This window comes from uncultured Jannaschia sp. (assembly GCF_947503795.1).
Taxonomy (GTDB): domain Bacteria; phylum Pseudomonadota; class Alphaproteobacteria; order Rhodobacterales; family Rhodobacteraceae; genus Jannaschia.
Genome location: NZ_CANNEZ010000001.1, coordinates 501,092 through 555,397 on the forward strand (window position 1 = coordinate 501,092; position 54,306 = coordinate 555,397).

The 54,306-nt window shown below is 70.5% G+C and carries 56 protein-coding genes and 1 riboswitch (2 of these 57 only partly in view); of the genes, 18 read left to right on the plus strand and 38 right to left on the minus strand.

Annotated elements, in window-relative coordinates:
* A protein-coding gene (gene cobN / locus Q0833_RS02625; protein WP_298429959.1) for a cobaltochelatase subunit CobN crosses the window boundary here: on the minus strand, window positions 1-2,532 show its 5' portion. Its footprint begins 1,143 nt before the window's first position; only the first 2,532 of its 3,675 coding nucleotides appear in the window; its start codon is at window positions 2,530-2,532; the stop codon falls past the left edge of the window.
* Between the two features lie 110 nt (window positions 2,533-2,642).
* Between cobN and Q0833_RS02630 the strand changes: the two genes are divergently transcribed.
* Window positions 2,643-3,533 (plus strand): pseudouridine-5'-phosphate glycosidase, encoded by an 891-nt coding sequence (locus tag Q0833_RS02630; RefSeq protein WP_298429960.1) that lies wholly within the window; start codon window positions 2,643-2,645, stop codon window positions 3,531-3,533.
* Between the two features lie 62 nt (window positions 3,534-3,595).
* Here the strand turns inward: Q0833_RS02630 and cobW are convergent, their stop codons facing one another.
* Window positions 3,596-4,666, minus strand: a complete 1,071-nt coding sequence (gene cobW, locus Q0833_RS02635) for a cobalamin biosynthesis protein CobW (protein ID WP_298429962.1) — start codon at window positions 4,664-4,666, stop codon at window positions 3,596-3,598.
* 114 nt (window positions 4,667-4,780) lie between these two features.
* On the minus strand, window positions 4,781-5,428 hold the full coding sequence (locus Q0833_RS02640) for a HupE/UreJ family protein (RefSeq protein ID WP_298429963.1): 648 nt from the start codon (window positions 5,426-5,428) through the stop codon (window positions 4,781-4,783).
* A gap of 96 nt (window positions 5,429-5,524) precedes the next feature.
* Window positions 5,525-5,743, minus strand: a riboswitch (cobalamin riboswitch).
* Window positions 5,744-5,907: 164 nt separating this feature from the next.
* On the opposite strand from Q0833_RS02640, the gene smc reads away from it, so the two are divergent.
* Together smc and Q0833_RS02650 are read left to right on the plus strand one after the other, a co-directional pair.
* Window positions 5,908-9,369 carry a chromosome segregation protein SMC gene (gene smc, locus Q0833_RS02645; protein WP_298429965.1) on the plus strand — a complete coding sequence of 1,154 codons (3,462 nt, stop codon included), beginning with the start codon at window positions 5,908-5,910 and terminating at the stop codon, window positions 9,367-9,369.
* Window positions 9,370-9,403: 34 nt separating this feature from the next.
* On the plus strand, window positions 9,404-10,180 hold the full coding sequence (locus Q0833_RS02650; RefSeq protein ID WP_298429967.1) for a transglutaminase family protein: 777 nt from the start codon (window positions 9,404-9,406) through the stop codon (window positions 10,178-10,180).
* Window positions 10,181-10,185: 5 nt separating this feature from the next.
* On the opposite strand, the gene cbiB is transcribed toward Q0833_RS02650, so the two are convergent.
* From cbiB to argH, 9 genes are all read right to left on the minus strand, one after another.
* Entirely contained in the window at window positions 10,186-11,094 is a 909-nt protein-coding gene (gene cbiB, locus Q0833_RS02655) for an adenosylcobinamide-phosphate synthase CbiB (RefSeq protein WP_298429969.1), read from the minus strand.
* A complete protein-coding gene (cobD, locus tag Q0833_RS02660; protein WP_298429971.1) occupies window positions 11,094-12,026 on the minus strand; it encodes a threonine-phosphate decarboxylase CobD in 933 nt (310 codons plus the stop codon). The genes cbiB and cobD overlap by 1 nt, the downstream gene beginning before the upstream one ends.
* Window positions 12,023-12,388: a DUF1636 domain-containing protein gene (locus tag Q0833_RS02665; RefSeq protein ID WP_298429973.1), complete on the minus strand. Its 366-nt coding sequence runs from the start codon at window positions 12,386-12,388 to the stop codon at window positions 12,023-12,025. Before Q0833_RS02665 ends, cobD begins: the two co-directional genes overlap by 4 nt.
* Window positions 12,389-12,444: 56 nt before the next feature.
* On the minus strand, window positions 12,445-13,449 hold the full coding sequence (locus Q0833_RS02670) for a glutathione S-transferase family protein (RefSeq protein WP_298429975.1): 1,005 nt from the start codon (window positions 13,447-13,449) through the stop codon (window positions 12,445-12,447).
* Window positions 13,450-13,554: 105 nt separating this feature from the next.
* Window positions 13,555-14,586, minus strand: a complete 1,032-nt coding sequence (locus Q0833_RS02675) for a hypothetical protein (protein ID WP_298429977.1) — start codon at window positions 14,584-14,586, stop codon at window positions 13,555-13,557.
* 10 nt (window positions 14,587-14,596) lie between these two features.
* Entirely contained in the window at window positions 14,597-15,067 is a 471-nt protein-coding gene (gene greA, locus Q0833_RS02680) for a transcription elongation factor GreA (protein ID WP_298429978.1), read from the minus strand.
* A gap of 103 nt (window positions 15,068-15,170) precedes the next feature.
* The gene (locus Q0833_RS02685) at window positions 15,171-15,824 is read right to left on the minus strand and encodes an HAD family phosphatase (RefSeq protein WP_298429980.1); all 654 of its coding nucleotides are present in this window, start codon (window positions 15,822-15,824) and stop codon (window positions 15,171-15,173) included.
* 89 nt (window positions 15,825-15,913) lie between these two features.
* Window positions 15,914-16,057: an argininosuccinate lyase gene (locus tag Q0833_RS02690; protein WP_298429982.1), complete on the minus strand. Its 144-nt coding sequence runs from the start codon at window positions 16,055-16,057 to the stop codon at window positions 15,914-15,916.
* Window positions 16,054-17,442, minus strand: coding sequence for an argininosuccinate lyase (argH, locus tag Q0833_RS02695; protein ID WP_298429984.1), 1,389 nt, complete (start codon window positions 17,440-17,442; stop codon window positions 16,054-16,056). The genes Q0833_RS02690 and argH overlap by 4 nt, the downstream gene beginning before the upstream one ends.
* Here argH and Q0833_RS02700 point away from each other — a divergent pair.
* From Q0833_RS02700 to Q0833_RS02710, 3 genes are all read left to right on the plus strand, one after another.
* Window positions 17,441-17,989 carry a TlpA disulfide reductase family protein gene (locus Q0833_RS02700; protein ID WP_298429986.1) on the plus strand — a complete coding sequence of 183 codons (549 nt, stop codon included), beginning with the start codon at window positions 17,441-17,443 and terminating at the stop codon, window positions 17,987-17,989. The genes argH and Q0833_RS02700 overlap by 2 nt on opposite strands.
* A gap of 133 nt (window positions 17,990-18,122) precedes the next feature.
* Window positions 18,123-19,085, plus strand: a complete 963-nt coding sequence (locus Q0833_RS02705) for an L-malyl-CoA/beta-methylmalyl-CoA lyase (RefSeq protein ID WP_298429988.1) — start codon at window positions 18,123-18,125, stop codon at window positions 19,083-19,085.
* Window positions 19,086-19,190: 105 nt separating this feature from the next.
* The gene (locus tag Q0833_RS02710) at window positions 19,191-20,153 is read left to right on the plus strand and encodes an acetyl-CoA carboxylase carboxyltransferase subunit alpha (RefSeq protein WP_298429990.1); all 963 of its coding nucleotides are present in this window, start codon (window positions 19,191-19,193) and stop codon (window positions 20,151-20,153) included.
* Between the two features lie 9 nt (window positions 20,154-20,162).
* Here Q0833_RS02710 and Q0833_RS02715 read toward each other — a convergent pair whose 3' ends face one another.
* Both Q0833_RS02715 and Q0833_RS02720 read right to left on the minus strand, forming a co-directional pair.
* Complete coding sequence (locus tag Q0833_RS02715) at window positions 20,163-20,396, minus strand: hypothetical protein (RefSeq protein WP_298429992.1); 234 nt, start codon at window positions 20,394-20,396, stop codon at window positions 20,163-20,165.
* Window positions 20,396-20,785, minus strand: coding sequence for a thiol-disulfide oxidoreductase DCC family protein (locus tag Q0833_RS02720; RefSeq protein WP_298429994.1), 390 nt, complete (start codon window positions 20,783-20,785; stop codon window positions 20,396-20,398). The genes Q0833_RS02715 and Q0833_RS02720 overlap by 1 nt, the downstream gene beginning before the upstream one ends.
* A gap of 58 nt (window positions 20,786-20,843) precedes the next feature.
* On the opposite strand from Q0833_RS02720, the gene Q0833_RS02725 reads away from it, so the two are divergent.
* From Q0833_RS02725 to Q0833_RS02735, 3 genes are all read left to right on the plus strand, one after another.
* Window positions 20,844-21,551: a M48 family metallopeptidase gene (locus Q0833_RS02725; protein ID WP_298429996.1), complete on the plus strand. Its 708-nt coding sequence runs from the start codon at window positions 20,844-20,846 to the stop codon at window positions 21,549-21,551.
* A gap of 62 nt (window positions 21,552-21,613) precedes the next feature.
* The gene (msrB, locus tag Q0833_RS02730; RefSeq protein WP_298429998.1) at window positions 21,614-22,138 is read left to right on the plus strand and encodes a peptide-methionine (R)-S-oxide reductase MsrB; all 525 of its coding nucleotides are present in this window, start codon (window positions 21,614-21,616) and stop codon (window positions 22,136-22,138) included.
* Between the two features lie 36 nt (window positions 22,139-22,174).
* Window positions 22,175-22,954 carry a polyhydroxybutyrate depolymerase gene (locus Q0833_RS02735; protein ID WP_298430000.1) on the plus strand — a complete coding sequence of 260 codons (780 nt, stop codon included), beginning with the start codon at window positions 22,175-22,177 and terminating at the stop codon, window positions 22,952-22,954.
* An 18-nt stretch (window positions 22,955-22,972) separates the two neighbouring features.
* Here the strand turns inward: Q0833_RS02735 and rimO are convergent, their stop codons facing one another.
* Entirely contained in the window at window positions 22,973-24,340 is a 1,368-nt protein-coding gene (gene rimO, locus Q0833_RS02740; protein ID WP_298434933.1) for a 30S ribosomal protein S12 methylthiotransferase RimO, read from the minus strand.
* Window positions 24,341-24,431: 91 nt separating this feature from the next.
* Between rimO and Q0833_RS02745 the strand changes: the two genes are divergently transcribed.
* The 3 genes from Q0833_RS02745 (at window position 24,432) to pssA (ending at window position 27,930) form a co-directional block, all read left to right on the plus strand.
* Window positions 24,432-26,426 (plus strand): AsmA family protein, encoded by a 1,995-nt coding sequence (locus Q0833_RS02745; RefSeq protein WP_298430002.1) that lies wholly within the window; start codon window positions 24,432-24,434, stop codon window positions 26,424-26,426.
* Between the two features lie 77 nt (window positions 26,427-26,503).
* Window positions 26,504-27,199, plus strand: coding sequence for a phosphatidylserine decarboxylase (locus Q0833_RS02750; RefSeq protein WP_298430004.1), 696 nt, complete (start codon window positions 26,504-26,506; stop codon window positions 27,197-27,199).
* Window positions 27,199-27,930 (plus strand): CDP-diacylglycerol--serine O-phosphatidyltransferase, encoded by a 732-nt coding sequence (gene pssA, locus Q0833_RS02755; RefSeq protein ID WP_298430006.1) that lies wholly within the window; start codon window positions 27,199-27,201, stop codon window positions 27,928-27,930. Before Q0833_RS02750 ends, pssA begins: the two co-directional genes overlap by 1 nt.
* Before the next feature lie 22 nt (window positions 27,931-27,952).
* On the opposite strand, the gene Q0833_RS02760 is transcribed toward pssA, so the two are convergent.
* Window positions 27,953-28,561 (minus strand): GcrA family cell cycle regulator, encoded by a 609-nt coding sequence (locus tag Q0833_RS02760; protein WP_298430008.1) that lies wholly within the window; start codon window positions 28,559-28,561, stop codon window positions 27,953-27,955.
* A gap of 139 nt (window positions 28,562-28,700) precedes the next feature.
* Here Q0833_RS02760 and Q0833_RS02765 point away from each other — a divergent pair, with 139 nt between their 5' ends.
* Window positions 28,701-29,531, plus strand: coding sequence for an ABC transporter permease (locus Q0833_RS02765; protein WP_298430010.1), 831 nt, complete (start codon window positions 28,701-28,703; stop codon window positions 29,529-29,531).
* 111 nt (window positions 29,532-29,642) lie between these two features.
* Window positions 29,643-30,563: a calcium/sodium antiporter gene (locus Q0833_RS02770; RefSeq protein WP_298430011.1), complete on the plus strand. Its 921-nt coding sequence runs from the start codon at window positions 29,643-29,645 to the stop codon at window positions 30,561-30,563.
* Between the two features lie 4 nt (window positions 30,564-30,567).
* Here the strand turns inward: Q0833_RS02770 and argF are convergent, their stop codons facing one another.
* Window positions 30,568-31,494, minus strand: coding sequence for an ornithine carbamoyltransferase (argF, locus tag Q0833_RS02775; protein ID WP_298430013.1), 927 nt, complete (start codon window positions 31,492-31,494; stop codon window positions 30,568-30,570).
* Between the two features lie 75 nt (window positions 31,495-31,569).
* The gene (locus Q0833_RS02780; protein WP_298430015.1) at window positions 31,570-32,745 is read right to left on the minus strand and encodes an aspartate aminotransferase family protein; all 1,176 of its coding nucleotides are present in this window, start codon (window positions 32,743-32,745) and stop codon (window positions 31,570-31,572) included.
* A 148-nt stretch (window positions 32,746-32,893) separates the two neighbouring features.
* On the opposite strand from Q0833_RS02780, the gene Q0833_RS02785 reads away from it, so the two are divergent.
* Both Q0833_RS02785 and Q0833_RS02790 read left to right on the plus strand, forming a co-directional pair.
* Complete coding sequence (locus tag Q0833_RS02785) at window positions 32,894-33,466, plus strand: cytochrome P460 family protein (protein WP_298430016.1); 573 nt, start codon at window positions 32,894-32,896, stop codon at window positions 33,464-33,466.
* Between the two features lie 349 nt (window positions 33,467-33,815).
* Window positions 33,816-34,511 carry a phosphatidylcholine/phosphatidylserine synthase gene (locus Q0833_RS02790; RefSeq protein ID WP_298430018.1) on the plus strand — a complete coding sequence of 232 codons (696 nt, stop codon included), beginning with the start codon at window positions 33,816-33,818 and terminating at the stop codon, window positions 34,509-34,511.
* 12 nt (window positions 34,512-34,523) lie between these two features.
* Here the strand turns inward: Q0833_RS02790 and Q0833_RS02795 are convergent, their stop codons facing one another.
* From Q0833_RS02795 to cobS, 4 genes are read right to left on the minus strand one after another with little or no spacing between them, the layout of a single operon-like run.
* Window positions 34,524-34,868 (minus strand): hypothetical protein, encoded by a 345-nt coding sequence (locus Q0833_RS02795; protein ID WP_298430020.1) that lies wholly within the window; start codon window positions 34,866-34,868, stop codon window positions 34,524-34,526.
* A gap of 32 nt (window positions 34,869-34,900) precedes the next feature.
* Window positions 34,901-35,902: an endonuclease/exonuclease/phosphatase family protein gene (locus Q0833_RS02800; RefSeq protein ID WP_298430022.1), complete on the minus strand. Its 1,002-nt coding sequence runs from the start codon at window positions 35,900-35,902 to the stop codon at window positions 34,901-34,903.
* The gene (locus Q0833_RS02805; RefSeq protein ID WP_298430024.1) at window positions 35,899-36,579 is read right to left on the minus strand and encodes a molecular chaperone DjiA; all 681 of its coding nucleotides are present in this window, start codon (window positions 36,577-36,579) and stop codon (window positions 35,899-35,901) included. Before Q0833_RS02805 ends, Q0833_RS02800 begins: the two co-directional genes overlap by 4 nt.
* 9 nt (window positions 36,580-36,588) lie before the next feature.
* A complete protein-coding gene (gene cobS, locus Q0833_RS02810) occupies window positions 36,589-37,323 on the minus strand; it encodes an adenosylcobinamide-GDP ribazoletransferase (protein ID WP_298430026.1) in 735 nt (244 codons plus the stop codon).
* 90 nt (window positions 37,324-37,413) lie between these two features.
* Here cobS and cobT point away from each other — a divergent pair, with 90 nt between their 5' ends.
* Window positions 37,414-38,415, plus strand: a complete 1,002-nt coding sequence (cobT, locus tag Q0833_RS02815) for a nicotinate-nucleotide--dimethylbenzimidazole phosphoribosyltransferase (RefSeq protein WP_298430028.1) — start codon at window positions 37,414-37,416, stop codon at window positions 38,413-38,415.
* On the opposite strand, the gene Q0833_RS02820 is transcribed toward cobT, so the two are convergent.
* Together Q0833_RS02820 and Q0833_RS02825 are read right to left on the minus strand one after the other, a co-directional pair.
* Window positions 38,412-38,894 carry a hypothetical protein gene (locus tag Q0833_RS02820; RefSeq protein WP_298430030.1) on the minus strand — a complete coding sequence of 161 codons (483 nt, stop codon included), beginning with the start codon at window positions 38,892-38,894 and terminating at the stop codon, window positions 38,412-38,414. The two genes, cobT and Q0833_RS02820, sit on opposite strands and share 4 nt — an antisense overlap.
* Before the next feature lie 38 nt (window positions 38,895-38,932).
* Window positions 38,933-39,298, minus strand: a complete 366-nt coding sequence (locus Q0833_RS02825; RefSeq protein WP_298430032.1) for a hypothetical protein — start codon at window positions 39,296-39,298, stop codon at window positions 38,933-38,935.
* Between the two features lie 66 nt (window positions 39,299-39,364).
* On the opposite strand from Q0833_RS02825, the gene Q0833_RS02830 reads away from it, so the two are divergent.
* On the plus strand, window positions 39,365-40,114 hold the full coding sequence (locus tag Q0833_RS02830) for an alpha/beta fold hydrolase (RefSeq protein WP_298430034.1): 750 nt from the start codon (window positions 39,365-39,367) through the stop codon (window positions 40,112-40,114).
* Here Q0833_RS02830 and folD read toward each other — a convergent pair.
* The 14 genes from folD to Q0833_RS02900 form a co-directional block, all read right to left on the minus strand.
* Window positions 40,111-41,010: a bifunctional methylenetetrahydrofolate dehydrogenase/methenyltetrahydrofolate cyclohydrolase FolD gene (folD, locus tag Q0833_RS02835; protein WP_298430036.1), complete on the minus strand. Its 900-nt coding sequence runs from the start codon at window positions 41,008-41,010 to the stop codon at window positions 40,111-40,113. The two genes, Q0833_RS02830 and folD, sit on opposite strands and share 4 nt — an antisense overlap.
* 145 nt (window positions 41,011-41,155) lie before the next feature.
* On the minus strand, window positions 41,156-42,829 hold the full coding sequence (locus Q0833_RS02840) for a formate--tetrahydrofolate ligase (protein ID WP_298430038.1): 1,674 nt from the start codon (window positions 42,827-42,829) through the stop codon (window positions 41,156-41,158).
* Window positions 42,830-43,320: 491 nt separating this feature from the next.
* Window positions 43,321-43,902 carry a sulfurase gene (locus tag Q0833_RS02845; protein WP_298430040.1) on the minus strand — a complete coding sequence of 194 codons (582 nt, stop codon included), beginning with the start codon at window positions 43,900-43,902 and terminating at the stop codon, window positions 43,321-43,323.
* Between the two features lie 119 nt (window positions 43,903-44,021).
* On the minus strand, window positions 44,022-45,935 hold the full coding sequence (gene ftsH, locus Q0833_RS02850; RefSeq protein ID WP_298430042.1) for an ATP-dependent zinc metalloprotease FtsH: 1,914 nt from the start codon (window positions 45,933-45,935) through the stop codon (window positions 44,022-44,024).
* Between the two features lie 74 nt (window positions 45,936-46,009).
* Window positions 46,010-47,233, minus strand: a complete 1,224-nt coding sequence (gene tilS / locus Q0833_RS02855; protein ID WP_298430044.1) for a tRNA lysidine(34) synthetase TilS — start codon at window positions 47,231-47,233, stop codon at window positions 46,010-46,012.
* Window positions 47,230-48,051, minus strand: a complete 822-nt coding sequence (gene ybgF / locus Q0833_RS02860) for a tol-pal system protein YbgF (protein WP_298430046.1) — start codon at window positions 48,049-48,051, stop codon at window positions 47,230-47,232. Before ybgF ends, tilS begins: the two co-directional genes overlap by 4 nt.
* Complete coding sequence (gene pal / locus Q0833_RS02865; RefSeq protein WP_298430047.1) at window positions 48,051-48,557, minus strand: peptidoglycan-associated lipoprotein Pal; 507 nt, start codon at window positions 48,555-48,557, stop codon at window positions 48,051-48,053. The genes ybgF and pal overlap by 1 nt, the downstream gene beginning before the upstream one ends.
* Before the next feature lie 12 nt (window positions 48,558-48,569).
* Window positions 48,570-49,892 (minus strand): Tol-Pal system beta propeller repeat protein TolB, encoded by a 1,323-nt coding sequence (gene tolB, locus Q0833_RS02870; protein WP_298430049.1) that lies wholly within the window; start codon window positions 49,890-49,892, stop codon window positions 48,570-48,572.
* 142 nt (window positions 49,893-50,034) lie between these two features.
* Window positions 50,035-51,177: a hypothetical protein gene (locus Q0833_RS02875; RefSeq protein ID WP_298430051.1), complete on the minus strand. Its 1,143-nt coding sequence runs from the start codon at window positions 51,175-51,177 to the stop codon at window positions 50,035-50,037.
* A gap of 1 nt (window position 51,178) precedes the next feature.
* Entirely contained in the window at window positions 51,179-51,667 is a 489-nt protein-coding gene (locus Q0833_RS02880; protein ID WP_298430053.1) for an ExbD/TolR family protein, read from the minus strand.
* Window positions 51,668-52,366 (minus strand): protein TolQ, encoded by a 699-nt coding sequence (gene tolQ, locus Q0833_RS02885; RefSeq protein ID WP_298430055.1) that lies wholly within the window; start codon window positions 52,364-52,366, stop codon window positions 51,668-51,670.
* 73 nt (window positions 52,367-52,439) lie between these two features.
* On the minus strand, window positions 52,440-53,288 hold the full coding sequence (locus Q0833_RS02890) for a hypothetical protein (RefSeq protein WP_298430057.1): 849 nt from the start codon (window positions 53,286-53,288) through the stop codon (window positions 52,440-52,442).
* Window positions 53,289-53,331: 43 nt separating this feature from the next.
* Window positions 53,332-53,736, minus strand: a complete 405-nt coding sequence (gene ybgC, locus Q0833_RS02895) for a tol-pal system-associated acyl-CoA thioesterase (protein WP_298430059.1) — start codon at window positions 53,734-53,736, stop codon at window positions 53,332-53,334.
* Window positions 53,733-54,306, minus strand: partial view of a hypothetical protein gene (locus Q0833_RS02900; protein ID WP_298434937.1) — the 3' portion only. The gene runs 59 nt beyond the window's last position; 574 of the gene's 633 nt are visible here — the last part of the coding sequence; its start codon lies beyond the right edge, outside the window — the gene reads right to left on this strand; the stop codon is at window positions 53,733-53,735. Before Q0833_RS02900 ends, ybgC begins: the two co-directional genes overlap by 4 nt.

Consider the following 54,306-nt stretch of genomic DNA (forward strand, 5'->3'; position numbering starts at 1 on the left):
CGAGTAGAAATTGCGGCCCGTCGGCAGCACGTCGGGCCGCCCGCGGGTGGGGGCGCCGGATGGCGCCGGGGCGACGAATTGGCCTGAAAGGCCGGTGAGGAGACCCTCTCCCTCGGCTGGCCCGCACGCATCGAGCGTCGCGCGGAGCGTCTCCGCGGCGGCCAGGACGGCGGTGGTCGCGGGGCCGGGGGCGCGGGCCTCGCCCGCCAGAAGGGCCGCGGACAGCGCCTCGATCCGCTCGACCGTATCGCCCGCGCTCCGCCACGTCGCCTCGCCCGCCAGCGCCGCGGGGCGCGGCCCGTCCCACGGCGCCGCCATCTCGCAATCGAGCGGGTCGAACCCGAGCGCCAGATCGACGGCGATGGCGCGGGGCAGCGACGCCTCCGCGCCCGTTCCGTCCCCGCGCGGCAGCCGAAGGAGCGCCTGCAGCAGGTCGTCGCGCAGCCGGCCCTCGGGCGACTGGCCGAAGACATGCAGCCCGTCGCGGATCTGCGCCTCCTTCAGCTCGCAGAGATAGGCGTCCAGCTTCGCCAGATCGTCCGACCCGTCCATGCCCGCATCCACGTCCAGCCCGGTGACCCGCGCCAGCGACAGGATCTCGCCGCGCAGATGATCGATGCGGCGCGGGTCCACGTTGGCCGCCTCGTAATACTCGTCCACCAGCGCCTCGAGGTCGCGGAGCGGGCCATAGGTCTCGGCGCGGGTCAGGGGCGGCGTCAGATGGTCGATGATCACGGCCTGGGCCCGGCGCTTGGCCTGCGTGCCTTCGCCGGGGTCGTTGACGATGAACGGGTAGAGATGGGGCAGGGGGCCGAGCGCGATCTCGGGCCAGTCGTCCTCGGCCAACGCCAGCGCGCGGCCCGGAAGCCATTCCAGATTGCCGTGCTTGCCCATATGGACGATGGCATCCGTCCCCCAGCGCCGCAGCCACGCGTAGAAGGCAAGGTAGTTGTGCGGCGGCACGAGGTCGGGCGAATGATAGCTGTCGGTCGGGTCGACGTTGTAGCCGCGTGCGGGTTGCAGGCCGACGATGGCGTTCCCGAAGCGGTGGATCGAGAGGGCGAAGGCGCCATCCTCCACGAAAGGATCGTCCTCGGGCGGACCCCAGCGCGCCTCGACCTGCTGGCGGGCGGCAAGGGGCAGGGCCTCGTAGACCGTGCGGTAATCGTCCAGGGACAGCCGCTCGCCCCCGGTCTTCTCGGCCCGGTCGGTCAGCCAGTTGGTCGGCCCAGCCAGAAGGCGCGCCATCAGGTCGGCGCTGTTCGCGGCGATACCCGTGACGCCGTCCCCCGCCGCGGCCAGCAGCCGCAGGACGTGGACGGTCGCGGCGGGCGTGTCGAGGCCCACGCCATTGGCCAGCCGTCCGTCGCGGTTCGGATAGTTCGCGAGGATCAGCGCCGTGCGCCGGTCGGCGGGCGCGGTGCGGCGCAGACGGCACCAGTTCGCCACCAGTTCCGCCACGAAGGCGATCCGGCCGCCTTCGGCCTTCCAGGTGGCGATGGGGCACTCGGTGGCCTCGTCGTAGAACGCCTCGCCCTTGAAGCCGATCGCGCGGGTCAGGACGCGCCCGTCGAGTTCGGGCAGCGCGACGTTCATCGCGATGTCTCTTGCCGAGAGGCCGGAGGTGCCCTCGCGCCACGCTTCCTCGGTCCCCGAGGACAGCACGGCCTGGAAGACGGGTGCGGCGTTGGCGGAGTAGGCGGTCAGCGGGTTCGCGGTCGCGTCGCCCACCGCGAAGGAGGTGAGGTTCAGGATCGCCGAGGGCGGCGCCTCGGTCATCACTGCGTCCAACGTCGCCGCCGAGACCGGATCCTTCAGCGAAGCGACGAAGACCGGAAGCGGCGCCAGTCCCTGCCGCAACAGCGCCTTCACCATCCGATTGACCGGGTTCAGCCCCGCCCCCTGCAACAATGCGCGGTAGAAGACGACCGGCACGACAGGCGCATCCGGTGGCCAGTCGGCGCGCAGATCGTCGAGGGTCGGGGCCGCGGCCCCCGGCCAATAGAGCCCTGCGCGCAGCAGCGGCGCCGCGGCCGCGGGGCGCGCCTCGTCGCGGATCATGGCGCGGGCATGGGCCAGGAAGGTCGCGGCATTGGCGGGGCCGCCCTCGACCAGCGCGGACCAGAGCGCGTCGTAATCCGCCGGTGCGACGGTCGAAAGGCCGCGCAGCTCGGCATCGGGCTTGTCGTCGCCCGGCAGCAGCGCCAGCGGCACGCCCGCCTCGTGGCAGCGCGCCGCGTATTGCTCGACCCCGTAGCCCCAGTAGCCCCGCCCCCCCAGCACGCGCGCCACGACCAGCTTCGAGCGGGTCGCGCAGGCGTCCAGATGGAGGTCCACCGACATCGGGTGGCGCAGATGCATCAGGCTCGCCAACCGCGTCTCGGGCGGGTCGTCCATGGACGCGCGGGCCTGCGACAGGGCCGCGAGTTCTGTATCGGCGGCCGAGATCACGACAAGCTCGGCCGGGCTCTGGCCCAGATCGACGGGCTCGCCGTCATCCACGGCGCCGGGCTGGGCGGCTAGCAGGTGCATGGGGGCCTCGCGGTCGGTCGGACCGGGTGTGCCGGGGGGCGGGGACGTGCGCAAGGGGCGTGACGCCGGGGATGCGACGCGGCATAGGGTCGGCAAACAGGAGACGCCCGATGCTGAAGCCGCAAATGTCCGACGAGGTGGCCACGGCCCTGGCCCAGGGCCGCCCGGTGGTGGCGCTCGAAAGCACGATCATCAGCCACGGTATGCCATGGCCGCGCAACGCCGAGGTGGCGCTCGCCGTCGAGGACGTGGTCCGGTCCGAGGGTGCTGTTCCGGCGACCGTCGCGGTGGTGGACGGCGTGCCCTGCGCCGGGCTCACGCCGGTGCAGGTGGAGCGGCTGGGCCGTGACACCACCGTCGTCAAGGCCGCGTCGCGCGACCTCGGCTCCTGCATCGCGGGCGGGCTGACGGCGGGCACGACGGTCTCGGCCACGATGCGGATCGCCGCGCTGGCGGGGATCGGGGTCTTCGCCACCGGCGGCATCGGCGGCGTGCATCGCGGCGACGGCATGGATGTCAGCGCCGACCTGACCGAGCTGTCGCTCACGGATGTCCTCGTGGTCTGTGCGGGCGTGAAATCGATCCTCGACATCCCGCGCACCATCGAGATGCTCGAGACCCTCCGCGTGCCCGTCGCGGTGTTCGGCGCCGACGCATTCCCCGCCTTCTACACCCGCGATTCGGGCATCGTCGCGGGCGAGCGCTGCGACGACCCGGCGCGGATCGCGGCGATCCGGGCGGCGAACGCGTCGGTCGGGCTGGGGACCGGGATGCTTGTCGCGAACCCGATCCCCGAGGCCGACGCCCTCCCAGCGGCCGAGATCGGCGCGACCATCGACGCCGCACTGGCCGAGGCCGCGGCGCAGGGGATCACCGGCAAGGAGGTGACGCCCTTCCTGCTGGGGCGCCTGAACGCGGTCACCGAGGGTCGCGCGCTGGCCGCGAATATCGCGCTGGTGAAGAACAACGCGCGACTGGCGGCGCGGATCGCGGTCGCCTGACCCGACGTCTTCGCTGAAGACGTCGGGAAGAACCCGTCCGAGACGGGTGTTTGCCCGCGCCGTCAGGCCGGAGCGGGCATCTTCGTCAGTGCGGATGTGATCGCCGTGCGGTCGAGTCCGGCCTGACCGATGACGACCATGCGCGACCCGCGCGCATCGCCCCCGAGCGGGCGGTCGAAGTAGTGATCGACGCGCGGCCCGACCGCCTGCACCGTCAGCCGCATCGGCTTGCCCGCGACGCTCGCGAAGCCCTTGAGCCGCAGGATGCCGTGGTCGCGAATGACCGCCGCCAGATGCCCGGCATAAAGCGCGGGATCGTCGATTTCGGGCCCCTCGACGACGAAGCTCTCGAAGGCGTCATGGCCATGCTCGTGGTGGTGATCGTCATGGTGATCGTCATCGTCATCGTGGTGATGATGGTGGTGATGCACTTCGTGGCGGGCCGAGATGTCGTCTTCGGCCCCCTGACCCCGGCCCAGCAGGACTTCGACCGGAAGCGCGCCCATCACGGCGGGCACGACCTGCACACCCGCGCGGGCCTCGCCGCTCAGACGGGCGACGAGCGCGTCGGCGTCATCCATCAGGTCGGTCTTGTTGACCACGATCATATCGGCGCAGGCGACCTGGTCGGCATAAAGCTCTGACAGCGGCGTCTCGTGGTCCAGCCCGTCATCGGCGGCGCGCTGGCGGTCGACGGCGGCCACGTCGGCGGCGAAGGTGCCCGCGGCCACGGCGGGGCCGTCGAGCACCGTGACGACGCCGTCCACGGTCACGCGCGTCTTGAGATCGGGCCAGGCGAAGGCGCGCACCAGCGGTTGGGGCAGGGCGAGGCCGGAGGTCTCGATCACGATGTGATCGGGCGGCACGTCGCGGGCGAGAAGCGCCTGCATCGTCGGCACGAAATCATCGGCCACCGTGCAGCAGATGCAGCCGTTCGACAGCTCGACCACGTCGTCATCCGAGCAGCTCTCGATGCCGCAGCCCTTGAGGATGCCGCCATCGACGCCGAGATCGCCGAACTCGTTGATGATGAGCGCGATGCGGCGCCCCCCCGCGTTCTGCAGCAGATGGCGGATCAGGGTGGTCTTTCCGGCGCCGAGAAAGCCGGTGACGATGGTGGCGGGGATCTTCATCGAAGGCTCCGTCGGATCGGGTCGCGCGCCCGGCGGGGTCGGCGCGATGCGGGGGTTGGGTCAGGAACAGGACAACGCCGCGCGCGCTGGGACAGACCGCGCGGCGCGTCCGCGTCAGCCGGCGATGGCCGCCACGAGCGGGCCTTCGACCACCTCGAGCGCGAGGAACAGGCCGACGCCGAACACCGCTGCCCCGGCGAGGCGCGCGTTGATGGCCATGGCCTCCGAGGCGCCCAGCAGGCGGCGTGCGGCCCAGCCGGCGGCCAGCGCGATGGCGTATTGCACGGCGGCGAGACCGATGAGGTAACCGACCATCACGGCGGCGCCGACGCCGCCCTCCTGGCCGAGGATCGAGCCTGCGAAGCCCGCCCCGTGGAAGAGGCCGAAGCCCGCGAAGAGGGTGAGCGCCGTCCCGACCCCGAGGGTCTGGCCCGCGAGGACCACGCCGCCGAGCACCAGGATCGAGGCGACGATGGCGATCTCGGCCAGCGGCAGCGCGAGGCCCGCCGAGACGGCGAGCGTCCCCAGCAGCATAGCGGCCACGTAGGCGAGCGGCGTCAGCAGGCGCGCGGGCGCGAAGGTGGCGGCGATGCCCATGGCGATCACGAAGGCCAGATGGTCGAAGCCGAGCACCGGGTGGCCGACGCCGGACAGAAGGCCGTCGGCGAAACTGGTCATCGGCAGGCCGCCCAGCGGGTGGTGCGCGAAGGCGGGCGTCGCGGCGAGTGCGGCGGCGGCAGCGCCGAGGAAGATGCGGTTCATGTCAGGTCCCCTCCGGATCCTATCAGCGGGGTCGGACGAGGGGCGTCTCTCAGGCTCCCCCGACACGGCACACCCCGTCCGTTTGCGGTCTCCGCCCCGAACGGGACGGCGCAGGGCTGGTCTCCTGGCTCGCGGATCGTGGGGTGCGGGCCGCCTTCCCGGATCGCTCCAGTGGCATCTGGCCTCACCCTCACCGCTCACAGTCGCGGGGGCGGCTGCGGCCTCGGGTCCCCGGCGTGGGTCGCCCGCTTCCGCATTCCCATTTCATCCCCACCGGCTTGGCCGGACAGGGGAACCTTGCCCGACCGTGATGCGCCCCATCCGCCGCAGCCGTCAAGCGCGATTGCGACCGCTCCGGCCGCGCATCCGTCACCCACCCATCGCCGCCTGCCGCAAAATCTTGTGGATAACGGCGCGGGACGGGGCAGATGTGGCCCCGACCGGTTGACACCGGCGGCAGGTCGGCGACCATCGCGTCCATGCAGTTCTCCCGCCTGCGCCTGAACGGCTTCAAGAGCTTCGTGGACCCGACCGATCTGGTGATCGCGGACGGGCTGACCGGCGTCGTGGGCCCAAATGGCTGCGGCAAGTCCAACCTGCTGGAAGCGCTGCGCTGGGTGATGGGCGAGAACCGCCCGACGGCCATGCGCGGCGGCGGCATGGAGGACGTGATCTTCGCGGGCGCGGCCTCGCGGCCGGCGCGCAACTTCGCCGAAGTCACGCTGGCGCTCGACAATTCCGACCACACCGCGCCCGCTGCCTTCAACGAGGCGGACGCGCTGGACGTCGTGCGGCGGATCACGCGCGATGCGGGGTCGGCCTACAAGCTCAACGGCGCGGATGTCCGGGCGCGTGACGTGCAGATGCTGTTCGCCGATGCGTCCACCGGCGCCCATTCCCCGGCACTCGTGCGGCAGGGCCAGATCAGCGAGCTGATCAACGCCAAGCCCCAGCGCCGCCGCCGCATCCTCGAAGAGGCGGCAGGGATTTCGGGCCTCTACCAGCGGCGCCACGAGGCCGAGCTGAAGCTGAACGCGACCGAGGCCAACCTCGCGCGGGTCGACGACGTGATTGAGCAACTGGCCGCGCAGCTCGCCTCGCTGGCTCGGCAGGCCCGGCAGGCCGCGCGCTACCGCGAGATCGGGACGGCGTTGCGCCATGCCGAGGGCCTCCTGCTCTATCGCCGCTGGCGCGAGGCGGACCGCGCGCGCCAAAGCGCGGATGCGACGCTGCGCGATCGCCAGACGGGTGCTGCCGGGGCCGACCGCGCCGCCCGCGAGGCCGAGGCGGCCCGCACCGGCGCCGAGGAGGCGATGCCGCCGCTTCGCGATGAGGCGGCGGTGGCGGGCGCGGTGCTGCAACGGCTCGCCGTGCAGCGCGACACCTTGACCGAGCGCGACGGGCAGGCCCGTGCCGCCATCGCTGCGCTCGAGGCGCGGATCGCGCAGCTAGTCACCGATGCCGACCGCGAGGGCGTGCTCAACACCGATGCGGGCGAGACGATCGCACGCCTCGAATGGGAGCAGGGCCAACTGGCCGAGGCGACCGAAGGACAGGACGACGCGCTGGAGGCCGCGCAGGAGGCGGCACGCGACGCGGCCGCGGTGCTGACCGAGCGGGAGGGCGAGCTCTCGACGCTGACCGAAGACCTCGCGCGGCTGTCGGCGCGCCACCAGTCGGTCGCGCGGATGACCGACGATGCGACCCGCCGCATCGCCCGCATCGAGGCCGATGCCGCGCAGGCCGCCGATCAGGCCAAGGCCGCGCGGGGCACGCTGGCCGGGGCCGACGACGCGGTGGCAGAGGCCGCCGCCGATCAGGGCCGCGCCCAGGACGCCGCCGCCGCCGCCGAGGACGCGCTCGCCGCCGCCGAGGCCGCGCGCGAGGATGCACAGACCGCCGAGAGCCGGGCGCGGACCGAACGCGCCGAGGCCGAAGGCGTCGTCAACACGCTGGGGGCCGAGGCCAGCGCGCTCTCGAAGCTCCTGACCCGCGACACGGGCGACGGCGAGCCGCTCTTGGACCGCGTGACCGTCGCGCCCGGCTACGAGGCCGCGCTGGGGGCAGCCTGCGGCGACGACCTGCGCGCCGCCGAACTCGGGCCGGGCGACGGCGAGGAGGCGGGCTGGGCCGCGTTGCCTCCCTATGACCGCCCCGCAGACCTGCCCGATGGGATCGCGGCGCTGGCCCCGCATGTCGACGCGCCCGGTGTCCTGTCCCGACGGCTGGGCCAGATCGGGCTCGTGGACCCGGACGAGGCCGCGCAGATGCAGCCGCGCCTCGCGCCGGGCCAGGTGCTGGTCTCGACCGATGGCGATCTCTGGCGTTGGGACGGCTTCCGCGCCTCCTCCGAGGCGGCCCCTTCGGCGGCGGCGCTGCGTCTGCAACAGGTGAACCGTCTGACCTCGCTCCGGCAGGATCTCGAAGAAGCGGAGGCCCGCGCCGATGGCACCCGCGCCGCGCACGAGGCGCTGACGACCACGCTGACACGCCGCAAGGCGACCGAGGCCGAGGCCCGAGACGCGCGCCGCGACGCGGATCGCGCCCTGACCGAGGCCGGGCGCGCGCAGGCCCAGGCCGAGGGCGCGAAGGGCATGGCGGCGTCGCGGCTGGAGACGGCGCAGATGGCCGTGGCGCGATTCGAGGCCGAGATGTCCGAGGCCATCGCCGCCCGCCGCGAGGCAGAGCTTGCCGCGCGCGACCTCTCGCCGCTCGACGACGCGCGCGCGGCCCTCGAGACGATCCGCACCAGCGTCGAGGCGGCGCGGATCGCGATGATGTCGGCGCGGGCGCGGGCCGACGAGCTCAAGCGCGAGGCCGATGCCCGGACGCGGCGCACGCAGGAGGTCATCAAGGAACTGTCGGGCTGGCGCCTGCGCCTGACCTCGGCGGATGCACGTCTCGCTGACCTGACCGAGCGCCGCGAGACCGCCGAGGGCGAGCTTGAGACCGCGCGCGCCGTGCCTGCGCGGCTGGAGGCGCAACGCGACGAGCTGAGCGCCGAGATCGACCGGGCCGAGGCACGCCGCAAGGCGGCCGACGATGCGCTGGCGCTGGGCGAGACGGCGCTGCGGGACGCGACGACGGCTGCACGGGACGCCGAGCGCATGGCAGGCGAGGCGCGGGAGGCGCGGGCGCGGGCAGAGGCGCGGCTGGAAGCCGCCGACGAGGCGCTGAGCATGGCAGAGGCGCGCATCGCCGAGGAACAGGACTGCACGCCCGCCGCCCTTCTGGAGCGTCTCGACGTCGATCCCGAGACCCTGCCGCCCGTCGATGCGATCGAGACGGACGTGAACCGCCTGAAGCGGCAGCGCGACGCGTTGGGCGCGGTCAACCTGCGCGCCGAGGAGGACGCCCGCGAGGTGCAGGAGGAGCATGACGCGCTTGCCGCCGAGAAGGTTGATCTCGACCAGGCCGTGTCCGAGCTGCGCGCCGGGATCGCGGCGCTCAACAAGGAGGGGCGGCAACGGCTTCTCGATGCGTTCGAGACGGTGAACACCAATTTCGGAACGCTGTTCCGGCATCTCTTCCAGGGCGGCGAGGCCCAGCTGGAGCTGGTCGAGAGCGACGACCCGCTGGAGGCCGGGCTCGAGATCATGTGCCAGCCGCCGGGCAAGAAGCTCTCGACCCTGTCGCTTCTCTCGGGTGGCGAGCAGACGCTGACGGCGCTTGCGCTGATCTTCGCGGTGTTCCTCGCCAACCCGGCGCCGATCTGCGTGCTCGACGAGGTGGACGCCCCGCTCGACGACGCGAACGTGACGCGGTTCTGCGACATGCTCGACGAGATGACCCGCCGGACGGACACGCGGTTCCTGATCATCACGCATCACGCGGTCACGATGGCGCGGATGGACCGGCTGTTCGGCGTGACCATGGTCGAGCAGGGGGTGAGCCAGCTCGTCTCGGTCGATCTGAAAAAGGCCGAGGCACTGGTCGCGTGACGGAACGAAGGGGCGTAGCCCCGCGTCTCCTTCCATGACGCTCAGCATAGACGCCCGCCTCGCCTACAATCTCAGCCAGCCGACCGACCTGCTCCTGCAGGTCGAATTGGCCCGGATCGCTGGACAGACGATCCGCGAAGATTCGCTCTCGACGACGCCGGTCGAGGGGTTCGTCCGCGTCCCGGCCGAGGCCGCGCTGGGCACGCGGGCCTGGATGCAGGCCGACGGCCAGTTCCAGATGACCTACCTCGCCACGGTCGAGGTCACACGACCCGACCCCGTCTTCGACCAGCTTCAGGCGCCCCCGCCCCGCGCGCTCACGGGCGAGGCGACATCCTTCCTGATGCCGTCCCGCTATTGCCCCAGCGATGAGTTCGAGGCCTTCGTCGCCGACGAATTCGGCGGGCTGACGGGCGGGCCGCTGGTCGCCGCCCTGGCCGATTGGGTCCACGAGACCTTTACCTACACCCCGGGGGCCAGCACCTCGGCGACGACCGCGCGCGAAAGCTTCGTGCAGCGGCGCGGGGTCTGCCGCGACTACGCCCATGTCCTCGTGGCGCTGGCGCGGGCGGGCGGCATTCCGGCCCGCGTGGCGAGCGCCTACGCGCCCGATGTCGACCCGCCGGATTTCCACATGGTCGCCGAGGTCTGGCTCGAGGACGCGTGGCATCTCGTTGATGCGACGGGCATGTCGAAGGCGTCCGAGCTGGCGCTGATCGGCGTCGGTCGGGACGCGGCGGATGTGTCGTTCCTCACGAGCTACGGTCTGGCCGAACTGGTGAACCAGAGCGTCAAGGTCACGCGGGCCTGAACGGGTCAGGCGAGGCCGAGCACCGCGAGCAGCACCGCCAACATCAGGCCCGCCCCCCAGGCGCGCCAGAGCGCCGAGCAGGCATGTTCGATCTCGGCCGCGCCGGGATCCCGGCGGCCCGTCGGGTTCACCCAAGGGAAATCCCGCATCTCGCCGTCATAGCTGCGCGGCCCGGCCAGCGCGACGCCGAGGACGGGCGCGATTGCAGCTTCCGGCCAACCGGCATTGGGCGAGCGGTGCTGGCGCGCGTCATTTGGGACGCGGTGGGCGTGCCTTATGGCCCCGTTCGCCAGAAGGATCAGTCCTGCCGTCAGCCGCGCCGGGATCCAGTTCAGCACATCGTCGAGCCGTGCGGCGGCCCAGCCGAACGCCTCGTGGCGCGGTGTGCGGTATCCGATCATGCTGTCGGCGGTGCTGACGGCCTTGTAGGCCAGCATCCCCGGCAGGCCCGCGACGGCGAACCAGAAGGCTGGCGCGATCACCCCGTCGGACAGGTTCTCGGCCCCGCTCTCGATGGCCGCGCGCGCGATCTGTGGCGGGTCCATGTCGCGTGTGTCGCGGCCCACGATACGGGCCACCGCATCGCGTCCCTCCGCGGTGGAGCGGCGCATCGCGTCGGCCACGTCCCGCACATGATCCACGAGGCTGCGCTGGGCGAGAAGGATGGCGGCGCAGGCGATCTCCAGAAGGCCGAAATCGGGAAGCCAGGCGATCGTGGCCCCGACCGCCCAGCCGACGGCGACGAGCAGCGCGGTCGCGGCGACACCCTTGGCACGTCGGGCCGTTCCGCGGTTCAAGCCGCGGTCCAGCCAGTCGACAAGGCGGCCGAGCAGGACCGCCGGATGCGTCAGGCGGGACCAGAGCCAGTCCGGCTCGCCCAGTGCGGCGTCGAGGATCATGGCGATGGCGAGCATCAGGCCAGCGCCGCCTTGAGCCTGTCCCAGCCATCCGGCGCGGGCAGCCCGAGCCGCAGCCAACGGTCGGAATAGGGAAAGACGCGCGACCAGATCCGGTGCTCGGCCAGCCGGTCCCGTAGCGTCGCAGCATCCGCCGTGTCGTAGAGGCGGAAGAGCGTGGTTCCCCCGACAGGATCGCCATGCGGTGCCATCAGCGCGTCGAGCCGGTCCGCATCCGCGGCGAGCCTCGTGCGCGTCGCGTCGGCCCAGCCGGTATCCGCCAGCGCTGCCGCTCCGATGGCCAGCGCGGGGCCTGAGACGGGCCACGGCCCGAGCGGCTCGGCGAGGGGGGCGATGGTCTCGGGCGCGCCGATGGCGAAGCCGAGCCGGAGCCCCGCCAGCCCCCAGAACTTGCCGAAGGACTTGAGGACGACCGTGCCGGGCCGGGCCGCGCGGGCGACGTGGCTGGCCTCGGGGCAGACGTCGCAGAAGCTTTCGTCGATGATCGTGACGTCGTCGGGCAGGTCGCTGGCGGGCCAGAGGCGTCCGTCGGGATTGTTGGGATGAACGACGACCAGCGGCGCACTCGTGGCGTCCACGGCGAACCCGTGGGCACGGAAGGCGGCGGCATGTTCGTTGTAGGTCGGATCCGGAATGCGAACGCGGTTGCCGGGCACCAGCGCGGGCATTCTCGCGATCAAGGCGGACGCGCCGGGGGCCGCGAGGATCGCGGCGCCCTCCGGCACGCCCCAGAATCGCCGCGCCGCCTCGTTCAGCGCGGTCGCCGCGGCCGCATCGGGCAGGGCGGTCCAGGCGTCGCGCGCCAGCGCAGGCACCGGGTAGGGCATCGGGTTGATCCCGGTCGAGAGGTCGATCCAGTCGTCTCGCGCCCCGCCCCAGCGCGCCCGCGCCGCATCCAGCCCGCCGCCATGATCGCGCGGCGCGCTCACTCGGTCAGCGGCGGGTGGCGCGTCACGAAATGCCCCTTGATCGGCAGGGGCCATTCGCGGAACGGGACCACGCCCGTCTCGGCGGCGGCATGCTTGGCGGCATAGTCCACGAGGCCCTGCGCCGCCTCCTCGGTCGGATCGAACCGTCCGAGCGTATAGGCCATCTTGCCCGGCGCTTGCAGCGTCACGTTGCACGCCCCCGAACACCCCATCAGGCAGGAATGGCGGCGCGTCGCGACGTCTGTCAGGCCCTCGGCCGCGGCTTCGATCAGGTCGGCCAGCGCCTCGCCGTCGGTCCGGCCCGAGGCCGCGTCCCAATCGTCGCGCTTGCAGGTGTCGCAGATGGTGATCGTCGTGGTCATGGTCGCCTCGGCTATGTCTGGCCCGGAGGGCTAGACCACGACGCGGGGCCGCGCAATCACGCCGCTGCGATCCCCCGACCCGGCAGGGTCTCGCGGCCATGCGGCGTGGTCCAGTCGAGAACCGGATTGATCGGAATGATGCGGTGCGGGTTTATGCTCTCGTGGCTGTAGTGGTAGTGCCGCACGATGTGGTCGAAGTTCACCGTCCCGGCGATCCCCGGCACCTGGTAGAGTTCGCGCGCGAAGCCCCAAAGGTTCGGATAATCGGTCAGCCGCCGACGGTTGCACTTGAAATGCAGGTGATAGACCGGATCGAAGCGGACCAGCGTCGTCCAGAGCCGCCAATCGGCCTCGGTCATGCGGTCACCCGCGAGATAGCGGCGCTCGCCCAACAGCTCCTCGAGCCAGTCGAGCGCGTCGAAGAGCGCCCCCACCGCCTCGTCATAGGCGCTCTGCGTGGTGGCGAAGCCGGACTTGTAGACGCCGTTGTTGACGTCGGAATAGACGCGGTCGTTGATCCGGTCGATCTCGGGACGCAGATCCTCGGGGTAGAAGTCCAGGTCGTTGCCCGTCAGCCCGTCGAAGGCCGAATTGAACATCCGGATGATCTCGGAGCTTTCGTTCGACACGATGGTGCCCCGCTCCTTGTCCCAGATCACCGGCACGGTGACGCGGCCGGATACGTCGGGTTTGGCGCGCGTGTAGATGTCGCGCATGAACGGCAACCCGAAGAGGCGGTCGCCGGTGGCGCCGTCGTCATCGGTCTCGAAGGTCCAGCCGTCGGACAGCATGTCGGGATTCACGGCCGAGACGTCGATCAGGTCCTCGAGACCCTTGAGCTTGCGGAAGACCAGGGCGCGATGGGCCCAGGGACAGGCATAGGAGACATAAAGATGGTAGCGCCCGGCTTCGGCCGCGAACCCGCCTTCACCCGAAGGGCCCGGGCGGCCGTCGGCAGTGATCCAGTTGCGGAAGCCCGCGGTCGAGCGGACAAATTTGCCGCCAGACGATTTGGTGTCGTACCAGTCGTCATGCCAGGTGCCGTCTACGAGCTGTCCCATCGGGGCCTCCGCGAATTGCGTCTGCCTGCGGATATAGCCCGGCCCTGAGGCCGCGCCTCCACCGGTCGGCGAACACGGCCTGCGCGCGGGCGCACGGGGCCGCGATCAGGCGGAATCGGCGCCGAAGATCCCCGCGACTCGCCCGGTCAGCATGAAGGCCCGCGCCGTCCGCGTGTCGGCCAGCGACAGAAGGTCGTGATCCGTGGCGTGCTCGGCGAAGCGCGCGACCTCGTGGTCGAAGGTCCGGAGGAAGTGATGGACCGCGTCGCGGAAGACCGGATCGTCCTTCATGCGGTTGGCCGTCAGCGCGATGCTCGACCGGTCGGTGATGCCGCCCAGGGGTGCGATCTCCTCGCCGCGCCCGCCCTCCGCGAAAACGCGCCAATGGGTCGCGTCGGCATGGGCCGGCGTCAGATCGTCCATGTAGATGCCGTCCTGGCTCAGCAGGGTCAGCACGTCCTGCGCGGCGGTCACGAGCTGCGCGGTCGCGCGATGCTCCAGCGCGCGGCGCAGGATGCGGAAGCCCTCGGTGTCGCGGTCGTTCTTCGGGAAATCGAGCGCGCGGATGAAATCGTCCGCCGGAAGCGGGTCGGGCGCATCGGGATCATCGAGCGCCAGCGTCGACTGCGGCTCGGGCGCGGCGGGGCGGCCGGGATCGGGCAGGGCGGGGGCTTCGGGCGCATGGCGCAACGTCGCCAGTTCCGCGCCGAGCACGGCCTGTGCGCGCGCCACCTCGTCGATGCGATCTTCCATACCGCGCTTGAGCGACAACCCGGCCATGTGCTGCTGGTCGATATAGCTCATCCGCATGGCGTCGATCGCGGCCTGCAGGCGGGCGCTTTCCTCGCGCATCGTGCGGGAGGTCCGGGCCGCACTCGCGGCGACCCAGATCAGCGCCACGGGCAGGAACACGCCCAGGATCGTCATCATGAACCCCAGCGGATCGGCGCGCGACAGGCGGGCCTGCTCGGGTTCCATCGAGCCGAAGAACCAGCCGACCAGCGCCAGCCAGCCGAGGCTCATCACGAGGGCCGCGACCTCGCCCAGCGACACGCCCGAACGGCGCGCGGGCACGGCGGCCAGATGGCGGTCGGCGGTGTGCGCGGCGGGCGGCTCGGGCGGGGCGGGTTCGGTCATGGGCGCGTCGTCAGCGGTACACGACCGCGGTGACCTCGTAGTCGCGCGTGCCGCCGGGGGTGCGGACCTCGACGCTGTCGCCCTCCTCCTTGCCGATCAGGGCGCGGGCCAGGGGCGACTTGATATTGAGAAGACCGCTCTCGATATCGGCCTCCTGTTCGCCGACGATCTGGTAGGTCTTCTCGGCCTCGGTCTCCTCGTCGACCAGGGTCACCGTCGCGCCGAACTTTATGGCGCCCGACATCTTGGCCGGGTCGATCACGTCGGCCAGCGAGATCAGCCCCTCAAGCTCCTTGATGCGGCCCTCGATGAAGGACTGCTTCTCGCGGGCGGAGTGGTATTCGGCGTTCTCCGACAGATCGCCATGCTCGCGCGCCTCGGCGATGGCGCGGATGATGGCGGGGCGCTCGACGGATTTGAGCTGCTTCAATTCGGTCTGGAGCGCGGCCATGCCGCGCGGGGTCATCGGGACCTTGTCCATCGGTGTTCTCCTGCGGGCGTCGTCTGCGCCCCTGCTCGTGTCGTCGGTCAGACTAGCAGGGACGGGGACGCGCGCAACGCCGCCGTTGACGGATCGGATCGCGTCAGGCCGCCGCGCCGAACACCGCCTGGTCGATGTCGCGCCCGGCCATGGTCGCATCGCCGAAATCTTGCCCGGCGGTGTTCTCGTTGGGCCACGCATAGCAGTTGACGCCTGCCGCGCGGGCCGCGCGCACGCCGTCGGGATTGTCCTCGACCGCGACGCAGGCGGCCGCATCCACGCCGAGGCACTTGGCGGCGTAGGCGTAGCATTCAGGATCGGGCTTCGGCTGCTCGACATGCTCGCGCGTGACGATGATGTCGAAGCGATCCTGCTCGAGCCCGACAGCCGCCAACAGATGCTCGACATTGCCGCGCGAGGTGGTCGTCACCACGCCGATCCGAAGGCCCTTCTCGCCGGCATGGGCGATCAGGTCCGCCACGCCGGGCCGGAGGGTGGCCGCCCCGTCGTCGAGCGCGGCCTGGAAGAGGCGCGTCTTGGTCGCATGCACCGCCTCGGCATCGACTTCGACGCCCTTGGTCTTCGCCGCCTCGGCAATCCGGGCGCGGCCACCTGCCTGACCCAGCATCTCGCGGTAGGCGTCGCGGTCCCATTGCCAGTCAAGGCCATGCTCGCGGAACGCGTCGTTGAAGGCCGCGCGCTGCAGCTCTGAGGTGTCGGCGATGGTCCCGATGGACCCCAGGAAGACGGCTTGCATGGGCGGGGGCTCCTAAGTCTCTGATGCAGGGCGATGTTTCGAAGGTAGAGCCCTGTTTCAGGGATCAACCCCGAACGTCCGCCCCTGCGTCAGAGACTGCCGCGTACGCCCACGCCGACCGAGCCGCTGATGGTGACGCGATCCTCGGGCTCGACCTCGGAGGGCGGGACCGGCGGGCCGTCGACACCGCAAGCCGACAGCAGAAGGACGAGGAGGGGGACAAGACGGATCATGCGAGACGCTCCTTCCAGCGCGCGACCTGCGCGCGGACATTCTCGGGGGCCGTGCCACCATACGATGTGCGCGACGCGACAGAATTGTGGACGCCGAGCACGTCGAACACGGCGTCGGTGATGTCCGGATGCACCGAGTTCATGTCGCCCAGCGTCAGGTCCGGCAGGTCGACACCCCGATCCTCGGCCATCTTCACCAGCGCGCCGGTGACGTGATGCGCCTCGCGGAAGGGCAGGTCCAGCTCGCGCACCAGCCAATCGGCGAGGTCCGTCGCCGTCGAGAAGCCCGAGGATGCGGCCGCCTCCAACGCGTCCTTCTGCCCCTCCATGTCGCCCACCATCCCGGTCATGGCCGCCAAGGCCAGCATCAGCGAATCGGCTGCATCGAAGACCTGTTCCTTGTCCTCCTGCATGTCCTTGGAATAGGTCAGCGGCAGGCCCTTCATCACCATCAGGAGTGCGGTCTGCGCCCCGAAGATGCGCCCAATCTTGGCGCGCAGAAGCTCGGCCGCGTCGGGGTTGCGCTTCTGCGGCATGATGCTCGACCCGGTCGACCAGCGGTCCGACAGGCGCACGAAGCGGAACTGGGCGCTGGACCAGATGACCAGCTCTTCGGCCAAGCGGCTCAGGTGCATGGCGCAGATCGAGGCCGACGAGAGGAACTCCAGTGCGAAATCCCGGTCCGATACGGCATCGAGCGAATTGGCGGCGGGCCGGTCGAAGCCGAGTGCGGCGGCCGTCATGTCCCGGTCGATGGGAAAGGACGTGCCGGCCAGCGCCGCCGTCCCCAGCGGGCATTCGTTCATCCGCACCCGCGCGTCGCGGAACCGCCCGAGGTCGCGGTGGAACATCTCGGCATAGGCCAGCATGTGATGGCCCCAGGTCACCGGCTGCGCGGTTTGCAGATGGGTGAAGCCCGGCATCACCCAATCGGCGCCCGTCTCGGCTTGGTCCACCAGTGCTTCGATCAGACGGGGCAGGGCGTCGATCGCCGCATCGGCCTGGTCGCGGACCCACATGCGGAAATCGAGCGCCACCTGATCGTTGCGCGACCGCGCGGTGTGCAAGCGCCCGGCGGCGGGCCCGACGATCTCGGTCAGCCTTGCCTCGACGTTCATGTGGATGTCTTCCAGCGCGGTCGAGAAGGCGAAGGTGCCGCCCTCGATCTCTGACAACACCGTGAGCAGACCTTCCCGGATCGCCGCCGCGTCGCTATCGGTGACGATGCCCTGGGCGGCCAGCATGGCGGCGTGGGCCCGCGATCCCTCGATGTCCTGACGGGCCATCCGGCGGTCGAAGCCGATCGAGGCGTTGATCGCCTCCATGATGGCGTCGGGCCCTTCTGCGAAGCGACCGCCCCACATCTTGTTGGACGATTTCGACATGCCTGACCTCCGATCCCTGCTGGTCCCCGCCTACCTGCTCGCCGCCCTGCTCGCCACCCCCGCGACGGCGCTGGACGAGACGTTGCTGACCGGCACGATGGAGAAGATGCGCGTGCTGGACGCGGGCGCCCCTGCCGCGACGGCCTATGTCCGCGCCGACGGGGAGGCGGGCGACCTGTCCGATCACGCGGGACAAGTGGTCGTGCTGAACTTCTGGGCCACGTGGTGCGCGCCCTGCCGCGCCGAGATGCCGTCGCTGCAGGCCCTGCAGAACAGCCTCGGCGATGAGGGCGTTGAGGTCGTGACGATGGCCTTCGGACGCCACAACCCCGCGCAGATGCAGCGGTTCTGGGAGGAGACGGGCATCACCAGCCTGCCGCTCCACCGCGATCCGGATGCGTCGCTGGCGCGGGCGTTGGGCGTCGTGGGCCTGCCGCATACGGTCATTCTCGGTGCCGACGGGGATATCGTCGCGGAACTCGCGGGCGAGGCCGACTGGTCCGCGCCGGAGACGCTGGCGCTCCTGCGATCTCTCCTGCCGCAATGACGGGCTGACGCCCGACGCCCTCTCTGGAACGAAGCCGCCGTCGCGCGATGCCGCGGCGCAGCACTTGTCATCCGGTGGGACACATTGTAGCGCGGACGCAACCAGCCGCGCAACAATCTGACCCGAGGTCCCGATGAGCTTCCGAGTGCAACCCGCCCCTGCCGCCCGCCCCAACCGGTGCCAGCTCTTCGGTCCGGGCTCGAACCCGAAGCTTTTCCCCAAGATGGCGGCAAGCGCCGCGGACGTCATCAACCTCGATCTCGAGGACAGCGTCTCGCCCACCGACAAGGACGCCGCGCGCGCCAATGTCATTGCGGCCATCGGGTCCGAGGACTGGGGCAACAAGACCCTTTCGGTGCGCATCAATGCGCTGGACACGCCGTTCTGGTATCGCGACGTGGTGGACCTTCTTGAACAGGCGGACGAGCGGCTGGACCAGATCATGATCCCCAAGGTCGGTTGCGCGGCCGATATCTACGCGGTCGACGCGCTCGTCTCGGCCATCGAAGCGGCGACGGGCCGGTCGAAGCGGATCGGCCTCGAGGTCATCATCGAATCCGCTGCGGGCATCGCCCATGTCGAGGAGATCGCCGCCGCCTCGCCTCGCCTGACGGCCATGTCGCTTGGCGCCGCCGATTTCGCGGCCAGCATGGGGATGCAGACGACCGGCATCGGTGGGACGCAGGACGACTATTACATGCTGAAGGACGGCGCGCGGCATTGGTCCGACCCGTGGCACTGGGCGCAGACCGCCATCGTCGCGGCCTGCCGGACCCATGGCGTGCTGCCGGTGGACGGACCGTTCGGCGATTTCTCGGACGAGGAGGGGTTCCGGGCACAGGCACGCCGCTCGGCGGTGCTGGGCATGGTCGGAAAATGGGCGATCCATCCCAAGCAGATCGCGCTGGCCAACGAGGTCTTCACGCCGTCGGACGCCGCCGTGGCCGAGGCGCGCGAGATCCTCGCCGCGATGGACGAGGCCAAGGCGTCCGGCGCGGGCGCGACGGTTTACAAGGGCCGGCTGGTCGACATCGCGTCGATCAAGCAGGCCGAAGTGATCGTGCGCCAGTCCGAGATGATCGCCGCGAGCGCCTGATCTCGAGCGCTGCGCGGCGGGCCGACGGCGCTGCCGCGTGTTGCATCGACCCCTGCGGCCCGCCATATCGGGGGCCACCGCCCCGATGGGCGCAGGAGGATCCGCATGACGCAGTATCTCGACTTCGAGAAACCCCTCTCCGAGATCGAGGGCAAGGCCGAGGAGCTGCGCGCGATGGGGCGCGCCGACGAGAAGGTCGATGTCGAGAAGGAGGCCGCGGCGCTCGACGCCAAGGCGGGCGAGATGCTGGCCAATCTCTATCGCGGCCTGACGCCGTGGCAGAAGGCGCAGGTCGCGCGCCACGGCGAACGCCCGCATTGCAAGGACTACATCGACGCGCTGTTCACCGACTGGACGCCGCTGGCCGGCGATCGCAACTTCGCCGACGATCACGCGGTAATGGGCGGGCTGGCGCGGCTGGACGGGCGTTCGGTCGTCGTGATCGGCCACGAGAAGGGTCACGACACGCGCACCCGTCTGGAGCGGAATTTCGGCATGGCGCGGCCCGAGGGCTATCGCAAGGCGATCCGCCTGATGGAGATGGCCGACCGGTTTTCGCTGCCGGTGGTGACGCTGATCGACACGCCGGGCGCCTATCCCGGCAAGGGCGCCGAGGAGCGAGGCCAGTCCGAAGCCATCGCGCGCTCGACGCAAGCCTGCCTGCGCCTCGGCACGCCGCTGGTCTCGGTGGTCGTGGGTGAGGGAGGATCGGGCGGCGCGGTGGCCTTCGCCACGGCCAACCGCGTCGCGATGCTCCAGCATTCGATCTATTCGGTGATCTCGCCCGAGGGCTGCGCGTCGATCCTCTGGAAGGACGCCGAGAAAATGCGCGAGGCCGCCGAGGCGCTGCGGCTGACGGCGCAGGACCTGCTGAAGCTCGGCGTGATCGACCGCATCATCCCCGAGCCGACGGGCGGCGCGCATCGGGACCGGGCCGCGGCCATCGCATCGGTCGGATCGGCGATCGAGGCGATGCTGGGCGAGTTCGACGGCATGGCCCCGGAGGCGATCCGCGCCGCGCGCCGCACCAAGTTCATCGAGATGGGCGCAAAGGGTCTTGCGGCCTGAGCGTCGTGCTCAGCGCCTGAGATAAACACCTTCGGGCAGGTCAAGCGCCGCGGCCAGGTCCCGCACCTGTCCCATGGTCAGCGTGATGCGCACCGGCTCCTCGGTGCGCGGGTCGAGTTGGGTCAGCGTCACGCATTCCTCGAAGGCGGTCACGATCACGTCCTCCTGCGGCGGGGTCGCGCCCTCGCCCTCGTCGACCAGTGTCACCACCGTGGCGTCGAACCCGTGCTCGATCGAGAACATCAGCCCGCCCTCCGCCGCTGCCGCCGCCGGTGGCTCGCGTAGAGCAGAGGCGCGCCGATCCGGTCATAGATCCAGCCCGCGACCGTCCGGATGCCCGGCAAGCCGCCGATCCGCGCCGCCCAGCGCATCCGCGGCATCTCCGCCCAGAGCGCGAGGAAGGCCGGAAACCCGGACAGCGTCTCGCCGCCCCGCCGGACATGCAGCCGTCGGGCCGCCGCGTCCGCCTCGATGCCCCACTCCGCGCGCTCCGGGCCGTTCAGGTCGTCGAACCCCACCGGGAGACCGTCGCGTTCGGTCCAGCGGCGGTAGTGATCGATCTCGAACCGGCAGGCGGGACATTCGGCATTGTAGAGCACCCGCAGGCCGTTCTCGCTTTCGTCACCTGACATCCCGCGTCTCCGATCTATTATCAACCCGGCAAGTGTAGCGGCGGACGGAGAGATTGCCATGCGGACGAAGATGTTGGCGGTGGTCGTGATGGCCCTCCTGGGGGGCTGCGTGGTGGTCGAGACATCGGGCGGCGCGCCCGTGCAGCCCGTCGATCGCGGACCTGATCGCGTGTCGGGATCGACCGCGGTGAACAATTTCCGCGCCGCCGTGTCGCGCGTCGAACCCGCCGCCGAGAACCTGTGCCGCAGCCGGACCAATGGGCTGAACTGCGACTTCCTGATCCGCGTCGATCCCAACCGCAACGCGCCCCCCAACGCCTTCCAGTCGCTCGACCGCTCGGGGCGGCCCGTCCTGACCTTCACGCAGGCCCTGATCGCCGATGCCCGCAACCAGGATGAGATCGCCTTCGTCCTCGGCCACGAGAGCGCGCACCATATCGAGCAGCACATTGCCCGCCAGCGCCAGTCGGCCACCACGGGCGCCATCGTCGGCGGCCTGATCGCGACCGTCGCGGGGGCCGATGCCGGCACCGTGGACCAACTCAGCCGGGCCGGGGCGTCCGTGGGCGCGCGGCGCTTCTCGAAGGAGCACGAGCTCGAGGCCGATGCCTTGGGCACGATCATCACCGCCCGCGCGGGTTACGACCCCGTGCGCGGGGCCGCGTTCTTCACGCGCATTCCCGATCCGGGCGACCGCTTCCTCGGGACGCACCCGCCCAATGCCGACCGGATCGCCACCGTGCGCCGCGTGGCCTCCGGGCTCTGACGGGTACGTGACGGAACGGTGATCCGACGCCGCGCGTTTCAGCTGCGACAAGGAGATCCGCCATGCCCAGCCGCCGCACCGTTCTGACGGGAACCGCTGCCGTCGCTGCCCTCGGGGCGGCTGGCGGCGCATGGTGGCTGAGTTCGGACGAGACCGCGCCGCGCGTCTTCCCCGTCTCTCTGACCGAAGCGGAGTGGCGCGCCCGCCTCTCGCCCGGTGCGTTCGCCGTCCTTCGCCAGGAGGACACCGAGGCCCCCTATTCCAGCCCGCTCGACGACTTCTGGGAGGCCGGCACCTACGATTGCGCGGGCTGCGCCAACCCGGTCTACGGCTCGGACACCAAGTTCGACAGCGGCACCGGATGGCCCAGCTTCTGGGCGCCGCTGGCCGAGGACGCGGTGGGCACCAAGACCGACTACAAGCTCGTCCTGCCCCGCACCGAGGTCCATTGCGCGCGCTGCGGCGGCCATCTCGGGCATATCTTCACCGACGGGCCCGACCCGACGGGCAAGCGGCACTGTCTCAACGGCCTGGCCCTTGCCTTCCGGCCCGAAGGCGAACCTGCGGCCCCGCTGGCGCTTTCGTGACTGTCCGCACGACGGCACGTCGCTAGTGTCGCCCCCATGCGCGCTTGTCTTCTCGTCCTCCTCACCGCCCTGATCTCCATTGCCGCGCCGGCCCATGCCTGTGGCGGGCCCGAGGCCTGTGCTGTCGGTGACCGCAGCTACCATGTCCGCGCGCCCGCCAGCTGGGACGGCACGACGCCGATCGGCGTGATGCTGCATTTCCATGGCTGGGGCCGGCAGGGGCCGGTCCCGCTCGGCAGTCCGCGCACCGGAGCCGCCGCCGATGCCGCCGGTCTCCTCTTCGTGGCGCCGAACGGCCTGGGCCGGAGCTGGGATTTCCGTCATCCCGGATCGCGCGACACGCCTTTCGTCGAGGCGGTGCTGGCGGATGTGGCGGCGCGGTTTCCGATCGACGGACGCCTCGTCGTGTCGGGCTATAGCTGGGGTGCCCTGATGGCGGCGCGCTTCGCCTGCGAGGGCGAGGCCGAGGTCTCCGCGCTCCTCCTGATCGCAGGCGCCTTCCCGCCGGGCATTCCCTGCGAGGGACGACCCGCCCGCGTCGCCCATGTCCACGGCACCACGGATACCGTGCTCACCTTCCCTTACGGTCCCGGCGGGGACACGACCCACGCCGTCGCCCTCTGGCGCGACCGCCTTGGCTGCGACGCGCCCGCCCGCGCCTTCGACTGGAACGCCGTCTCGTGGCTGACCCACAGGCGAACGGAATGGGACTGCGCGTCGGGCCGCGTCACGATGGACGTTCACCCCGCAAGCCACCTGATCCCGCGCGGATGGGTGGCACGGGTGCTGGACGAGGAACTGCAGGGCGCGCGCTGAAGCGCGGGCCGATCCCGATCAGGCGACCGGCGTCCCCCAGAGATCGTATTCCGACGCCTCGTCCACCTCGACGGTCAGGATGTCGCCCGCCGCCAGTTCCTCGAACTCCGAGTCGATGAAGAGGTTGCCGTCGATCTCGGGCGCGTCGGCCTTTGTGCGGCAGGTGGCGCCCTCGGCGTCGACCTCGTCCACGATCACCTCCAACCGCGTGCCGACCTTCGCGGCGAGCTTCGCGGCCGAGATCGCCTGCGCCTTCTCCATGAAGCGGGCGTAGCGTTCGGCTTTCACCTCCGCGTCAACATGGTCCGGCAGGGCGTTGGACCGCGCCCCGGTGACGTTTTCGTATTGAAAGGCGCCGACGCGGTCGAGCTGCGCCTCGTCCAGCCAGTCGAGCAGGGTCTCGAACTCGGCCTCGGTCTCGCCGGGATAGCCGACGATGAAGGTCGAGCGGAGCGCGATCTCGGGGCAGATGCCGCGCCATTCGGCGATCCGGTCGAGCGTCTTCTCGGCATGGGCGGGGCGGGCCATGCGGCGAAGTGTGTCGGGATGGGCATGCTGGAAGGGCACGTCGAGATAGGGCAGCACCAGCCCCTCGGCCATCAGCGGCACGAGGTCGCGCACGAAGGGGTAGGGATAGACGTAGTGGAGCCGGACCCACGCCCCGAGCGACCCCAGGTCCCGCGCGAGGTTCACGATATGCGACCCGGCGCCCGCGCGGTCCTTCCAGTCGGTGCCGTAGGCCGAGGTGTCCTGGCTGATGACCAGAAGCTCGCGCACGCCCGCATCGACCAGCCGTTCCGCCTCGCGGATGACGGCGGCATGGGGTCGGGAGGCCAGCTTGCCGCGCATGTCGGGGATGATGCAGAACTTGCAGCTGTGATTGCAGCCCTCTGCGATCTTCAGGTAGCTGAAATGCCGCGGCGTGAGGGTGACCCCGCTGGCCGGCAGCAGATCGACGAACGGATCGGGCGCCGGCGGGACGGCGGCATGGACCGCGTCGAGCACCCGTTCGTATTGATGCGGCCCCGTCACGGCCAGGACCGTCGGGTGCGCGCCGGTGATATAGTCGGGCTCGGCCCCGAGACAGCCGGTGACGATGACGCGCCCGTTCTCGGCCAGCGCCTCGCCGATGGCCTCGAGGCTCTCGACCTTGGCGCTGTCGAGGAAGCCGCAGGTGTTGACGATGACGGCCTCGGCCTCGGCGTAGTCGGCGCTGATCGCGTAGCCTTCGGCACGCAGCCGCGTCAGGATCCGTTCGCTGTCCACCAGCGCCTTCGGACAGCCGAGCGAGACCATCCCGATCCGGGGCTGACCGGCCCGCGCATCGGTCGGCAGGACGGCACGCGGCGCGAGGTCGGGGCGGAGGTCGGAGGGATTTTCGGGCATGGCGCCCAGATAGGCCTTCAGGCGCGGCGGCGGAAGCCCTTGCGGGGCGCGCGCGCGCATTTCATCGTGGACCGGACAAAGGGGAGTGGCGATGCGAGGTTTGGTCCGGGCGGGTATGGCGCTGATCGCGGTGATCGTGGTCGCCGTGGTGGCGCTGGTGCTGCTGGTTCCGGCCGAGCGGATCGCGCGCTTCGCCGTCGAGCGGTTCGAGGCCGAGACGGGGCGCGCCATGACGATCGACGGCGATGTCGGCGCGACGCTCTGGCCCCGGCTGGGCGTCCGCGCCGAGGACGTCACCGTCGCGAATGCCGACTGGGCGGGCGAGACCCCGATGCTGACGGCCGATGCGATCGAAGTCGGCGTGCCGCTGGCCGCCGTCTTCGGGCGGGTGCTGCGGATCGAGACGCTCGAGATCGAGGGCGCGGTTCTGGTGCTGGAGCGGGGTGCCGACGGGCGCGGCAACTGGGAGTTCGGGAGGCCCGCCATGCCCGGTGGTGCGACGCCGAGCGCGACCCCCGGTCAAGCGACCCTGGCACCAAAGCCCTTCGGGATCGACCGCGCGACGATCACCGGGAGCGACATCACCTGGGTCGACCAGCGCGCGGACCGGACGGTGCGGTTGCGCGCCGTGGATGCCGCGCTGGCGCTGCCCGATGCCGACGGCCCGGCGGAGATCACGATCTCGGCGCTGCTGGCCGGGCAGGCCGTCACGGTCGCGGGCAAGATTGCGCAGGCGCGCGACTTCCTCGGCGGCGCGCTGACGCCGGTGACGCTGACGCTCGAGGCCGGGGGGACGCGGGTATCGCTGGACGGGCGTGCCGATCTCGACCCGACCGCGTGGGAGGGACGGCTCTCGGTGGCCTCGACCGACCGGCTGGCCGTGCTGCGCGCCCTCGGGCTGACGCCGCCGGATCTGCCGCAGGGCCTCGGGCGGGGGCGGCTGGGGCTCGACGCCACGGCGACGCTGGCCCCGGCCGGAAGCCTGCATCTGCGCGATATGGCGCTGGATCTCGACGGCAACCGCCTGACGGGGGCCGTGGATCTCGTGCCGGGCGGCGAGCGGCCGACCATCACCGCCACGCTCGCCGCCGACGATCTGGACCTGACGCCGCTCAGCCGCGAGGGGCAGGGCGGAGAGACGGCGATCGTGGCCGAGACCGGCTGGGCGCGCGAGGCGTTCGACGTCTCGGGGCTCTTCCTCGCCGATGGCTCGCTGACGCTGACCACCGGGGCCGTGCAGCTCGGGGATGCGACCCTCGACGAGCTACGATTGCGCGCCACCGTCGACCAGGGCCGCGCCGTCATCACGTTGCAGCCGCTCGTGGCCTATGGCGGCACCGTGACGGGTGATGTGGTGGTCAACGGGCGGGGCGGGCTCTCGGCGCGGGCCGATCTCGATCTCAACGGACTTCAGATGGCGCCGTTCCTGACCGAATTCGCCGATTTCGACCGTCTCGTGGGGCAGGCCGATGCCAGCATCAGCCTTCTGGGCGTCGGAGACACCAGCGCCGACCTGATGGCGAGCCTCGATGGCGGGCTGACCTTCCGGATGGGGCAGGGCGAGATCCTCGGGCTCGACGTGGCGGGGATGATCCGCAACCTCGATCCGAACTTTCGGGGCGAGGGGCAGAAGACGGTGATCGATGGGATGTCAGTGTCGTTCTCGGTGGCCGACGGCGTGGCGCGGAGCGACGATCTGGCCCTCGACGCGCCGCTTCTGACGGCGACGGGCGAGGGCAGCGTCGATCTGGGCGCCCGGACGCTGAGCTACCGTCTGATGCCGACGCTGCGCGCGGGTGGCATCACCGTGCCCGTTCTGATCGAGGGGCCGTGGTCCGATCCGCGCATTCGGCCCGATCTCGAATTCCTCGCCCGGCAGGAGCTGGAGATCGAGCGCGCCGAGCTGGAAGCCCGCGCCCGCGCCGAGGCCGACGCAGCCCGCGCGCGCGCCGAGTCCCAGGCGCGCGACCGGCTGGCCGAGGAGCTGGAGGTCGCGCCCGAGATCCTGACCGATCGCGGTGCGCTGGAGGACGCGATCCGCGACCGCGTCGAGGAGCAGCTGCTGGACCTCCTCCTCGGGCGCTGAGACGTCGCACCGCATCCGCTGGACCCGGCTCGGCCCGCGCGCTATCTGCCGTGGGTTCCAGACGGGAGTGATTGGAAATGGGTGTCAGCCTGCTCGGCACGTTCGTGAAGCCGGTCCATCGCGAGGGGCCGAAATTCATCGCCATCTTCGCCGCCGTCACACTGGTGCTCTTCATCCTCTGGGAGCCGCTGGGCGTCGTCGGCCTCGCGCTGACGATCTGGTGCTATTACTTCTTCCGCGATCCCGTGCGCGTCACGCCGATGGACGAGGGCCTGATCGTGACGCCCGCCGACGGGGTCGTCTCGCTGATCGAGCCCGCCGTGCCGCCCTCGGAGCTGGGTCTCGGCGACGCGCCCCTGACACGCGTGTCGGTCTTCATGTCGGTCTTCAATTGCCACGTGAACCGCGCGCCGGTCGCGGGCACGATCACCGCCGTCGCCTACCGGCCGGGCAAGTTCCTGTCGGCGGAACTCGACAAGGCCTCCGAGGAGAACGAGCGCAACGGCCTGACCATCGAGATGGAGGACGGCACCCGGATCGGCGTCGTCCAGATCGCGGGTTTGGTGGCCCGCCGCATCCTCTGCGAGGTCGATCAGGGCGCGCGGCTCGAGCGGGGCGGCCGCTTCGGCATCATCCGCTTCGGCTCGCGGCTGGACGTCTACCTGCCCGAGGGCACCGCGCCGCGCGTGTCGCTGGGCCAGTCGATGATCTCGGGCGAGACGGTGTTGGCCAAGCTCGGTGACGCCACCCCCGCCACCTCGAGGACCGATTGATGGGCGGGCGGCGCGAGCCACGGGACGGCCCGCTTCCGATCGTCTCGCTGCTGCCGAACCTCGTGACCATCCTGGGGCTGTGCTTCGGCCTGACCTCGATCCGCTTCACCTTCGCGGACCGGTTCGAGCTGGCCGCGGGCCTTCTCATCCTCGCGGCGCTGGTCGACGGGATGGACGGGCTTCTGGCGCGGCGGCTCAACGCGGCCTCGCCCTTCGGGGCCGAACTCGACAGCCTGTCGGATTTCGTCTGCTTCGGGGTCGCGCCGGCGCTTCTGGTCTACCATTTCGGGCTGGAGGGGCTGGCCGGCATGGGCTGGCTCGCGTCGCTGGCCTTCGCGATCTGCTGCTGCCTTCGTCTCGCGCGGTTCAACGTCGCCGCCAAGGACGAGACGAATGCGTCCGGGTCCTTCACCGGCGTCCCCGCCCCCGCGGGCGCGATGCTGGGGATCTTCCCGGTGACGCTGATGCTGTCGGGGCTCTTCGACCTGCGCGGCTGGGACGTGTTCATCGCGGTCTGGATGCTGGGTGTCGGCGCCCTGATGATCGCGCGCTTCCCGACGGTATCCCTGAAGGCGATGAAGATCAGCCGCGACAACGCGGTCTACGTGCTGCTGGCCGCGGCGCTGGTGATCGGGCTGATGCTCACGCGCCTCTGGATGTTCCATGTCGGCGCGACGTTCCTCTACCTCGCGCTCTTGGCGTGGGGCGTGCTGAAATGGCGGCGGGCCTGAGTACGGCCCGCGCCCCGACGCGTCAGCGGCGCCGGTCGCGGCGCGAGGACATCGGCTGGAACGCCACCGAGACATGCGCCTCGCAATAGGGCTTCCCGGCCTGGACCGGCAGGCCGCAGAACCAGAACTTGGGCGTCGCCGGATCGCCGATCGGCCATTTGCAGGTCCGCTCGGTCAATTCCATCAGGCTGATCTTCTTGGCGGTCTTCTCGACCGCGTTCACCTTGGCCAGCGCCTCGGGCGAGATCTCGTTGGCCGAGGGCTGCGGCGGCAGCGGCTGGCCCGCCATCAGGGGCTTGCGCAGTGACGTGACATTGGTGCCCTGCGGCACGGCGGCCATCGTCCGCGGCTCGTCGTCGTCATCCTCCTCCTCGGCCTCGGGGGCGGGGGGCGGCGCGGGGTCGGCCTTGGCGGTATCCGGTTTCGGCTTGGCCTTCGGCGCAGGCTTGGCGGGCGCGGCCTCGGCCTTGGCCTCGTCGGCGGTCTGTCGGTTCGACAGGCCCAGGCGGTGGACCTTGCCGATCACCGCGTTGCGCGTCACCCCGCCCAGTTCCTTGGCGATCTGCGACGCGCTCGCGCCTTCGCCCCACATCCGCTTGAGGGTCTCGACGCGCTCGTCGGTCCAGGCCATGGAAATCTCCTAACAACTGCTCGATCGTCCCGGCCGCGAACCCGTTCTGGGGGGTGGCGATCCCGGGAGACGTCCTATTGTATGCACGGCCCGTCCGCGCCACAAGGACGCCCGCCCCTACGTCCCCCCGGAGGCCACCATGACCGACACCGCCTTGCAACAGGACCGCCCCGATCCCGGCACTCAGGGCGTGCGGCGGTTCGGGCGGGTCAACTGGCTGGGCCTGCGCACGTTGGCCGAACGCGAGACGCGCCGCTTCCTTGCGGTCTGGACCCAGACGCTGCTTGCGCCGCTGGTCACGGCGGGGCTGTTTCTTCTGATCTTCACGCTGGCGGTCGGCACCCGCCGCGGCGAGGTGATGGGCGTCAGCTTCCTGCATTTCCTGGCGCCCGGCATCCTGATGATGACCGTGATCCAGAATTCTTTCGCAAACGTGTCGTCGTCGATCGTGATCTCGAAGGTGCAGGGCAACATCGTCGACACGCTGATGCCGCCCCTGTCGGCGGCCGAACTCGTGGCAGGTTATCTCGCAGGGGGGATCCTGCGGGGCGTCGTCGTGGCCGCCGCGATCATGTTGGTGCTGTTCCCGTTCATCGGCCTCGGGGTCGAGAACCCGCTGATGGCGCTGGTCTGGGTCGTGCTGGGCGGCGCGTTCCTCGGGGCGCTGGGGATCGTGGCCGGGGTCTTCGCCAACAAGTTCGACCAGATTGCGGCGATCACGAACTTCATCGTCACGCCGCTGAGCTTTCTGTCGGGTACGTTCTATTCGCTCGAGACGCTGCCCCCCGTGATGCAGGCGTTAAGCCACGCGAACCCGGTCTTCTACCTCATCGACGGCCTGCGTCACGCGGTGCTGGGCGTGTCGGACAGCTCGCCATGGCTGGGCCTCGCTGTGGTCGCGACGGCCACGCTCGCGGTGGCGGCACTCGGCTGGTGGATGTTCCGCACGGGCTACCGCCTGAAATCCTGACGCCCGCGCCCGGCGGGCCCTTGCGGCTGCGCGGGCGTCATCCCACATCCGGATCGACGCCCAATGGCCGGTCGGGTCGTCGCCCCGTTTGCCCGGCTGTCGGATCCAAACTTGTCCATCCTTCTTATCGCGCTTGGCTTCGCCGGTCTCCTGATCGGTGGCGAGTTCCTCGTGCGCGGCGCGGTTGCGGTCGCCGAACGCCTTCGTCTCTCGCCGATCGTCATCGGCATCACGCTTGTCGGCTTCGGCACGTCGATGCCCGAGCTCCTGGCATCCGTGCAGGCGGCGCTCGTTGGCGCGCCGGGCATCGCGGTCGGCAACGTCGTCGGCAGCAATATCGCCAACATCCTTCTCATCCTCGGCGCGGCCGCCGCGATCCGCCCGGTCATTGTCGCGCGGGGCGAATTCCGCCGCGACGGGACGGTGCTCGCACTGGCGACGCTCCTCTGCCTCGCCGCCGTCCTCTCGGGCACGTTGGGGCGCGGGGCGGGACTGGTCTTTCTCGCCGGCCTCGCGGTCTACATCATCCATACGATCCGGACGGGCGCCGCCGAGCCGGCGGACCCCCTGGCCAGCCGCCCGAGCATGGCGACGGCGCTTCTCTGCGTCGCGGGCGGCCTCGTCGCGCTTCTGGTCGGGGCGCGTGCTCTGGTGAGCGGTGCCGTCACGGTGGCTGCCGATCTGGGCGTGTCCGAAGCGGTGATCGGTCTGACGGTGGTGGCGATCGGCACGTCCATGCCGGAACTCATCACCTCGATTCTCGCCGCACGGCGCGGGCAATCGGCACTGGCCTTCGGCAACATCGTCGGCAGCAACATCTTCAATATCCTGGGCATTCTCGGGGTGACGGCGCTCGTCCATCCGCTTGAGGTGCCTTCGGTCATCGCAGGCTTCGACATCTGGGTGATGCTCGGTGCCACGACGGTGCTGATGGTGGCCGCGCTGACGGTCGGGCGGATCGCGCGCGCCCTGGGGGTGGCACTCCTGATCGCCTACGCGGCCTATCTCGGGTGGCTTGTCCTCTCGGCCTGAGCCGTCAGACCCCGAGGCACCAGCGCATGATCGCCTTTTGTGCGTGCAGACGGTTCTCGGCCTCGTCGAACACGACCGAGCGGGGACCGTCGAGCACGGCGTCGGTAATCTCCTCGCCGCGATGGGCGGGCAGGCAATGCATGACGAGGGCGTCCTCCGGCGCGGCGTCCAGCAGGCGTTCATTGACCTGATAGGGCCGCAGGAGGTTGTGACGCCGCTGACGCGAGCTTTCGGCATCGCCCATCGAGACCCAGGTGTCGGTGACGATCAAGTCGGCATCGGCCACCGCGCGGGCGGGGTCGCGCTCGACGCGCATGTCGCGGCCGGCGCGGCGGATCGCACCCATCAGCGCGTCGGGCGGGTCGAGCTGGGCGGGACCGGAGAAGGTGAAGTCGAACCCGAAGCTCGCCGCGGCGTGCAGGAAACTCTGCGCGACGTTGTTGCCGTCACCCATCCAGGCGACGCGCTTGCCCGCGATGGGGCCGCGATGCTCCTCGAAGGTCATGACGTCGGCCATGATCTGGCAGGGATGCGAGCTGTCGGTCAGGCCGTTGATGACGGGGACGGTCGCGTGCTCGGCCATCTCGTGGAGGATGTCTTCGCCGAAGGTGCGGATCATGATGAGGTCGACATAGCGCGACAGGACGCGGGCCGTGTCGGCGATGGTCTCGCCATGCCCGAGCTGCATCTCGGCGCCCGAGAGGACCAGCGAGGTGCCCCCCATCTGGCGGACGCCGACATCGAAGCTGACGCGGGTCCGGGTCGAGGGCTTCTCGAAGATCAGCGCGACGACCCGCCCGTCGAGCGGCAGCTCGTCGTCCGGCGTGCCCTTCGGCCGGTCGCCGCGCGCGTCCTTCATGCCGCGCGCCTGTCCGAGGATGTCGCGCAGGGCGGCGGGGTCGGTGGTGTGGATGTCGAGGAAATTGTTCATCGTGGTCTCCGGGCGGAGAGGCCGGGGGGCTGTCTGCCCCCCGGACCCCCCGAAGGTATTTTCGGCCAGAGGAGTTCAGGCCGGGACGAGGGAGGCGGCGGCGCGGTCGAGACGCGCCACGGCCTCGCGCAGGTCGCTTTCGGTGATGTTGAGCGCAGGCAGGATGCGGATGACGTTGTCGGCGGCGGGTACGACGCAGGTCTCCTGCCCGTAGGCGGCCTGCACCACGTCGGCATTGGGCACCCGGCATTTCAGGCCGAGCATCAGGCCCGACCCGCGCACGGCCTCGAACACGTCCGGGTGGGACGCGACGAGCCCTTCGAGCGCCTGCCGGAAGGTGCCGGACTTGCGCCGGACCTCGGCCAGGAAGGCGTCGTCGGCGACGGTGTCCATCACCGCGTTGCCCACCGCGCAGGCCAGGGGGTTGCCGCCATAGGTCGAGCCGTGGGTGCCCGCCGTCATGCCACGCGCGGCGGTCTCCGTGGCCAGGAGCGCGCCCAGCGGAAAGCCTCCGCCGATGCCCTTCGCGACCATCATGATGTCGGGCGTCACGCCTGCCCATTCATGCGCGAAGAGGCGGCCGGTCCGGCCCATGCCGCATTGGACCTCGTCGAGGATCATCAGCGCGCCTGTCTCGTCGCAGGCATCGCGCAGGCCCTTGAGGCACTGGTCGGGAACGGGGACAATGCCGCCCTCGCCCTGCACCGGCTCGAGGATCACCGCGGCGACGTCGGGGGCGGTCATGGCCTCGGCAAGCGCGTCGTGATCGCCGAAGGGCAGGTGGCGGAACCCCGGCAGGAGCGGCCCGAACCCGGCGGTCATCTTTTCCGACCCGGCGGCGGCGATGCCCGCGGCGGAGCGCCCGTGGAAGGACCCGGTGAAGGCGAGGATCACATGCCGGTCGGAGCCCTGGCTCGACCAGTACTTGCGGGCCATCTTGACGGCCAGCTCGCAGGCCTCGGTGCCCGAATTGGTGAAGAAGCACGTATCGGCGAAGGTCGCGTCGACGAGCTTTTCGGCCAGCGCCTCCTGCTGGGGGATGTGGTAGAGGTTCGACGTGTGCCAGAGCGCGCCCGCCTGATCGGTCAGCGCGCGGGTCAGGCCGGGATGCGCGTGACCCAGCACGTTGACCGCGATGCCCGCCCCGAGATCGAGAAAACGTCGCCCGTCCTTCTCCACCAGCCACGAGCCTTCGCCCGAGACAAAGCTCAGCGGGGCGCGGTTGTAGGTGGGCAGAACGGGGTCGATCATCTCCGTCATCCTTCTGATCCGGCGTGAGCGTCCGGCTTGGCCCGAAGGTCACGCGAAGTCAATTCGCCAGGGGTCCACACGCAAACGTCAGATGACGGTGAGCGGTCGAGAGTGCTTGAACGGGGCCGACACCAACCCGGAGGACCCCATGACCCGTCTCGCCCCCCTGACCCTTGTCGCCGCCCTGCTGGCCGCCCCCGCCTTTGCCGAGGAAACCTGCCCGCTGCCGGCGGATCGCTACGACATGGATGCCGCCGCGATCGACGCGATGTATGACTGTATGTCGGCCTGGATGATCGAGGGCTACCAGTCGGGCGGCGACGAGGTGGCGATGGCCTACCGCGACTGGACGCAGGCCTCCATCCGGCCCGCGGTGGCGGGCGTCCATGGCGAGCGCTTCCTCAACACCTTCGTCAACGAGATCGCCGCCGAGCAGTACCTTCAGTTCGCGGAAGGCGAATTCGAGATGCCGGTCGGATCGGTGCTCGCCAAGGAGATGATCGGCGTGCGCGACAACGGCAATGCTCGCCGGGCGCCGCTTCTGATCATGACCAAGGTCGACGACGCGCCCGAGACCGACAACTGGCGCTATTCGGGCGTTCAGCCGACGGGTCAGGCGCTGCGGGTCAGCCAGTCCTTCTGCCACGACTGCCATGTCAATTTCGACGCCAGCGACTCGATGGGCTACCCGCTCGAAGAGGTGCGTGCGGCCGCGAACTGAACAGACCGAGACGCGCCCACGACTTCGGCCGCCCGTCGGGACATCGTTCCGGTGGGCGGTCGGCGGTGGGGCCGATCGTTCGTCTCATGCGTGAAATGGAGGTCGGGGCCTGTCGTGACAGGCGCACGGCTCCGGGGTGCCGCACCCGTTGGGGCACGGCCGGGATCGGGCCCGACCCCGCCCCGCGCGCGTCACCGTCGCGGGGCCCCGGGGTCGTGGTCTGTGTGGCGCGGGGTGCCACCCCCGCCCCGGTGGTGCCGCGGCGAGACAGGGTATCGGGGTGATTGCTTAACGAAGGGTTCACGCGCCGCCCTCGACAGGCGCGGCGACAGCGGGCAAACCCGATGCCATGTGGCCCCGCACCCGTGCCCTCTCCGTCCATCTGCTGACCGCCACGGGTGCGGTCTTCGCGATGTTCGCCCTTCTGGCGGCAGTCGAGACGGCCTGGTCGTGGATGTTCCTGTGGCTGCTGGCCGCGCTGATCGTGGACGGGATCGACGGGCCGTTGGCGCGCAAATACGAGGTCACGCTGCACGCGGCGCGGTTCGACGGCGTGCTGCTCGACCTCATCATCGACTACCTCACTTACGTCTTCATTCCGGTCTACGCGCTCTACGCCAGCGGGCTGGTGCCCGGCTGGGCAGGCTGGGGCATACTGATCGTGGTGCCGTTCGCCAGCGCACTCTATTTCGCGGATGCGCAGATGAAGACCGCGGATGCCAGCTTCGAAGGGTTTCCGGGCTGCTGGAACATGGTCGCGCTGGTGGTCTTCGTCCTTCAGCCGAACCCGTGGCTGACGCTGATCGCGTCGAGCCTTCTGGCGGCGGCGATGTTCCTGCCGTTGCGCTTCGTGCACCCGGTGCGCACGGCCCGGTGGCGCCCGCTGACGCTGGCGGTGACGGTGCTCTGGATGCTGCTGGCGCTGACGGCGGCCTGGGGCGAGTTCGGGCTGGGATACTGGAGCGGTTGGGTCTTCGCGGCGGCGACGGCCTACCTGCTGCTCGCGGGGCTGGTGCAGCAGGTGCTGGAGCGGCGCGCGCCCTGACGGCGCACCGGGTCAGAGGTCGATCGAGCCGTCGGGATTGAGGTCGGGCAATGGCAGGTCGGGATCGAGCGGCGTCTTCCGCCGGATCACGATGTCCCCGTTGGGCAGGAATTCGGGCGGGTGGTAGGCGTCGAGCTCCGACAGGCTGTCGCCCAGTTCCTTCTGCAACTCCTCCAGAAGCGGCGCGGCATTGCGGGCCAGCCCTTCGAGATCGCGCAGCGCCGGCTCCATCTCCTCCATCAGGCCGTCCATGAAAAGCCGCAACCCCCGCTCCATCAGCGAGGGCGGCTCGACCTCCTGCGCGGCGGCGGGCAGCGTCAGAAGCGCGATCAGCGGAAGGGCGACGAGGCGTGTCATGGCCTCGAAGCTGGGGTGGGACGCGGGCGTGGTCAAGCCGCCGCGGGCCGGTCGGGCAGCTCGAGGATCACCGGGAAGTGGTCCGACGCATCGAGCAACGCCTGTTGCAAAGCCGGATCCCCCGCCGCTTGGGGGTCGTCGTAGGGGTGCAGGATGCGCCACGTCGCGCCGGGCACGAGGTCCGGCGACACCATCGCGAAATCCAGAAGCGCGTTGAGATACCGCTTGTTCACATTGTCCCAGAAGCGCGCGGTGGTCGGGATCGCGGCGCCCAGCCGCGCCGGCTGGGCATGGGGGTCGTGCAGCGCGCCCGCGCCGTCGCCGAGGACGATCTCGACGCCCGAGCGGCCGAATAGCGCTTCGAACCGGTCGAGCCCCGGCCCGTCGTTGAAATCGCCCGCCACGATCAGCCGTGCGCCTTCGGCCAGCCGCTGATCGACGCGGCGGCGCAGCCAGATGCACTGCGCAAGCTGCTTGCGGCGGTTGAGGATGCTGATCTTGAGCGCCTCGGCCCCATCGGTGCCGCGCGTCCCCTTCGACTTGGCGTGAACCCCGATCAGATGCAGCGGACCGGCATCGGTCCCGAGGGTCAGTTCGAGCGGCGGCTTCGACCAGACCAGCTTGTCGGCGCGCAGATCCTGGTCGAGATCGAAGCCGAAGATGCGGTCGAAGCGGGGCGCGTCCTCGGATTCGCCGGGGTCGTGGCGCGCGGTGACGCGACCCGGATCGTAGAGGAGCGCGATCTCCTGCCGGGTGTCGTTCTCGAAGCCGAGAATGGCGGAGCGGGTGCGCAGGCCCGCCCAGCCCGCGAATTCCTCCAAAGCCACGCGCGCGGATCGTCGGAACGACGCGTCGGGGGCTTCGATCACGAGGACCGCATCCGCATCGACGCTCCGCAGCACCGTCGCGATCGCCTCCAGTTGCCGGGCCTTGCTGACCTGGTAGCGCGCCGACCATTCGCCCGTCGCGTCGAGCGTGCCGTCGTCGCGGAACAGCCGGTCGAACCACTCGACGTTCCAGGTGGCCAGCCTCACGCGGTCCCCGCCTGGATGTTCTCCCAGGCGCGGTTGATGGCCACGAGGCGCTTTTCGGCCAGCTTCACGGCCTCTTCGGGCAAGCCGCGGGCGATCATCCGGTCAGGATGGGTGTCGCGCACGAGCTGGCGCCATCGGTCGCGGATCTCGTCCATATCCATGTCGGGCGTGACCCCGAGCACGTCGTAGCAATCGGGCGCTGCGTCGACGACGAACTGCGCCTTGACCGACCGGAAGGCGCGGTCGTCGAGCCGGAAGATGCGCGCGACCCGGTGAAGGAAATCATCCTCGGCCGGGTGATAATCGCCATCGGCCAGCGCAATGTGGAACAGCCCCTCCAGAAGATCGCGCAAGGTTTCGGCGTCGTCCTCGAACATCGCGGCGATGCGCGCGGCGTATTCCTCGAACCCCGCGACGTCGGTGCGGGCGAGGTCGAAGACACGGGCGGCGTTCTCCTCCTCGTCGGGCGGGATGGTGAAGACCTCGCGGAAAGCCGCGACCTCGGAGCGCGTCACGGTGCCGTCGGCCTTGGCCATCTTCGCGCCGAGCGCGATGACGGCGATCGTGAAGGCGACCGAGCGTTCGGGCGGCGCGCGCAGGTAGTCGAAGAGGCTCGACAGGCGTTCGCCGGGCGCGAGCCGCGACAGGGCTTCGAGGATGCGGGACCAGAGCGTCATGCCGCGACCCTAGCGCGCGGTCAGCGTGGCGAGAATGGCGATCTCGGAGAGTTGTTGCGCGGCCCCGAGCACATCCCCCGTCTGGCCACCGATCTTGGCGCGCGCCAGCCGGGCGAGCCCGAACACCATCACGCCCGCCAAGGCCGCCGAAAGGAGGGCCGCGGCGGGCCCATGGATGAGAAGGGCCGCGGCACCGATGGCCAACCCGATCCAGACCGCGCGCGCCTCGGGCACGCCCGCGCCTTTCGAGAGCCCGTCCGTCCGCGCCGCCGTCAGCCACCGCATGAGCGCTGCCATGGGCGCGCGGCTGGCCACGGCAGCGGCGACCGTCACGGCGAACAGCGCACCCTCCGCCGCCGCCTCGGCCAGCAGGAGCCAGCGGATGAGGAGCGACAGGACGAGCGCGATCACGCCATATGCGCCGATCCGACTGTCGCGCATGATCTCCAGCCGCCGTTCGGGGGTGAAGCCACCCCAGACCCCATCCGCCAGATCGGCCAGCCCGTCTTCGTGCAGCGCGCCCGTCACCACGATCGCCACAACGAGCGTCGCCGCCGCCGCAAGGCCCGGCGCGAAGCCCAGGGCCACGACGATCCAGCCCGCGCCACCGGCAAGAAGGCCGACCACCAGGCCCGCCAGCGGCCAGGCCCAGGCGGCGCGGGCCGCGGGATCGGTCGGCGTGCCGCGCACGGGCAGCCGGGTCAGCAGCATCGCCGCCGAGGTCAGGTCGGATTTCACGGACATGTCGCACCTTGACGGCGGGGGGGCGGCTCTGGGCATAGCCGCGGTGCGGCGCCCGGTAAAGACGGGGCCGAGACCAAGACCGGAGCTCCCATGACCGACCTCTCCTCCTTCGCCGCCATCCGCGATGCCCTCGCCGCTGCCCCCGCTCCCGATCGCGCCGCCCGCATCGGGGCCGCCGAGCGCAACGGCCAGCTGACCAAGCCGCCGGGCGCGCTGGGGCGGCTGGAGGACCTGGCGCTCTGGTACGCCGGTTGGCGAGGCGATGCGCGGCCGAGGCTGGAGAAACCCCAGATCCTGGTCTTCGCGGGCAATCACGGCGTCGCGGCCCAGGGGGTCAGCGCCTTCCCGCCCGAAGTCACGGTCCAGATGGTCGCTAATTTCCGCGCGGGCGGCGCCGCCATCAACCAGCTTGCCGACCTCGCGGGGGCGCGGATGGATGTCCATGCGCTCGACCTTGACCGCCTGACCGCCGATTTTACCCAAGGCCCCGCCATGTCCGAGGTCGAGATGGCCGCCGCCTTCGCGACCGGCTGGGGGGCGGTGAACCCCGAGGCCGATCTCGTCGTGACGGGCGAGATGGGCATCGGCAACACGACCGCGGCTGCCGCCATCGCCGCCGCCCTGCTCGGCGGGTCGGGATGGGCCGGTCGGGGCACGGGCATCGACGATGCCGGCCTCGCGCGGAAGGAGGACGCGGTCGCCCGCGCTCTGGACGCCAATCCGGGGCGCACCGGGCTCGAGGTGCTGGCGGCACTGGGCGGGCGCGAGCTTGCGGCGATGGCGGGTGCGATCGCGGGCGCAAGGGCCGCGCGGATCCCGGTGATCCTCGACGGCTTCATCTGCGGTGCCGCCGCGCTCTGTCTTCTGGCCGAGGCCGAGGACGCGCTGGACCATTGCGTCGCCGGCCATCTCTCGGCCGAAGGCGCCCATGCCCGAATGCTGGAGGCGCTCGGGATGACGCCGCTCCTGGCGTTGGGTTTGCGGCTGGGCGAGGGCTCGGGGGCGGCGCTGGCGATCCAGGTGCTGCGCGGCGCGCTCGCCTGTCATTCGGGCATGGCGACCTTCGCCGAAGCGGGCGTCGCCGACGGCTAGCCCGCGCGCGCGTCCCGCTCGGCGACCATGAAGGACAAGGCGTCGGCGACGATCTTCGTCTCGGCGCCCCCGGTCACGCCGCCGATGCCGACGCGGCGCCCGATCCGCCACCACATGCCGGGCACCCAGGCGCGGCCCGTGGGTTCGCGCAGCCGTACGAGGAAGCCGTTGGACGGCTTGAAGCTGAAGAGCGCGCGGTCCACCGACGCGATGTTGTCGAGCGGCGCGATGGGGCGTCCGTCTTCCTGTCGCAGCCCGTCTTCGTCCAGTACGATCCCGATGCTCGACCCGCGCCAGCCGGATTGCGCCAGCACCAGCGCCGCGATCCCAAGCCCCAGCAGGACGACCCGCCAGATCAGCTCGGCGGGCGGAAAGGCCATCGCGATATAGAGCAGCAGGAGACCAAGAAGCACCTGCACCACGAGCCCGAGGACGCGGCGCGGGGCCGAGGGGCGAAGGATATGCAGAGGCTCCGACATGTCAGCCGCCTAGCGCCGATGCCCGGCCCGCACAACGCCTAGATCAGGCCGCGCCACGACAGGATCATCGCGAAGAGGACGATCACGATCAGTACGCGTATCGCCGCCAGCCCGATCAGCGCCGAGCGGTCGCGGCGGCGGAACTTGCCCTCGGGGATTGCGGCGAGGTGGCGGTCGAGCATCGCGCAAGTCGCCTCGATCCGCCGTGGGTCGAGATCGCGGGCCGTGGCCGGGTTCGCCAGCCGGGCCTTGGCGTCCACCAGTTCCCGCCCCTGCGCCAGCGCGGCCCGGGGCAGTCGACCGCGCGCGGCGGCCAGCTTGTCGGCCAGCCGCCCGCGCAGGTGCAACCGCTCGGCCAGGAGGGCCTCGGTCCGTTCGATGCGGGTCAGCGTCGCGTCATGCATGGCGCGCAGCCTAGGCGCGGGGCGGGGCGGCTGGCAATCGGGGCGGGGCGGCGATACTCCGTTTCCATGCTCAACACGATCCGCCACGGCACCCCGACCGACCGCACCCCGCTCCTGATCGCGCATGGCCTCTTCGGGTCGGCGCGGAACTGGGGCGTCGTGGCCAAGCGGCTGTCATCGGATCGTGAGGTCGTCGCCGTCGATATGCGCAACCACGGTGCCTCGCCCTGGTCGGACGAGCATTCCTACGCCGCGCTGGCGGGCGACCTGGCCGAGGTGATCGGCGACCGGCGCCACGATGTTCTCGGGCATTCGATGGGCGGCAAGGCGGCCATGGTCCTCGCGCTGACGGAACCGGACGCGGTACGTCGGCTCGTCGTGGCCGATATCGCGCCGGTGACCTATGGCCACACGCAATCCCATCTGATCGCCGCGATGCAGGCCGTCGACCTGTCGAAGGTCGACCGCCGCTCGGATGCGGTCGCGCAACTTTCCGACGTGCCCGACGACGGCACGCGGGCGTTCCTCTTGCAATCGCTGGACGCGGCCGGGGGGCGCTGGACGCTCAACCTCGACGCGCTCGATGCCGAGATGCCCAAGATCATCGGTTTTCCGGATATCGGCGGACAAAGCGCCGCGCCCGCGCTGTTCCTCTCGGGTGGCGAGAGCGACTATGTCCGCCCCGAACACCGCAACCCGATCCGCGCGCTCTTTCCCGAAGCGCGCTTCGCGAAGATCCCCGGCGCGCATCACTGGTTGCATGCCGAGAAGCCGCGCGAGTTCGAGGCGGCGGTGCGGGTCTTCCTCGACGCCTAGGGCGTCAGGCCCTCGGGCTCGGCCAGGCCGTTCGCGCGGCAGGCGGCGGTCACCGTATTGGCCAGCAAGCAGGCGATGGTCATCGGCCCGACGCCGCCCGGCACCGGCGTGATCGCCCCGGCCACGGCGGCGCAGCTGTCGAAATCGCAATCCCCGACCAGCCGGGTCTTGCCCGCGCCGCGCTCCGGCGCGTCGATCCGGTTGATCCCGACATCGATCACCGTGGCCCCCGGCTTGATCCAGTCTCCGGTCACCATCCTGGGCCGGCCCACGGCCGCGACCACGATATCGGCGCGGCGGCAGACGGCTTCGATCTCCTTCGTGCGGCTATGGGCGATGGTGACGGTGCAGCTGTCGCCCAGCAGAAGCTGCGCCATCGGCTTGCCGACGATATTCGAGCGTCCGATCACCACCGCGTCGAGCCCCGAGAGCGAGCCCAGATGGTCGCGCAGCATCATCAGGCACCCGAGCGGCGTACAGGGCACCATCGCCTTCTGCCCGGTGCCCAGAAGGCCGACATTCGAGATATGGAACCCGTCCACGTCCTTGGCCGGATCGATCGCGTTCAGCACGGCCTCGGCATCGAGGTGGCCCGGCAGGGGCAGCTGCACGAGGATGCCGTGGATCGCGGGGTCGGCATTCAGCTGTGCCACCTTCGCCATCAGCGCGTCCTGCGAGCTGTCCGCGTCCATCCGGTGCTCTTCGGAGTGCATTCCCGCCTCGACGGTCTGCTTGCCCTTGTTGCGCACATAGACCGCGCTTGCGGGGTCTTCGCCGACCAGCACGACCGCAAGGCCGGGCGTCACGCCCGCGGCCTTCAGCCGTGCGACCTCCTCGGCCACGCGGCCGCGAATGGTGGCCGCGAAGGCCTTCCCGTCGATGATCTTCGCCGTCATGCGTCGCTCCTCCGGGGCCCTCGCGCGCCCTCTTCCTCTTGCCCGAAATACCTCCGCCGGAGGCCCGGCGGCGACGGGGGCTCGATGCCCCCGTCGCCGCCCTTCTGCGCGACGGCCCCCGGCCGGCGCAACCGTCGCGCGGCGCTCAGAACAGCCCCTCGACCTCGCCCGCGTCGTTCAGCCGGATATTCTCGGCCGAGGGCACGCGGGGCAGGCCGGGCATGGTCATGATCTCGCCGCAGATGACGACCACGAAGCCCGCGCCCGCCGAAAGCCTCACCTCGCGGACGGGGACCGAATGACCCGTCGGCGCGCCGCGCAGCTCGGGGTCGGTCGAGAAGGAATACTGCGTCTTGGCCATGCAGACCGGCAGGTGTCCGTAGCCCTGGTCCTCCCACGCCTTCAACTGGTCGCGGATCTTCTTGTCGGCCAGCACCTCGTCGGCGTGGTAGATGCGCTTGGCGATGGTCTCGATCTTCTGGAAGAGCGGCATCTCGTCGCCGTAGAGCGGCGCGAAATTCGCCGTGCCTGCATCCGCGATCTCGGCCACGCGGCGGGCCAGCGCCTCGGACCCCGTCGAGCCGTCGGCCCAGTGCTTCGAGATGATCGCCTCGGAGCCTTGGGTTGCGACATAGTCGCGGACCGCCTGCACTTCCGCCTCGGTGTCGCCGGTGAAATGGTTGATCGCGACCACGACGGGAACGCCGAAGCTTTTGACGTTGCCGATATGGCGGCCAAGATTGGCGCAGCCCGCCTGGACCGCCTCGACGTTCTCGGCGCCAAGATCGGCCTTGGCCACGCCGCCGTTCATCTTCATCGCGCGCACCGTCGCCACCAGCACCACGCAATCGGGGGCGAGCCCGGCCTTGCGGCACTTGATGTTCATGAACTTCTCGGCGCCCAGATCGGCCCCGAAGCCCGCTTCGGTCACCACGTAATCGGCCAGCTTCAGCGCCGTGGTCGTCGCGATGACCGAGTTGCAGCCATGGGCGATATTGGCGAAGGGCCCGCCATGGACGAAGGCGGGATTGTTCTCAAGCGTCTGGACGAGGTTCGGCTGCATCGCATCCTTCAGAAGCACCGTCATCGCGCCGTCGGCCTTGATGTCGCGGCAGAAGACCGGCGTGCGGTCGCGGCGATAGGCCACGATCATGTCGCCCAGCCGTCGCTCCAGATCACCGAGATCGGTGGCGAGGCAGAGGCAGGCCATCACTTCGGAGGCGACCGTGATGTCGAAGCCCGCCTCGCGCGGGAAGCCGTTCGACACGCCGCCGAGCGATGCCGTGATCTGGCGCAGCGCGCGGTCGTTCATGTCGACGACCCGCCGCCAGACGACGCGGCGCACGTCGATCTCCAGCTCGTTGCCCCAGTAGATGTGGTTGTCGATCATTGCAGACAGGAGCGAGTGGGCGCTGGTGATCGCGTGAAAATCGCCCGTGAAGTGGAGGTTCATCTCCTCCATCGGGACGATCTGCGCATAGCCGCCGCCGGCCGCCCCGCCCTTCATCCCGAAATTCGGCCCGAGCGACGCCTCGCGGATGCAGATCATCGCCTTCTTGCCGATCGCGTTCAGCCCGTCGCCGAGGCCGACGGTCGTCGTCGTCTTGCCCTCGCCCGCGGGCGTCGGGTTGATCGCCGTTACGAGGATCAGCTTGCCATTCGGGCGATCCTTCACACCGTCGATGAAGCCCTGGCTGACCTTCGCCTTGTCGTGGCCATAGGGCAGCAGGTCGTCGGTCCCGATGCCGATCCCGGCGCCGATCTCCTGAATTGGCTTCTTCTTCGCCGCGCGGGCGATCTCGATATCGGTCAGCGGCATGGCGGTGGTCCTTTTCGCGCGCGGTGGTGCCTGCGCCTACGCCTAAGCGGGGCAGCGCCCGCGCCACAGCCGAAATGCGACATTCCGGTCGGTCCGGGCGTCGCGGCGGGGAGCGGGGCGTCGCCGATCGTCACCCCGCGTTTCCGACCGGCGCCGGGATCACGCTGCCGTGTGACGCGATTTTCATGGGAACCGACCGATTCGTCGCGCGTTAGCCCGCCAGACACATGAACACACCACAGGGGCCGCTATGTCCCCGGAAAGACAAACGAATGACCAGCACCAGCCTCTTCATCCACGCCGGTTTCATTTCGGGCCTCGCCCTCGCCATGATTGCGGGCCTCGCCCTCGGCTGACCCCGGTATCGTTCAGCCGGGCCACACAGGGACGACGACCGTCTCCGGCCCGGCCCCCGGCGCACATGCGTGCGCATGAAGGCGCGCGCCCCGTGAGATCTCAGGCATCCCGCGGGGCGCCGTCGCGTCCGGGGTTCAGGCCCCGGCCCAGGCCCGCTGATCCGGCAGATGCAACCGGAGCCGCCCGCCGCGCCGAAGCTCCCCCTCGCGCTCGACCCAGGCCGTCACGCCGCGCAGCCCCTTGGCCGCGGCCTTGAACGCCCTGCCGTGACCGGGCGCCGCCGCGTCGATCACGGGGGCGGGCAGGTTGCAGGGCCGGTTCTCCATATCCACGACGATCGTCGCGCCGTCCTCGGCTTGAAGCCGGGCGGAGGGCGGCAGGTGCGTGAAGTCGGGGATGCCGCGCAACACGAGCGTCGCGCCGATCCAGGCCGGGTCGAACCGTTCGACGCCGATGTCGGCGGCGATCTGGGCCAGTTCTTCTTCCGAGACGACGGCCAGTTGGCGCACGTTGCGGATCTCGGTGCCTTTCGGATGCTGCGCTGTCACCCGGCTGCAGGACGGGCGCGTCAGCCCGCCATGGGCCTCGTCCACGGGACCCGCGAAGGTCAGCCGCAGCGTCTCACGCGGGGTCGAGGCCAGCGCCGCGTCCCGGTCCGGCACCGTCCCCAGCCAGGTCACGGTGCCATAAATCTCGGTCGGGGCCAGTGCGGGCATCGGGGAACCTCCGGGTCATGCGCCACCGAGATAGCCGTAGGACCGCAACGAAAAAAGGCCCCGGATCGCGCCGGGGCCGTCTTCCGTGTCGATGCGTCGGGTGGACCGGTCGCTCGCCGTCAGGCGCTTGGTTCGGGCTCGGGCGCGATGTCAGGGTTCTTGGGCTTCGGCTTGGTCTTCGGGATCGCGGTGATGCCCGAGCCGCCCGAGGGCAGGTCGTCCTGATCGTCGCCGCGGGTCAGCGCCTCGCCATTGATGACCTTCATGATCTCGGGGCCGGTCAGCGTCTCGTATTCCAGAAGACCCTGGGCCAGCCGTTCGAGGTCGTCGGCCTTCTCGGTCAGGATGCGCTTGGCGGTGTCGTAGCCGGTCTGCACCAGCTCCTTCACCTTCTCGTCAATCTTGGCCTGCGTCTCGGGCGAAACGCTGCCGCCGCCCTGATAGCTGCCCAGATAGGACTGCTGCTCGTTGGCGTAATCGACCATTCCCAGCTCGTCGGAATAACCGAACTGCGTCACCATCGCGCGGGCGATCTTGGTCACCTGCTGGATGTCGGAGGCCGCACCCGAGGTGACGTTCTCCTTGCCGAAGATCAGCTCCTCGGCGACGCGTCCGCCCATCGCCATGGCGATCTTCGAGGTGTATTTCGTCCAGCTGACCGAAAGCTGATCCCGCTCTGGCAGCGACAGCACGAGGCCCAGCGCGCGGCCGCGCGGGATGATCGTCGCCTTGTGGATCGGGTCGTGCTGCGGGACGTTCAGGCCGACGACGGCGTGACCGGCCTCGTGATAGGCCGTCAGCTTCTTCTCGTCCTCGGTCATGACCATGGACCGACGCTCGGCGCCCATCATGACCTTGTCCTTGGCTTGCTCGAAATCCTCCATCGTGACGACGCGGCGCCCGATGCGTGCGGCCATCAGCGCGGCCTCGTTCACGAGGTTGGCGAGGTCGGCGCCCGAGAAGCCGGGCGTGCCGCGCGCGATGATGCGCAAATCCACGTCGGCGCCCAGCGGCGTCTTGCGGGAATGGACGCCGAGGATCTTCTCACGACCCTTGATGTCGGGGTTGGGCACCTGGACCTGGCGGTCGAAGCGGCCGGGGCGCAGAAGCGCGGGGTCCAGCACGTCGGGACGGTTGGTGGCCGCGACGATGATGATGCCCTCATTGGCCTCGAAGCCGTCCATCTCGACCAGGAGCTGGTTCAGCGTCTGCTCGCGCTCGTCGTTGCCGCCGCCATAGCCCACGCCACGCGACCGGCCAACGGCGTCGATCTCGTCGATGAAGACGATGCAGGGCGCATTCTTCTTGGCCTGCTCGAACATGTCGCGCACACGGCTGGCGCCCACGCCCACGAACATCTCGACGAAGTCCGAGCCCGAGATGGTGAAGAAGGGCACGCCCGCCTCACCGGCCACGGCACGGGCCAGCAGCGTCTTGCCGGTGCCCGGAGGGCCGACCAGAAGCGCACCTTTGGGGATCTTGCCGCCGAGGCGCGAGAACTTCTGCGGGTTGCGCAGGAATTCGACGATCTCCTCGAGGTCTTCCTTGGCCTCGTCGATGCCCGCCACGTCGTCGAAGGTGACGCGGCCGTGCTTCTCGGTCAGGAGCTTGGCCTTCGACTTGCCGAAGCCCATGGCCCCGCCTTTGCCGCCGCCCTGCATCCGGTTCATGAAGAAGATCCAGATCCCGATCAGCACGAGGAACGGCAGCCAGAGGCCCAGCGCGGACATGAAGCCGCTCGTCTCCTGGCTTTCGGCGACGATGCGGACATCGTTGTTCAGAAGCGTCTCGGTCACGTCGACATCGGCCGGCTTGATCGTGAACTGCTCGGCGCCGCCGGCCCCCGCGAAGATGATCCGCTCGCCGTCCAGCGTGACCGAGGAGACGGAGCCGCCCTCGACCTGGTTGACGAAGTCCGAATACGGCACCTCGCGCGCGGACATGGCGGAGTTGCCGCCCGAGAAGAGCTGGAAGAGCGCCATGACGAGCACGAACAGCACGACCCAGAAGGCGATATTACGGGCGTTTCCCAAGGGGAGTTCCTCCGATCAGGGATTGCGGGCGACAGCGTCGCGTTGAGGCTAATCTAAGCATTGGGCCGGTGGGTTCAACGCAAGATCAGCGACGCGAGGAACGGGGCGCGCGGTTTTGCCGTCCATCCGGCGGCCGACCCGACCAACGGGGCGGCAATCAGATCGTCGCCGCGTCGCACCGCGGGCGAGGCCATCAGCGAAGCGCGGGGCAGGCCCGTCGCGCGCCAATCGGTCTGCGCCACGTCGTCCCCGAGCGCGCTCACGGTCAGGTCCGGCGCGTGGGGGCCGGTCAGGGTCCAGCGGCCGTCCCAGGTCCGGTCCGTCGGGCCGGGCGGAGCCGTAGCCGCCGGCTCGCGCGCCAGCCGGAGCGTGTCGCCCTCGGAGCTCAGCACACAGCCCCCGAGGGTACAGGTCGTACCGCCCAGCGCGTGGTCCAATAGCCGCAGCCGCGCGTCGCGGCGCGGCCCGTAGCCGCCGCCGATCCAGTGCAGCCCGGCCAGGAGGAGGCGGGGCAGCGGGTCCGGGTCGCCCGCATGCGCGCCGCGGAGTGCGTCCATCCCGTCGATCAGGAGGTCGCCGCGATCCTCGCGGACATGGTTGCGCGCAATGGTGCGGGCATGGGCCACGAGGCTTGCGCGCGCATCAACCAGCGCGGATGCGGAACCCGCGAGCGTCGCTTGGTCGAGGCCCAGCGCCGCGATCGCGCGCCGCACCTCCACACGGTCGAAGGTCGGGTCTGCGTTGGACGGATCGTCGATCCAGTCCTCGCCCCGCGCGGTCAACGCATCCCGCAGGTCGGCGCGGGTCAGCCCGAGCGCCGGGCGATGCCAGGTCACGCCCTCCATCTCGCGCCGCGCGGCCATCCGGGCCAGCCCGTCGATCCCCGCGCCGCGCCGCATCCGGAGGATCAGGGACTCGGCCACATCGTCCTGCGTGTGACCGAGCAGGACGTCGCCCACCCCGGCCACGCGCGCGGCCCCGCCCAGCGCGGCATAGCGCGCGGCGCGGGCGCGGGCCTGTAGCCCGGCACCCGGTTCGATATTCAGCGTCAGCGTGCGATGCGCGGATCCGAGCCGGGCGGCGAGCGCCGCGACGCGCGCGGCCTCGGCCGAAGCCTCCGGTCTCAGGCCGTGATCGACAGTGAAGGCATGGACCATTCGGCCCTCGAGGGCGCAGGCGGCGATCAGAAGCGCAGTGCTGTCGCTGCCGCCCGAAACCGCGACCCCGAGCGGGCCGTCCGGTACGGCGCGCGCGATCGCGGCGGTGAGCGCCGCGATCGCGTCATGCGCGGACGTCACTGGCAGCCGAGTTCGACCCGTGCCGATTGCGCCTGTGCGGCGGCCGGGGCCTGCGGGAAGCGCAGCGGCACCTCGGCCAGCGTCAGGCAGGCCTCGTCGCGCTGACCGAGTTGGCCCAGCGAACGACCCAGCCCCAGCAGTGCCTCGGGCGCGCGGGGGCCTTCGGGCGTGCCCGAAAAGGCTTCGAGATAGGCGCGGGCCGCGGCGGCGGACTGGCCATCGCGGGACAATGCCTCGCCACGCAGGAATTGCGCATCCGCCGATAGGGGGCCGGTCGGGTAGGCGGCCACGAACCGCTCGAACGCGGTCGCGGCCTCGGCGTTGCGCCCGGCGTCGAGGGCCGCGCGCGCGGCGTCGAAATCGGCACGTTCGCCCACGGCCAGCTCCGCGCCGCCGGTCTCGGGCGCGGGGATCGGCGCGGGCGCGGCTCCGGCAGCACCCTCCGCCTCGCCGCCCAGGGGGCCGGGCGCGGGCAGGGCGCCCAGATCGCAATCGGTCGTCAGTTCGCAGAGCTGGAAGCGCAGATCCTCGATCCGGTTGCCGCCGTCGCGTGCGACGCTTTCGACCCGGAAGGACAGCCGTTCGGTCCGGGCCGTCAGCTCCTGAAGCTGCGTCTCGAGGCTGATGACCCGGTCGGGAAACGTGCTGCCCTCGATGCCGAGCGCCGCGGCGCCGGTCGTCGACAGCTCGCGCGTGAGCTGCTGCAACTCGACGTTCAGGACGCTCAGCTGCTGGCGGATATCGGCCAGCGTGTCGCCCTCCTGCGCCCAGGCGGGCGCAGCCGCCAGCCCGAGCGCCAGCGCCAGCGCCAGCCGCATCAGACGCCCGCCCCCGCGGCGAGCACCGTCACCGCACGGCGGTTCTGGCTGTAGCACGCCTCGGTCGAGCAGACCTGGAGCGGACGCTCCTTGCCGTAGCTGATGGTGCGCATCCGGGTCGCCGAGACGCCCTGGCTCACAAGGTAGTCGCGGGCCGCATTGGCGCGGCGCCCTCCGAGTGCCAGGTTGTATTCCCGCGTACCCTGCTCGTCCGCATGGCCTTCGATCAGCGCGGTATAGGCCGGGTTGGCGTTGAGCCACTGGGCCTGGGCGGCCAGCGTGGCGCGCCCTTCGGGCGTGATCGTCGACTGGTCGACGGCAAACAGGACGCGGTCGCCCACGGTCTGCTGGAAATACGCGACCGAACTGGGGTCGTTCGCGCTGCCGGCGACGACGCCGCCGGCGCCCGCGTTCAGGTCCACCGCGCCGTCGCCCGCGCCGCCAAGCCGGTTGGCGCAGCCCGTCAGGGCAAGCCCGGCCACAAGGATGAGTGCAATCGTTCTCATAGGTCCTGTCCTCTAGTTCAGGAGCGGGCCCCACGAGGGGTCCGAAGCGGCCGCGGGTGTCGCGGCGCGTTGAAGGTTTCGTCCCGTGATGTCCACGGTATAGAGCGCCGGGGCACCCGCCGCACCCGCCGTCTCGCGCGTGAACATCACAACCCTGCCATTGGGCGCCCAGGTCGGACCCTCGTCGAGGAACGCGCCGGTCAGCAGACGCTCCTCGCTGCCGTCCTCGCGCATCACGCCGATATGGAAGCGGCCCGCATTCTGCTTGGTGAAGGCGATGTAGTCGCCCTTGGGGGACCAGACGGGCGTGCCGTAGCGGCCCTCGCCGAAGCTGATCCGCGTGCCCTCGCCGCCCGAGGACGGCATGACGTAGAGCTGCGGCGCACCCGAGCGGTCGCTCTCGAAGACGACGCGGCTGCCATCGGGCGAGAAGCTGGGCGCGGTCTCGATCGAGGGGGCGGTCGTCAGGCGCGTCTGCGCCCCGGTGGCGATGTCGAGCGCGTAGAGGTCGGTATTGCCCGCCACTTCGGCCGAATAGACCACGCGGCTGCCATCGGGCGAGAAGCGGGGCGCGAAGCTCATGTTCTGGTCGACCCCGCCGATCGTCTGCCGCTGGAGGCTGGCCACGTCGATGACGGTGACGCGGGGAAAGCCGCTCTCGTAGCCGGTATAGATGATGCGCGAGCCGTCGGGCGAGAAGCGCGGCGCCAGCACGATCGCGTCAGACGAGGTCAGATAGCTGACATTGGCGCCGTCGTAATCCATCACCGCGATCCGCTTCTGGCGGGCGTCCTTGGGTCCGGTCTCGGAGACGAAGACCACGCGGCTGTCGAAATACGGACCTTCGCCCGTGATCCGCGAATAGGCGGCATCGGCGACCTTGTGCGCCATGCGGCGCCAGCCATCGACGGTCCCGACAAATTGCAGCCCGTCGCCCAGCGGCGCCTCCGAGAAGATGTCGAAGAGCCGGAATTGCACAACGATGCGCCCATCGCCCTCAACCAGCACCGAACCGGTGATCAGCGCCTGCGCGTTCACCGCCTTCCAGTCGGACCATTGCACGGGGCTGTCGAAATTCCCGATGCGGGAGATATGCGCGTCCTGCGGGATTTCGCGGAAGAGGCCGGTGTTCACGAGGTCGGCGGCGATGACACGGGTGATGTCCTGCGACAGATCCGCGGCGGCCGCGTTGCGCGCCACGAAGGTCGGGATGGCGACCGGCAGCGGTTCGATCACGCCGTCGGTGATCGTGATCCGCAGGGGGCCGTCCTGCGCGGTCGCGGGGGCCGCGATCAACAGGGTCAGCAGGGTCAGGAGGGTCGTCAGAACGCGCATGGCGTGGGCCTCTCGGGGTCGGTCAGGTTCCGTATCGCGGAGCGGGCCGCGTTTCTCAATGGGTCACGCCGGGCTGACCGTCGAGGGGCAAAGGTTTGCCCGTCCGGTATCGCGCGCGGACGCGTGGTCATGCGATAGCATCTCACCGCGCGCGCATCTGTTCCGGATCGAAGGTCATCTCGATCTCGCGCCATTGCTCGAATTTCTCGTCCGGCAGATCGAACCCGCCCTGGCCGCAGCGGATGATCGCGCGGCGTCCGGCCTCGTAGGCCTGGTTCGCGGCGGCCTGGCTGCCGCCCTCGAACCCGGTCAGGCGGATGGTGTTGGTCAGCGGCGTGCCGTCGCGGTTCATCTCCATGAAGATCGTCACGCGCGTCCGCATCGCTTCGGTCGAAAGCGAGCCGAGGTTCCAGCAGCGGCTGACCGAGACGCGCAGGCCGTCGCGCTCGCCTTGGGTCAACGGCGGGCCCGCGGGGGCCGAGGGCGCCGGGGCGGGCTGGCTGACGGCTTCGGCGACCGCGCCGGCGATGGCCGCCGCAAGCGGGTCTTCGGCCGGGGCCGGATCGGCGGCGGGGGCGGCCGGTTCGTCCGACGCCGTCTCGACGGGTTGCGAGACCGGTTCGGGACGCGCGGGCTTTCGGCCGGGCCGCAGCGAGGTCTCGGGTGCGGCCGACGGCGTATCGGCCTCGGTCACGATGACGGGCGCGGCCTCCTCGGGGGCGGCGGGCGTGTCGGCGGGCTCGACCGGGTCGGCGGTTTCGGCGGGGGCGGGGGGCGACTCGACCGTGGGCGCGGTTTCGGTCATCGGCGGCGGCGCGGGGGCCGGGGTCGGGGCGACGCGCGGCGCAGCCTCGGGGGCGGGCGCATCGCTGACGGGGCGGTCGGGCGCCTCGGCGGGCGAGGCGAGCGGGTCCGGCGTCTCGGGCGCCACCTCGGTCGGGGGCGGCGGGCTCAGGGCCGCGACGTCCGGGTTCGCGTCGGGCGGGGTCGGCGCGGGCTGATCGGGGCGCGCGGGCGGGGGCGTGCTGTCATCGGGCGGCGCGGGCGCGGCGGCCGGTTCGGCCGGGGTGTCGGGCGGGGTCGGCGCGGCGGGGGTCGGCGGCTCGGGGCTGTCGGGGGCGTTCGAGACCAGAGCGTCGAATTCCGACGCCGAGATCACCGAGACGGCGGCGACCGAGATGCTGTCCTCGGGCGGCGGCGCGTGGAACAGCCCCGCGACCAGCGCATAGGCGATCAGGCCCGCATGGGCCGTCCCCGAGATCGCGAGCGCCGTGCGCCGCTCCATGTCAGTTGCCGTCCGGGTCGTCCGACGTCCCGTCCAGCGACGGCCCACCCGGATCGGTCACGAGCCCGATATCGCGGAAGCCGCCCGCGTTGAGCGCGCCCATCACGACCATGATGTCGCCATAGGGCACCACGCCGTCGGCGCGCAGGAAGACCTTGTCGCCCTGCCGTTCGCCCGCGATGGCCTGCAGGCGCGGCAGAAGTTCGTTCCGCGGCACCTCCGTCGAGCCGATCAGGATGCGACCGTCGGCGGCGACCGTGACGGCCAGCGGCTCCTCCTGCTCCTGCGGGAGCGGGGCGGCGGCGGTCTCGGGCAGCTCGATCGGGACGCCCGCCGTCAGGAGGGGCGCCGCGACCATGAAGATGATCAGAAGCACCAGCATCACGTCCACGAAGGGCGTGACGTTGATCTCGGACATCGGCGCGCTGGCGCGCGAACGCCTGCGCCGTCCGCCCGCCGCGCCGCCGGGCTGGATGAGGCCGCCGGCCATTCAGGCGGCGTCCAGCTGCCGCGACAGGATGGTCGCGAATTCGTCCGCGAAGGCTTCGAAATTGCCGGTGATGCGGTCGGCGTCGCGGCTGAGCTTGTTGTAGAACACCACCGCCGGGATGGCGGCCACGAGGCCGATCCCCGTCGCCAGCAGGGCCTCGGCGATGCCGGGGGCCACGACGGCGAGGTTGGTCGAGCCCGAGAGCGCGATCTGCTCGAACGCGTGCTTGATGCCCCAGACCGTTCCGAACAGCCCGACGAAGGGCGCGGTCGAGCCGACCGTGGCGAGGAAGGTCAGACCGCCTGCAAGGCGGTCGCGCTCCTTCGAGATGGCGACGTCCATGGTGCGGTCGATGCGCGCCTGCGTCCCCGCGATCAGGCCACCATCGTCGCGGTGGCTTCGGTTCCATTCGCCCATGGCGGCGACGAAGATGCGCTCCGAGGCGGATCGCGGCGTGTCGCCGATCTTTTCGTAGAGCTCGTCCAGCGGCTCGCCCGACCAGAAGGCGCGGTCGAAGGCGGCGGCGTTGCCGCGTGCGCGCCGGAACTGCACGACCTTCTGGAACAGGATCGCCCAGACCCAGATCGAGGCCGCGAACAGCATGATCATGACGATCTTCACGACGAAGGTCGCCCGCCAGAACAGCGCCCAGAGCGAGAAGTCGATCTCGCTGGCGGCTGCCAGTACTTCCGTTTCCATGTGGACTGCCCGTCCCAGTGTTTGCGTCGTTCTCGACGGCGTAATTGGGGCCGGTATTAACAGATGTGAAGCGTCATGGCGAGTGGGATCGGCCTCCGGGCGAAATCCCGCGTGTCCCGCGTGATATCGCGACCGGCCAGGTGAGCGGCGGGCGCGCCGACGCGGATGCGGCGCGAATGACGCGGTCCGGCCCGGCATGCGCCGGGTGTTCGGGCCAGGCGAGCGATGACGCGGTCGGGGCCCCGGAGCCGCGCCCCTGCGACACCGCCCAAGGCGGCGTCTCGGACCAGTGGCAGGCCGCGCTGAGCGCATCGAGATGCAGGGCGAGGCCGGAAATCGGAAAGGACAGCTGCTCGATGCGGCCATTCTGATCGGTGAAGCGTGCGTGGAGCGTCCTGCGTCCGGCGAGGTCTTCGATGAAGGTTCGCGCCCCTTCGTAGGTCCAGTAGCCGAGGCTTTCGCCCCGGTCGTCGACCTGCATCCGGGTGGCGGTCGCGGGCCCGTCGTCGAGGCGCAGTTCGACGGGCCAGCCGTCCGCGTCGCGGGCGGGGGTCTGGCAGTCATGCGCGATATAGGCGGCGGTGCGGTCGCGGACGTACCGCAGGAACAACGTCGCACGCCGCCGTGCACCGCAGGTCAGCGGCGCGTCCGACGGAGTGGAGAGGTAGACGTTCGCGAACCCGTCGAAGGTCGAATCCTCGGTCAGGACGGTCCAGGGCGAGGGCGCTGGCTTAGGTATCGCGGGCGGCGTGGCGGGGGCGGCGACAATCTCGGCCGCGACGTCCACCGGCGGGGCCAGCTGCGGACCGGGCATCGCAGGCGCCGCGGCCGCCCCGGCCATCACCGCATCCCCCGCCCGCCCGAGTGCATAGCCCGAGGCGAGCGCGAGCAGCAGGGCCAGGGACCGCAGGATGATGGACATCGCACACCTCGAATCGCGTCGGGCGAGCATGGCGGACGGGGCGTTAAGGCGAGGTTTCAGCCAGCGCCATGTCGGCGATCTGCGCAGGCAGGCGCTTCGGGCGACCCGCGACGGTCATACAGACGATGGTGACCTCCGCCACAAACAGGAGATCCGCGTCCCGCAACACGCGCTGCGACATCACGAAGCGCGCCGGGCTGCGCGCGGTCAGGCGGGTCTCGACCACGAGCGCGTCGTCGTAGCGGGCGGGCCGCCGGTAATCCGCCTCGATCCGCGACACGGCGAAGACGATGCCGTCGGCGCGCATCGCGGCCTGGTCGATCCCGGCGGCCCGGACCATCTCGGAGCGGGCGCGTTCGATGAAGCGCAGGTAGTTGGCGTAATAGACGATCCCCGCCAGATCCACGTCCTCGTAATAGACGCGGATGGGCCAGCTGTGGACGGTCATTGCATCCGCCCCAGCCGTGCCGCGAGGCGCAGCGCGTGGGCCGGATCGCGGTCCATCGCGGGCAGGACGGGATCGTAACCCGCGCGGATCAGGTCGGCGATCTCGGGGCGGAGCACGGCCGTCCCGTCGATCACCACCAGCGGCGACGCGCCCGCAAAGGCCGTGTCCGACCAGAGGAGGATCGCCTGCACCATCTGGCTCAGCGCCAAGGTTTCGGCGGGCACGTCGGAAAGATGCGCATCCATGCGGATGAAGGCGAAGCAGGCCCGGATCGCGCCGGTCTCGTCGAAGCGGAAGATACGGTACTGATTGGCGTCGGCGGTCTTGAGGCGTGCGACGAGCGGGCCAAGCTCGGGGATCAGCCGGTCGAGATTGGGCGTCTCGGGCAACTCCTCCCAGTCGCGCAGGAAGAACACCATCAGGTTCGCGCCGAGTTCGGGGTCGGTCTCGGCCATCCGGTGGCCCGACAGCACGCAGAGTGCTTCGACTGCACCCTTGAGGACCGCGACCGTCGCATCGGTGACGCCGAAGACGACGGGCACGATAGGACGGCCCCAGCGGGCGAAGAGG

Coding starts and splice junctions, on each gene's coding strand:
- Q0833_RS02795 (WP_298430020.1), bottom strand. CDS start 34,868: ATGACACGCCTCGTCGCCCTTCCGCTGATCGCGCTTCTGACGCTGCCC.
- Q0833_RS02785 (WP_298430016.1), top strand. CDS start 32,894: ATGACCCGTCTCGCCCCCCTGACCCTTGTCGCCGCCCTGCTGGCCGCC.
- Q0833_RS02650 (WP_298429967.1), top strand. CDS start 9,404: ATGACGCTCAGCATAGACGCCCGCCTCGCCTACAATCTCAGCCAGCCG.
- cobS (WP_298430026.1), bottom strand. CDS start 37,323: ATGTCCGTGAAATCCGACCTGACCTCGGCGGCGATGCTGCTGACCCGG.
- Q0833_RS02830 (WP_298430034.1), top strand. CDS start 39,365: ATGCTCAACACGATCCGCCACGGCACCCCGACCGACCGCACCCCGCTC.
- ybgC (WP_298430059.1), bottom strand. CDS start 53,736: ATGACCGTCCACAGCTGGCCCATCCGCGTCTATTACGAGGACGTGGAT.
- Q0833_RS02675 (WP_298429977.1), bottom strand. CDS start 14,586: ATGACCGAACCCGCCCCGCCCGAGCCGCCCGCCGCGCACACCGCCGAC.
- tolB (WP_298430049.1), bottom strand. CDS start 49,892: ATGCGCGTTCTGACGACCCTCCTGACCCTGCTGACCCTGTTGATCGCG.
- Q0833_RS02710 (WP_298429990.1), top strand. CDS start 19,191: ATGACGCAGTATCTCGACTTCGAGAAACCCCTCTCCGAGATCGAGGGC.
- Q0833_RS02685 (WP_298429980.1), bottom strand. CDS start 15,824: ATGCAAGCCGTCTTCCTGGGGTCCATCGGGACCATCGCCGACACCTCA.
- Q0833_RS02705 (WP_298429988.1), top strand. CDS start 18,123: ATGAGCTTCCGAGTGCAACCCGCCCCTGCCGCCCGCCCCAACCGGTGC.
- Q0833_RS02760 (WP_298430008.1), bottom strand. CDS start 28,561: ATGGCCTGGACCGACGAGCGCGTCGAGACCCTCAAGCGGATGTGGGGC.
- Q0833_RS02670 (WP_298429975.1), bottom strand. CDS start 13,449: ATGGGACAGCTCGTAGACGGCACCTGGCATGACGACTGGTACGACACC.
- tolQ (WP_298430055.1), bottom strand. CDS start 52,366: ATGGAAACGGAAGTACTGGCAGCCGCCAGCGAGATCGACTTCTCGCTC.
- Q0833_RS02715 (WP_298429992.1), bottom strand. CDS start 20,396: ATGTTCTCGATCGAGCACGGGTTCGACGCCACGGTGGTGACACTGGTC.
- Q0833_RS02690 (WP_298429982.1), bottom strand. CDS start 16,057: ATGATCCGTCTTGTCCCCCTCCTCGTCCTTCTGCTGTCGGCTTGCGGT.
- Q0833_RS02640 (WP_298429963.1), bottom strand. CDS start 5,428: ATGAACCGCATCTTCCTCGGCGCTGCCGCCGCCGCACTCGCCGCGACG.
- Q0833_RS02880 (WP_298430053.1), bottom strand. CDS start 51,667: ATGGCCGGCGGCCTCATCCAGCCCGGCGGCGCGGCGGGCGGACGGCGC.
- Q0833_RS02820 (WP_298430030.1), bottom strand. CDS start 38,894: ATGTCGGAGCCTCTGCATATCCTTCGCCCCTCGGCCCCGCGCCGCGTC.
- pal (WP_298430047.1), bottom strand. CDS start 48,557: ATGAGAACGATTGCACTCATCCTTGTGGCCGGGCTTGCCCTGACGGGC.
- Q0833_RS02700 (WP_298429986.1), top strand. CDS start 17,441: ATGCCTGACCTCCGATCCCTGCTGGTCCCCGCCTACCTGCTCGCCGCC.
- Q0833_RS02745 (WP_298430002.1), top strand. CDS start 24,432: ATGCGAGGTTTGGTCCGGGCGGGTATGGCGCTGATCGCGGTGATCGTG.
- Q0833_RS02665 (WP_298429973.1), bottom strand. CDS start 12,388: ATGACCACGACGATCACCATCTGCGACACCTGCAAGCGCGACGATTGG.
- Q0833_RS02875 (WP_298430051.1), bottom strand. CDS start 51,177: ATGGAGCGGCGCACGGCGCTCGCGATCTCGGGGACGGCCCATGCGGGC.
- Q0833_RS02805 (WP_298430024.1), bottom strand. CDS start 36,579: ATGACGCTCTGGTCCCGCATCCTCGAAGCCCTGTCGCGGCTCGCGCCC.
- rimO (WP_298434933.1), bottom strand. CDS start 24,340: ATGCCCGAAAATCCCTCCGACCTCCGCCCCGACCTCGCGCCGCGTGCC.
- Q0833_RS02890 (WP_298430057.1), bottom strand. CDS start 53,288: ATGTCCATCATCCTGCGGTCCCTGGCCCTGCTGCTCGCGCTCGCCTCG.
- smc (WP_298429965.1), top strand. CDS start 5,908: ATGCAGTTCTCCCGCCTGCGCCTGAACGGCTTCAAGAGCTTCGTGGAC.
- Q0833_RS02765 (WP_298430010.1), top strand. CDS start 28,701: ATGACCGACACCGCCTTGCAACAGGACCGCCCCGATCCCGGCACTCAG.
- pssA (WP_298430006.1), top strand. CDS start 27,199: ATGGGCGGGCGGCGCGAGCCACGGGACGGCCCGCTTCCGATCGTCTCG.
- Q0833_RS02825 (WP_298430032.1), bottom strand. CDS start 39,298: ATGCATGACGCGACGCTGACCCGCATCGAACGGACCGAGGCCCTCCTG.
- cbiB (WP_298429969.1), bottom strand. CDS start 11,094: ATGCTCGCCATCGCCATGATCCTCGACGCCGCACTGGGCGAGCCGGAC.
- ybgF (WP_298430046.1), bottom strand. CDS start 48,051: ATGCGGCTGGCGCTGGCGCTGGCGCTCGGGCTGGCGGCTGCGCCCGCC.
- greA (WP_298429978.1), bottom strand. CDS start 15,067: ATGGACAAGGTCCCGATGACCCCGCGCGGCATGGCCGCGCTCCAGACC.
- Q0833_RS02780 (WP_298430015.1), bottom strand. CDS start 32,745: ATGATCGACCCCGTTCTGCCCACCTACAACCGCGCCCCGCTGAGCTTT.
- msrB (WP_298429998.1), top strand. CDS start 21,614: ATGCCCAGCCGCCGCACCGTTCTGACGGGAACCGCTGCCGTCGCTGCC.
- Q0833_RS02750 (WP_298430004.1), top strand. CDS start 26,504: ATGGGTGTCAGCCTGCTCGGCACGTTCGTGAAGCCGGTCCATCGCGAG.
- argF (WP_298430013.1), bottom strand. CDS start 31,494: ATGAACAATTTCCTCGACATCCACACCACCGACCCCGCCGCCCTGCGC.
- cobW (WP_298429962.1), bottom strand. CDS start 4,666: ATGAAGATCCCCGCCACCATCGTCACCGGCTTTCTCGGCGCCGGAAAG.
- folD (WP_298430036.1), bottom strand. CDS start 41,010: ATGACGGCGAAGATCATCGACGGGAAGGCCTTCGCGGCCACCATTCGC.
- Q0833_RS02630 (WP_298429960.1), top strand. CDS start 2,643: ATGCTGAAGCCGCAAATGTCCGACGAGGTGGCCACGGCCCTGGCCCAG.
- argH (WP_298429984.1), bottom strand. CDS start 17,442: ATGTCGAAATCGTCCAACAAGATGTGGGGCGGTCGCTTCGCAGAAGGG.
- Q0833_RS02845 (WP_298430040.1), bottom strand. CDS start 43,902: ATGCCCGCACTGGCCCCGACCGAGATTTATGGCACCGTGACCTGGCTG.
- Q0833_RS02790 (WP_298430018.1), top strand. CDS start 33,816: ATGTGGCCCCGCACCCGTGCCCTCTCCGTCCATCTGCTGACCGCCACG.
- cobT (WP_298430028.1), top strand. CDS start 37,414: ATGACCGACCTCTCCTCCTTCGCCGCCATCCGCGATGCCCTCGCCGCT.
- Q0833_RS02840 (WP_298430038.1), bottom strand. CDS start 42,829: ATGCCGCTGACCGATATCGAGATCGCCCGCGCGGCGAAGAAGAAGCCA.
- Q0833_RS02735 (WP_298430000.1), top strand. CDS start 22,175: ATGCGCGCTTGTCTTCTCGTCCTCCTCACCGCCCTGATCTCCATTGCC.
- Q0833_RS02725 (WP_298429996.1), top strand. CDS start 20,844: ATGCGGACGAAGATGTTGGCGGTGGTCGTGATGGCCCTCCTGGGGGGC.
- Q0833_RS02720 (WP_298429994.1), bottom strand. CDS start 20,785: ATGTCAGGTGACGAAAGCGAGAACGGCCTGCGGGTGCTCTACAATGCC.